At 49.0% G+C, this 57,671-nt stretch carries 52 protein-coding genes and 3 tRNA genes (1 of these 55 running past the window's edge); 44 read left to right on the forward strand and 11 right to left on the reverse strand.

The features are described 5' to 3' along the window. Positions 1–12: 12 nt before the first annotated feature. Positions 13–477 carry a hypothetical protein gene (locus MPL1_RS10205; protein WP_009727058.1) on the reverse strand — a complete coding sequence of 155 codons (465 nt, stop codon included), beginning with the start codon at positions 475–477 and terminating at the stop codon, positions 13–15. A 1,233-nt stretch (positions 478–1,710) separates the two neighbouring features. Between MPL1_RS10205 and MPL1_RS10210 the strand changes: the two genes are divergently transcribed. From MPL1_RS10210 to MPL1_RS10315, 22 genes are all read left to right on the forward strand, one after another. Further along, positions 1,711–2,682, forward strand: a complete 972-nt coding sequence (locus tag MPL1_RS10210) for an arsenic resistance protein (protein WP_009727060.1) — start codon at positions 1,711–1,713, stop codon at positions 2,680–2,682. A 58-nt stretch (positions 2,683–2,740) separates the two neighbouring features. Next, a complete protein-coding gene (locus MPL1_RS10215; RefSeq protein ID WP_009727061.1) occupies positions 2,741–3,736 on the forward strand; it encodes a hypothetical protein in 996 nt (331 codons plus the stop codon). Between the two features lie 114 nt (positions 3,737–3,850). After that, positions 3,851–4,312, forward strand: coding sequence for a (2Fe-2S)-binding protein (locus tag MPL1_RS10220; protein WP_009727062.1), 462 nt, complete (start codon positions 3,851–3,853; stop codon positions 4,310–4,312). After that, positions 4,309–6,630: a xanthine dehydrogenase family protein molybdopterin-binding subunit gene (locus tag MPL1_RS10225; RefSeq protein WP_009727063.1), complete on the forward strand. Its 2,322-nt coding sequence runs from the start codon at positions 4,309–4,311 to the stop codon at positions 6,628–6,630. Before MPL1_RS10220 ends, MPL1_RS10225 begins: the two co-directional genes overlap by 4 nt. After that, complete coding sequence (locus tag MPL1_RS10230; RefSeq protein WP_009727064.1) at positions 6,630–7,616, forward strand: XdhC family protein; 987 nt, start codon at positions 6,630–6,632, stop codon at positions 7,614–7,616. The genes MPL1_RS10225 and MPL1_RS10230 overlap by 1 nt, the downstream gene beginning before the upstream one ends. After that, a complete protein-coding gene (locus MPL1_RS10235; RefSeq protein ID WP_009727065.1) occupies positions 7,613–8,242 on the forward strand; it encodes a nucleotidyltransferase family protein in 630 nt (209 codons plus the stop codon). The genes MPL1_RS10230 and MPL1_RS10235 overlap by 4 nt, the downstream gene beginning before the upstream one ends. 138 nt (positions 8,243–8,380) lie before the next feature. Beyond that, the gene (locus tag MPL1_RS10240; RefSeq protein ID WP_009727066.1) at positions 8,381–8,884 is read left to right on the forward strand and encodes a MarR family winged helix-turn-helix transcriptional regulator; all 504 of its coding nucleotides are present in this window, start codon (positions 8,381–8,383) and stop codon (positions 8,882–8,884) included. A 44-nt stretch (positions 8,885–8,928) separates the two neighbouring features. Further along, positions 8,929–9,453 (forward strand): YybH family protein, encoded by a 525-nt coding sequence (locus MPL1_RS10245; RefSeq protein ID WP_009727067.1) that lies wholly within the window; start codon positions 8,929–8,931, stop codon positions 9,451–9,453. Positions 9,454–9,608: 155 nt separating this feature from the next. After that, positions 9,609–11,054: a sensor domain-containing diguanylate cyclase gene (locus MPL1_RS10250; RefSeq protein WP_009727068.1), complete on the forward strand. Its 1,446-nt coding sequence runs from the start codon at positions 9,609–9,611 to the stop codon at positions 11,052–11,054. A 190-nt stretch (positions 11,055–11,244) separates the two neighbouring features. Then, entirely contained in the window at positions 11,245–13,677 is a 2,433-nt protein-coding gene (nirB, locus tag MPL1_RS10255; protein WP_009727069.1) for a nitrite reductase large subunit NirB, read from the forward strand. A 9-nt stretch (positions 13,678–13,686) separates the two neighbouring features. Then, on the forward strand, positions 13,687–13,992 hold the full coding sequence (nirD, locus tag MPL1_RS10260) for a nitrite reductase small subunit NirD (RefSeq protein ID WP_009727070.1): 306 nt from the start codon (positions 13,687–13,689) through the stop codon (positions 13,990–13,992). Positions 13,993–14,131: 139 nt separating this feature from the next. Next, entirely contained in the window at positions 14,132–16,786 is a 2,655-nt protein-coding gene (locus MPL1_RS10265) for a nitrate reductase (RefSeq protein ID WP_009727071.1), read from the forward strand. Positions 16,787–16,923: 137 nt separating this feature from the next. Further along, entirely contained in the window at positions 16,924–18,168 is a 1,245-nt protein-coding gene (locus MPL1_RS10270; protein WP_009727072.1) for a hypothetical protein, read from the forward strand. Positions 18,169–18,528: 360 nt separating this feature from the next. Further along, positions 18,529–19,392, forward strand: coding sequence for a nitrate- and nitrite sensing domain-containing protein (locus MPL1_RS10275; protein WP_009727073.1), 864 nt, complete (start codon positions 18,529–18,531; stop codon positions 19,390–19,392). After that, positions 19,376–19,999, forward strand: a complete 624-nt coding sequence (locus MPL1_RS10280) for an ANTAR domain-containing response regulator (RefSeq protein ID WP_009727074.1) — start codon at positions 19,376–19,378, stop codon at positions 19,997–19,999. The genes MPL1_RS10275 and MPL1_RS10280 overlap by 17 nt, the downstream gene beginning before the upstream one ends. Before the next feature lie 389 nt (positions 20,000–20,388). After that, positions 20,389–21,786: a CmpA/NrtA family ABC transporter substrate-binding protein gene (locus tag MPL1_RS10285; protein ID WP_009727075.1), complete on the forward strand. Its 1,398-nt coding sequence runs from the start codon at positions 20,389–20,391 to the stop codon at positions 21,784–21,786. A 72-nt stretch (positions 21,787–21,858) separates the two neighbouring features. Next, positions 21,859–22,881 (forward strand): ABC transporter permease, encoded by a 1,023-nt coding sequence (locus tag MPL1_RS10290; RefSeq protein WP_009727076.1) that lies wholly within the window; start codon positions 21,859–21,861, stop codon positions 22,879–22,881. Between the two features lie 17 nt (positions 22,882–22,898). Beyond that, the gene (locus MPL1_RS10295) at positions 22,899–23,690 is read left to right on the forward strand and encodes an ABC transporter ATP-binding protein (protein ID WP_009727077.1); all 792 of its coding nucleotides are present in this window, start codon (positions 22,899–22,901) and stop codon (positions 23,688–23,690) included. A gap of 65 nt (positions 23,691–23,755) precedes the next feature. Further along, positions 23,756–25,036: an EAL domain-containing protein gene (locus MPL1_RS10300; protein WP_009727078.1), complete on the forward strand. Its 1,281-nt coding sequence runs from the start codon at positions 23,756–23,758 to the stop codon at positions 25,034–25,036. A gap of 95 nt (positions 25,037–25,131) precedes the next feature. Then, entirely contained in the window at positions 25,132–26,631 is a 1,500-nt protein-coding gene (locus MPL1_RS10305) for a diguanylate cyclase domain-containing protein (protein ID WP_009727079.1), read from the forward strand. 158 nt (positions 26,632–26,789) lie between these two features. Next, positions 26,790–28,256 carry a NarK family nitrate/nitrite MFS transporter gene (locus MPL1_RS10310; protein ID WP_009727080.1) on the forward strand — a complete coding sequence of 489 codons (1,467 nt, stop codon included), beginning with the start codon at positions 26,790–26,792 and terminating at the stop codon, positions 28,254–28,256. A gap of 9 nt (positions 28,257–28,265) precedes the next feature. After that, complete coding sequence (locus MPL1_RS10315) at positions 28,266–29,987, forward strand: bifunctional protein-serine/threonine kinase/phosphatase (protein WP_009727081.1); 1,722 nt, start codon at positions 28,266–28,268, stop codon at positions 29,985–29,987. Positions 29,988–29,989: 2 nt separating this feature from the next. Here the strand turns inward: MPL1_RS10315 and MPL1_RS10320 are convergent, their stop codons facing one another. Both MPL1_RS10320 and MPL1_RS10325 read right to left on the reverse strand, forming a co-directional pair. Then, positions 29,990–30,415 carry a hypothetical protein gene (locus MPL1_RS10320; RefSeq protein ID WP_009727082.1) on the reverse strand — a complete coding sequence of 142 codons (426 nt, stop codon included), beginning with the start codon at positions 30,413–30,415 and terminating at the stop codon, positions 29,990–29,992. Between the two features lie 90 nt (positions 30,416–30,505). After that, positions 30,506–31,387, reverse strand: coding sequence for an SMP-30/gluconolactonase/LRE family protein (locus MPL1_RS10325; RefSeq protein WP_009727083.1), 882 nt, complete (start codon positions 31,385–31,387; stop codon positions 30,506–30,508). A gap of 161 nt (positions 31,388–31,548) precedes the next feature. Here MPL1_RS10325 and MPL1_RS10330 point away from each other — a divergent pair, with 161 nt between their 5' ends. Both MPL1_RS10330 and MPL1_RS10335 read left to right on the forward strand, forming a co-directional pair. Next, the gene (locus MPL1_RS10330; RefSeq protein ID WP_009727084.1) at positions 31,549–32,541 is read left to right on the forward strand and encodes a catalase family peroxidase; all 993 of its coding nucleotides are present in this window, start codon (positions 31,549–31,551) and stop codon (positions 32,539–32,541) included. Positions 32,542–32,576: 35 nt separating this feature from the next. Further along, positions 32,577–33,176, forward strand: a complete 600-nt coding sequence (locus tag MPL1_RS10335; protein WP_009727085.1) for a cysteine hydrolase family protein — start codon at positions 32,577–32,579, stop codon at positions 33,174–33,176. Positions 33,177–33,223: 47 nt separating this feature from the next. On the opposite strand, the gene MPL1_RS10340 is transcribed toward MPL1_RS10335, so the two are convergent. After that, on the reverse strand, positions 33,224–34,222 hold the full coding sequence (locus MPL1_RS10340) for a cytochrome-c peroxidase (protein WP_009727086.1): 999 nt from the start codon (positions 34,220–34,222) through the stop codon (positions 33,224–33,226). 244 nt (positions 34,223–34,466) lie between these two features. Here MPL1_RS10340 and MPL1_RS10345 point away from each other — a divergent pair, with 244 nt between their 5' ends. After that, positions 34,467–34,811, forward strand: a complete 345-nt coding sequence (locus MPL1_RS10345) for a hypothetical protein (RefSeq protein ID WP_009727087.1) — start codon at positions 34,467–34,469, stop codon at positions 34,809–34,811. Positions 34,812–34,857: 46 nt separating this feature from the next. Here the strand turns inward: MPL1_RS10345 and MPL1_RS10350 are convergent. From MPL1_RS10350 to rnr, 3 genes are all read right to left on the reverse strand, one after another. Continuing rightward, positions 34,858–34,933: transfer RNA gene (locus MPL1_RS10350), tRNA-Thr, on the reverse strand. Between the two features lie 69 nt (positions 34,934–35,002). Continuing rightward, a tRNA-His gene (locus MPL1_RS10355) sits at positions 35,003–35,078 on the reverse strand. A gap of 94 nt (positions 35,079–35,172) precedes the next feature. Next, complete coding sequence (rnr, locus tag MPL1_RS10360) at positions 35,173–37,341, reverse strand: ribonuclease R (RefSeq protein WP_009727088.1); 2,169 nt, start codon at positions 37,339–37,341, stop codon at positions 35,173–35,175. Between the two features lie 42 nt (positions 37,342–37,383). Here rnr and MPL1_RS10365 point away from each other — a divergent pair. The 5 genes from MPL1_RS10365 to coq7 all read left to right on the forward strand — a co-directional run bounded on the left by MPL1_RS10365 (position 37,384) and on the right by coq7 (position 40,712). Beyond that, a tRNA-Leu gene (locus MPL1_RS10365) sits at positions 37,384–37,470 on the forward strand. Between the two features lie 469 nt (positions 37,471–37,939). Further along, positions 37,940–38,905: a chemotaxis protein gene (locus MPL1_RS10370; protein ID WP_009727089.1), complete on the forward strand. Its 966-nt coding sequence runs from the start codon at positions 37,940–37,942 to the stop codon at positions 38,903–38,905. Between the two features lie 90 nt (positions 38,906–38,995). Beyond that, positions 38,996–39,556, forward strand: a complete 561-nt coding sequence (locus MPL1_RS14165; protein ID WP_235045571.1) for a hypothetical protein — start codon at positions 38,996–38,998, stop codon at positions 39,554–39,556. Continuing rightward, positions 39,516–40,067 (forward strand): GGDEF domain-containing protein, encoded by a 552-nt coding sequence (locus tag MPL1_RS14170; protein ID WP_235045572.1) that lies wholly within the window; start codon positions 39,516–39,518, stop codon positions 40,065–40,067. Before MPL1_RS14165 ends, MPL1_RS14170 begins: the two co-directional genes overlap by 41 nt. Then, entirely contained in the window at positions 40,068–40,712 is a 645-nt protein-coding gene (gene coq7 / locus MPL1_RS10380) for a 2-polyprenyl-3-methyl-6-methoxy-1,4-benzoquinone monooxygenase (RefSeq protein WP_009727090.1), read from the forward strand. It begins immediately after the preceding gene. 4 nt (positions 40,713–40,716) lie between these two features. Here coq7 and MPL1_RS10385 read toward each other — a convergent pair whose 3' ends face one another. Continuing rightward, positions 40,717–41,022, reverse strand: a complete 306-nt coding sequence (locus MPL1_RS10385) for a PilZ domain-containing protein (protein WP_009727091.1) — start codon at positions 41,020–41,022, stop codon at positions 40,717–40,719. A 140-nt stretch (positions 41,023–41,162) separates the two neighbouring features. Between MPL1_RS10385 and MPL1_RS10390 the strand changes: the two genes are divergently transcribed. The 5 genes from MPL1_RS10390 to MPL1_RS10410 all read left to right on the forward strand — a co-directional run bounded on the left by MPL1_RS10390 (position 41,163) and on the right by MPL1_RS10410 (position 46,745). Beyond that, a complete protein-coding gene (locus MPL1_RS10390) occupies positions 41,163–43,583 on the forward strand; it encodes a Lon protease family protein (protein WP_009727092.1) in 2,421 nt (806 codons plus the stop codon). A 56-nt stretch (positions 43,584–43,639) separates the two neighbouring features. Further along, positions 43,640–44,050, forward strand: coding sequence for a hypothetical protein (locus MPL1_RS10395; RefSeq protein WP_009727093.1), 411 nt, complete (start codon positions 43,640–43,642; stop codon positions 44,048–44,050). Between the two features lie 137 nt (positions 44,051–44,187). Beyond that, positions 44,188–45,393, forward strand: coding sequence for a hypothetical protein (locus MPL1_RS10400; RefSeq protein WP_009727094.1), 1,206 nt, complete (start codon positions 44,188–44,190; stop codon positions 45,391–45,393). A 69-nt stretch (positions 45,394–45,462) separates the two neighbouring features. Further along, complete coding sequence (locus MPL1_RS10405) at positions 45,463–46,101, forward strand: MBL fold metallo-hydrolase (RefSeq protein ID WP_009727095.1); 639 nt, start codon at positions 45,463–45,465, stop codon at positions 46,099–46,101. Between the two features lie 5 nt (positions 46,102–46,106). Next, entirely contained in the window at positions 46,107–46,745 is a 639-nt protein-coding gene (locus MPL1_RS10410) for a carbonic anhydrase (RefSeq protein WP_009727096.1), read from the forward strand. On the opposite strand, the gene MPL1_RS10415 is transcribed toward MPL1_RS10410, so the two are convergent. After that, positions 46,736–47,158: an outer membrane protein assembly factor BamE gene (locus tag MPL1_RS10415; RefSeq protein WP_235045573.1), complete on the reverse strand. Its 423-nt coding sequence runs from the start codon at positions 47,156–47,158 to the stop codon at positions 46,736–46,738. The two genes, MPL1_RS10410 and MPL1_RS10415, sit on opposite strands and share 10 nt — an antisense overlap. A gap of 225 nt (positions 47,159–47,383) precedes the next feature. Between MPL1_RS10415 and fur the strand changes: the two genes are divergently transcribed. Further along, positions 47,384–47,806 carry a ferric iron uptake transcriptional regulator gene (fur, locus tag MPL1_RS10420; RefSeq protein ID WP_009727098.1) on the forward strand — a complete coding sequence of 141 codons (423 nt, stop codon included), beginning with the start codon at positions 47,384–47,386 and terminating at the stop codon, positions 47,804–47,806. Between the two features lie 212 nt (positions 47,807–48,018). On the opposite strand, the gene recN is transcribed toward fur, so the two are convergent. Both recN and MPL1_RS10430 read right to left on the reverse strand, forming a co-directional pair. Continuing rightward, a complete protein-coding gene (gene recN, locus MPL1_RS10425) occupies positions 48,019–49,695 on the reverse strand; it encodes a DNA repair protein RecN (RefSeq protein ID WP_009727099.1) in 1,677 nt (558 codons plus the stop codon). Further along, on the reverse strand, positions 49,689–50,558 hold the full coding sequence (locus MPL1_RS10430; RefSeq protein WP_009727100.1) for an NAD(+) kinase: 870 nt from the start codon (positions 50,556–50,558) through the stop codon (positions 49,689–49,691). Before MPL1_RS10430 ends, recN begins: the two co-directional genes overlap by 7 nt. 177 nt (positions 50,559–50,735) lie before the next feature. On the opposite strand from MPL1_RS10430, the gene ndk reads away from it, so the two are divergent. The 8 genes in view from ndk to pgi are tightly spaced (at most 34 nt apart) and all read left to right on the forward strand, a layout consistent with a single transcriptional unit that may run on beyond the window. Beyond that, positions 50,736–51,167 carry a nucleoside-diphosphate kinase gene (ndk, locus tag MPL1_RS10435; protein WP_009727101.1) on the forward strand — a complete coding sequence of 144 codons (432 nt, stop codon included), beginning with the start codon at positions 50,736–50,738 and terminating at the stop codon, positions 51,165–51,167. 11 nt (positions 51,168–51,178) lie between these two features. Continuing rightward, positions 51,179–52,282, forward strand: coding sequence for a bifunctional tRNA (adenosine(37)-C2)-methyltransferase TrmG/ribosomal RNA large subunit methyltransferase RlmN (locus tag MPL1_RS10440; RefSeq protein ID WP_009727102.1), 1,104 nt, complete (start codon positions 51,179–51,181; stop codon positions 52,280–52,282). Then, positions 52,279–53,043 carry a type IV pilus biogenesis/stability protein PilW gene (gene pilW, locus MPL1_RS10445; protein ID WP_009727103.1) on the forward strand — a complete coding sequence of 255 codons (765 nt, stop codon included), beginning with the start codon at positions 52,279–52,281 and terminating at the stop codon, positions 53,041–53,043. Before MPL1_RS10440 ends, pilW begins: the two co-directional genes overlap by 4 nt. Beyond that, positions 53,040–53,990, forward strand: coding sequence for a helix-turn-helix domain-containing protein (locus MPL1_RS10450; protein ID WP_009727104.1), 951 nt, complete (start codon positions 53,040–53,042; stop codon positions 53,988–53,990). Before pilW ends, MPL1_RS10450 begins: the two co-directional genes overlap by 4 nt. Further along, a complete protein-coding gene (locus tag MPL1_RS14505) occupies positions 53,990–54,505 on the forward strand; it encodes a flavodoxin-dependent (E)-4-hydroxy-3-methylbut-2-enyl-diphosphate synthase (RefSeq protein ID WP_456085328.1) in 516 nt (171 codons plus the stop codon). Before MPL1_RS10450 ends, MPL1_RS14505 begins: the two co-directional genes overlap by 1 nt. Next, complete coding sequence (locus tag MPL1_RS14510) at positions 54,474–55,121, forward strand: flavodoxin-dependent (E)-4-hydroxy-3-methylbut-2-enyl-diphosphate synthase (RefSeq protein ID WP_456085327.1); 648 nt, start codon at positions 54,474–54,476, stop codon at positions 55,119–55,121. Before MPL1_RS14505 ends, MPL1_RS14510 begins: the two co-directional genes overlap by 32 nt. Continuing rightward, positions 55,118–56,374, forward strand: coding sequence for a histidine--tRNA ligase (hisS, locus tag MPL1_RS10460; protein ID WP_009727105.1), 1,257 nt, complete (start codon positions 55,118–55,120; stop codon positions 56,372–56,374). The genes MPL1_RS14510 and hisS overlap by 4 nt, the downstream gene beginning before the upstream one ends. Positions 56,375–56,408: 34 nt before the next feature. Then, a protein-coding gene (gene pgi, locus MPL1_RS10465; protein WP_009727106.1) for a glucose-6-phosphate isomerase crosses the window boundary here: on the forward strand, positions 56,409–57,671 show its 5' portion. 378 nt of this gene lie beyond the right edge of the window; only the first 1,263 of its 1,641 coding nucleotides appear in the window; its start codon is at positions 56,409–56,411; its stop codon lies off the right edge, out of view.

Here is a 57,671-nt window from a genome sequence, read left to right on the forward strand (position 1 = left end):
CTTTTTAAGATTTCAKGGTAGTTGCGGACTCTCTTGATCCAGATACACCTTATCCAAATTGACCGAGTCCAGATTTGCTGCCAGCAAGTTATCGTTCTCATCAAATACAACGTAAGAATCTTTGCTTTGATTCATTAGTTGTTGCCATGCATGCTCATCTATAGATTTTTCTGCCTCTGGTAGAAATGTATAGAGTGCATATGATTCAAGACCTTTGATCGTGAGTGGCACAATGTGCTGGCGAAGCAATGAATTATCAGGCAAAGGGATGGTTCCGCTGACACTGTCGTATCTTTCGTTTAGAGCTACAAACGCACTGTTGTGGTCAGCTTTTTCGAAATTACGGGCTAGTTGGCTGAATGCCTCGTTAGCTGCAATCACGCTGTTGTTATTAGCAACAATCGCTGCGGGTGATTGATGGGTAGCAACCAGTTGTTCGGCTAATGCCTCACGATCTATTTTCGAACTAAACCACATAATTGCTCCCGATTAAAATTCTATCCTACCCTCAAAACTCTGTAGCGTGCAATCTAATTGCAAAGAGCAGAAATCAGTTGCTTTATCTTTCGGCCCTTGCCTTAAACAGAGAGTGTTTAAGCCTCTTATCCGCGACAGTTTTATTTTCTGGCTTTTCAGTTGCCGCTATGTGAGACAGCTGATTTTAATCATCGAGACAAACACTCAATTTGGAAAGTATTTTGAGTCTGAGCGCTCATGCCCAGTGTTGCAGGTAGATCCCTATTGAAGTCTGCGGATTCACATGCAACAGCGATGGCTCGTTGAAGATGAATCACACCAGCCAGTGGCTGCATTGAGAAGCGCCCGAGAGTGGAAATGCTTGAAAGCTTCTGGAAATAGTGCCTTTTGTTGGTTCAGGAATCTATGCCAATGCAAATTAACCTGACGTTCAAGTAACGATTACAGCTTTGATGCGAACGGCAGCAGATCAATACTCTGCACGTTCTGGCATCAGAGGCAGTAAAAATGTGGACTAGCTCTCAAATACTGAAAACCGTGGCAAATTTTCACATGAAACTAACGCCTCAAAAAACATAATTGCACACAATCTAACGGCAAGCTTACTCACCCATACAAGGAAATGATTCATGGACACTATTTCTGCAACAACATGTTACAACCACTGGGTAAAGCATTTTTCTGATCAGAACATTTTCGTGCACAACGGCAAAATCATTGACAGTGAAAGCGCATTTGCCTCATCGGGCCTTCACTCAGAGCCCAGCCCCAGTTTTGAAGAATGGCTGTCCTCACGGATTTGAAGTCAAAAAATGCAATGCTGAAGATTGCTTCGAAAAAGCCTTGGTTGTGAATTATCTTGGCCGAAAGCTAACCGTATGGCTGTCCAACGTGCTGCTTCAGCAAAAAGACCTTGAAATAGATTTCGATGAGGTCCTCTTCTGATCTGAGCGTGAGACTCGTACGAGGGTAGACTCGGCAGAGCAAGTAGATATCGGTGAGCAATCACTGCTGACACCCAGCGTTGGAGTGTTTTATCCTGTTTGCAAAAGAAACGGTGAACTACAGAAGCTTGATCTTGGCACGGTCTGCGATGAAGACCGAATTAACAGTCTGGCAGATCTCGCGGACTGGCCTTTTGGCAATTTGGATGAGCTCTGGACTCAGAGTTAGAGTAACGAAAAGCCTGAACTGATAGCAGGCTTTTCATAGATCAAAAATCAGGGAACGAATTTGACCCATCTCGAAGTCAGACCGCTTGAGCGATATCAGCTAGTCTGGTACCTGTTTGCCATCATTAACGGAATTGGCTTTGGGTTGCTATTACCGTCATTTGCAGATGGTCTGGCACAACTGACATGGCCTCTGCTGGCGTTGTTGCTGTACAGCACTTTTACACAGATTCCCTTGCAAAGTTTGCGATCCGCCATGCTGGATCGTCGATTTTTGATGTTGGCGGTTTGCGGTAATTTTGTCATTGTGCCAGCGCTGGTTTTTGCATTGCTGAAGCTGGTGCCCGCTGAGCCGGCTGTTCAATTGGGTGTGTTGCTGGTTTTGCTGGTGCCATGCACCGACTGGTTTATTACGTTTAGTCATCTGGGCAAAGGTGATAGCCGCTATGCGCTGGCGTTTGCGCCGATCAGTTTGATACTGCAAATCTGTTTATTGCCGGTTTATCTATGGTTGTTTGTTCCCGAGACATTTGCTGCGGCTGTTGTGCAAAAGCAAATGCTTCTGGCTTTTGCTGGCTTGATTGTGCTGCCGTTGTGTCTGGCTTATTTCACCCGAACAGTGGTTGACAGGTACTCATCCTCACCATCGTTAATGGACAGGCTGGCTGTTTGGCAGGTGCCTTTGTTGGCGATAGTGATGTTTATCATCAGCGCCTCTCAGGTCAGTCTGATTTTAGATTCTGGCGCGTTGTTGCTGCAATTGCTGCCGGTGTTTGTATTGTTTGCTCTACTGGCATTGCTGCTGGCGGCGATGCTGGGTTATCTGGGGCGATTGCCTGTGTTGCAATGGCGGGTGCTGGCCTTTAGTTTCAGCAGTCGTAATTCATTTGTGGTGTTGCCACTGGCTTTGGCATTACCGGCCGGTTATGAAATGACGGTGGTCACCATCGTGTTTCAATCGCTTGTAGAATTATTCCTGATGGCTTTGTTTGTCTGGCTGGTGCCGCATCTGTTTTTCAAACGAACGAATTGAAGCACCTAACGTCTGATTTTAACGATATCTCCCTTCACACTGATCTGGGTATGTCCGAATGATGTCTAAAAAAGTACTTGTGTATCCTTTGCTTGCCTTGATTTTGGTGGCAGGTCTGGTTCATGCCACTGTACAGAATCGTGCTAATCAGCATGCCCAGTTGATGGTCACAGAGTTGATTGAGTTATTTGAAGACAGAGGCATCAACATCAGTGTCGGCAAATTAACTGTCCAGCCATATAGCCGAGAAGTGACGGCACGCGATCTGGTGATTGAGATGAATGATCAGCCGCCACATCATGTTGGTGTGGTTCGGCTGACCGATATCGAATTCAATCAGGCACAGGACTTTATTCTGGCTATGCGGGTGGATGTGGAACAGGTCATCATGACCGTCACTCCTCAAATGGCTGATGAGATTCAACCTGAAGTCATCTGGCAGACGTTACAGTCCCTTGGCATGAAAGACGGGCAGCTTGCGCAGCATCAATCCATTTACTATCGATATAATCCTGAACTCGCCCAGTTGCAACTCAGATCCACAAGCCGTGTGCACCATCCTGATGATATCCAGAAAGTGCTTTATGAGTTTGATGTCAGCACTGAGTTCACTCAGATCCCCGATCTGGAGCAAATGCTGGCAGATCTTCGAACAACCGAAGAGCAGAGTAATCTGAGCATGCGTTGGCTGAGTACCGGGTTAAAGACCTTTTCAGCTGTGTACGTCGACAAAGGCTGGTGGCCAGCCTATCGTTCCACCGCCGCAAGCCTCTCTGGCGTCACTGAGCAGCATTTTCAGTATGCGTCAGCTGAGCAAGTGGCTACCTGGTTATGGGATTTGCCTTTCTTGCCGGCTTCAGCCAAACAAACATTAATAGAGGCCAGCACTGATTTCATCGCAGCGGATGCACCGCAGTTTCACTTTTCTGTTCGCGCATTGCCGCCGGAAGGGGTCAACATTCCAATGGCGTTTATGGCAGCAGTGATGAGTCCAAACGCAATGGAAAACTTTTTTGAATTTGATTTATCACTGAGTATGCGTGAAAATGAATGAACGTTCATTCAATTGCGCTGTCGCAATTTAAACCTGACAACAGCGTTTAAATATCGAGATATAACCGGGGCGCTTGTGCGCCCTGTTTTTTGATCAAAATCAAAGGAAAGCCTGATGCCTGTACTGACAATCAATGGTGAGCAGCGCGAGCTGCAATTTGCGGAGGATACGCCGCTGCTCTGGGCCTTGCGTGATGAGCTTGCAATGACTGGCACTAAATTCGGTTGTGGCATGGCGATGTGCGGAGCGTGCACTGTGCATGTCGATGGTCAGCCAACACGTTCATGTGTGACGCCAATCAGCGCGGTTGCTGGCAAATCAGTCACCACCATTGAAGCCATCGGTGAAGATGCTGTGGGCCAACAAGTTCAACAGGCATGGAATCAGCTGGATGTCCCTCAATGCGGCTATTGTCAGTCCGGTCAGGTGATGGCGGCGACCGCACTGTTAAAGTCGAATCCTAATCCTGATGATGCTGCAATCAATGCAGCAATGAGCGGCAACATTTGTCGTTGTGGAACCTACAATCGAATTCGTGATGCCATCAAGCTGGCAGCCAAGGCGGTGCAATCATGAATGCCAAAACACCCAAACAGATGACCCCGGAAGTTGCGATCAGCAATATTAGCCGTCGGCGGCTTCTACAAGGCTTTGCGCTGAGTGGCCTGGTGCTGGCAGTTGGAGTGCCAGGCGTATTGCTGGCCGGTGACGAGCCCGAAAAATTCGGCCGAGATGCCATGCCACATGGTTGGACTGATGACCCACTGGTATTTGTGGCGATCATGGCCGATGGCACAGTAAAAATTGTCTGCCACCGTGCAGAAATGGGCCAGGGCGTTCGAACCAGCCTGCCGATGGTGGTGGCGGATGAACTGGGTGCTGATTGGGCGCAGGTTGAAATTGTTCAGGCGCCGGGTGATGAACCCAAGTATGGCAATCAGAATACCGATGGTTCACGCAGTATGCGGCATTTCTTCATGCCGATGCGTAATGTCGGTGCGGCCGCGAGAATGATGCTCGAAGCTGCTGCCGCAGCCCATTGGGGTGTGGCGGTTGCTGAAGTCAAAACCGGCGTGCATGAGGTATTGCATCCGCAAAGCGGTCGTTCACTCGGTTTTGGTGAACTGGCTGAGGCGGCCTCAAAACTGGAAGTGCCAGAGCGAGATCAGCTGCAGCTGAAAACAGCTGAGCAGTTTCGCTATATCGGAAAAGGCAAAACGCATCTTGTTGATGGTTTGGACATGGTCAGTGGCAAGGCGATTTATGGCATTGATGTCACCTTGCCGGACATGTTGCATGCGGTGGTGGCGAGACCACCGGTATTGGGCGGTAAAGTCGTTGATTACGATGCAACCGAAGCATTGAAAATACCCGGTGTATTGAAAGTGGTGACAATTCCGGGCAGCCCTCCGCCAGCGTATTTCAACCCGTTGGGCGGCGTTGCGGTTATCGCCACCAATACCTGGGCCGCCTTGCAGGGCCGTAAAGCACTAAAAATTACTTGGGATCATGGTGAGCACGCCAGCTACAACTCGCCACAGTTTCGCGCCGAAATGGAGCAAGCTGCCCGTGTCAAAGGCGGTGCAGTCGTGCGTGATGAAGGCGATGTCTATCGTGCTCTGGAAAATGCAGCACAAACGTTTTCAGCCGAATATTACCTGCCACATCTGTCTCAGGCCCCCATGGAGCCTCCGGTTGCCACTGCGCGCATTGTTGATGGTCATTGTGAATTGTGGGCGCCGGTTCAGGACCCTCAAGCCGGGCGTGATCTGGTCGCGAGATGGCTGGAGCTTGATGCTGACAAGGTCACTGTCAATGTGACTCTGTTGGGCGGTGGTTTTGGACGCAAATCCAAGCCAGACTACATGGTAGAAGCCGCCTGGCTGTCCAGGAGCATGGACGGACAAGCGGTCAAAGTTACCTGGACTCGGGAAGATGATCTGCATCATTCCTATTTCCATACGGTTTCCGTCGAACGTATTGAGGCGGGTGTTGATGGGGATGGCAAGCCGGTTGCCTGGCTGCATCGAACCGTTGCACCGACCATTCTGTCGACCTTTGATGACTCTGCATTGGTCAAGATGCCGATTGAACTCGGCATGGGTGTTGTGAATGTGCCGTTTGCCATAGACAACGTGCGTATCGAAAACCCCGAGGCCAAGGCACTTACACGTATCGGCTGGTTCAGATCGGTTTCCAACGTGCCACATGCGTTTGCCATTCAGTCTTTTGTCAGTGAGATGGCCGCAAAACTGGATCGTGATGCCAAGGATTACCTGCTCGAAGTCATCGGGCCGCCACGCCAACTGAACCCCGCTAAACTGCTGGATAGCTGGAATTACGGTGAGTCGCCGGAAGAATATCCCATTGATACCGGCCGACTGCGGCGCGTGGTTGAAACAGTCGCCGACAAAGCCAGTTGGGGTAAAAGCCTGCCGGCTGGTCGCGGTCAGGGCATTGCCGCGCATTACAGCTTTGTCAGTTACACCGCTGCTGTGGTTGAAGTCGAAGTTGATGAAGATGGTGAGTTGTCGATTCCAAGAGTCGATATCGCCATTGATTGTGGCCCGGCGATTAACCCGGAACGTATTAAATCGCAGCTTGAAGGTGCTGTGATCATGGGCATCAGCCTGGCCATGCTGGGTGAGATTACCTTCAAGGATGGCGCTGTAGAGCAAAACAACTTTGATGGTTACCAGTTAAGCCGGATGGCAGATGCGCCTGCTGAGATTCATGTGCATATTGTGCCGGCGGATGACTATGACGTACCGCTGGGCGGTGTCGGCGAACCTGGTCTGCCACCGATTGCCCCGGCCCTGTGCAATGCGATCTTTGCCGCTACTGGACAACGCATCCGGGCATTGCCCATTGCGGATCAGCTGGAGCCGGCGTAATGGACAGTATGGACTTGCAAGTGCTTCAGGCCTTGCAGGACTGGCAACGGCAAACACAGCCCGTATGGCTGGTGACGGTGGGTCAGACGTTTGGCTCAAGTCCACGTCCTGCCGGAGCCATGCTGGCGTTGCGCGGTGATGGATTAAGCGTCGGGTCGGTGTCTGGTGGTTGTATTGAAGATGACTTGATCGACAAGGCTCGCGCCGGTGAGTTGAATCAACATCAACCGCAGATGCTCAGCTATGGTGTCAGTCGCGATGAAGCGCAGCGTTTTGGTCTGCCATGTGGCGGCGTCATGCAGCTGATTATTGAGCCAGTGCCTGCGGCTGCCAGCTGGCCCGGCGACGTGCTGACCTCAGTGCGTCAGCATCGGTTATTGGCGCGCTGTCTGGATATGCAAACTGGTCAGGTCAGATTGCAGGATGCCAGACTCAGTGATGAGTTCAGCTTAAACGACCAACAGATGACGGCGATACACGGGCCGCGCTGGCGCTTGTTGATTATCGGCACCGGCCAGACATCGGAATATCTGGCGCAAATGGCGCAGGCACTGGATTATCAGGTACTGGTCTGTGATCCACGACCGGATATGCTGCAGACATGGTCGGTGGCAGATTGTCAGTTGCTCGACAGCATGCCCGATGACGCGGTGCTGGAGCTGCAGGTGGATGGTCGTACAGCCATTATTGCGCTGACCCATGATCCTAAAATTGATGATATGGCGCTGCTGGAGGCGCTCAAATCACCGGCGTTTTATGTGGGCGCGGTTGGCAGCAAGAAAAACAATGCCAGTCGCCGTGAGCGGTTGGCAATGTTTGATCTGTCAGCCGCAGAAATTGCCCGTTTACATGGACCGGTCGGTCTGGCCATTGGCAGTAAAACGCCACCGGAAATTGCCGTGGCCATTGTGGCTCATCTGGTACAGGTGCGCAGTCAACTGGCTCAAACCCAGGCGATACAAAAAAACACGATGGTCTGTCAGTGACACAGATTCAGCCCGTTTTGCTTGCCGCCGGGCAGTCACGCAGGTTTGGCGAAAACAAATTACTGGCAGACTTTTGCTACGCTGGTGTCACGGCACCGTTGTTGGCTCATAGTCTGCAGCCTTGGCTGCAACAGTTTGAGCGGGTCTTAGTGGTAGTGCCGATGATCTATCAACCATTACAAAAGGCTTTACAGACTGCGCTTAATGACGATTATCATCGGCTCGACTGGCTGCCCAGTGCCCAGGCTGAGGCCGGCATGGGCCACAGTCTTGCAGATGCTGTCAGCGCTACGGCTGAGGCAGAAGGCTGGTTGATTGGTCTTGCGGATATGCCGCTGTTGCCAACTGAGGCGATTGCCGGTGTTGCGGATCTGCTCAAGCAGGGTGCTGTCTTGGCAGCGGCCCGCTATATGCAACGACAGGGACACCCGGTCGGGTTTTCCAGCCAGTTTTATTCGGCGTTATCAATACTGCAAGGCGACTCCGGTGGTCGGCATTTGCTAAAACAGCATCATGCGGCAATACAGTTTTTTGACTGTCAGCATCCAGGTGTGCTGACAGATGTCGATACACCACAAGCATTGCAGGCACTGCAGGCTTCAGCTGCAATTTCAACCAGCGGATAAGCTTGCTGTGCTGGCTTTTCTGATATTCCCTGTCTCCCATACCGTTCCTTATTATCACTTGTTTTAACCACACCGGTTCTAGCTGCCGGTAAAACAATGATTGACACAATTAGCTAGCTAACTATAATGGGGCTTACTATGTTGCAGCTGAAAGATCTTCCCAATGCCGAAGTACTCAGCAAGTTTGCTGAGCGCTACCCGGATGCCGATATTCACAAGGTGCTCCAGTTTCTGACTGTGTTGCGTATCGGCAGCGACTTATCGTTGATGTTGGACAATTTTCTGGCGGGTTACGGCTTGTTGCAGGGGCGTTGGTGGGTATTGATCCTGCTAATGCGTGAAGCGGATTTGACTACAACACCTTCAATTCTCGCCAGCAAAGCCGGGGTCAGTCGCGCAACGATGACCGGTTTGCTGGATGGCCTGGAACGGGAAGGACTGGTCAGCCGGGTGGCCGACAAACATGATCGGCGGCGGCTGGCCATTCAACTGACTGCAGCTGGCCAGGCCAAACTGGATCAGGTGATGCCCGCTTACTATCAACGTGTTAATGCGCTGATGGACAGTCTCTCTTCTACAGAGGCAGAGGAACTGATTCAGTCATTAAAAAGTCTGCATTCGCAACAAACGGTTTTTGAATAAGAGTGTCTTAACGATATCCAGTTTTTTCTGATAAGGAGTTAATTATGTGGAAACAATTAGTTTTGGCCAGCAGTTTGATGTTGGGTGTTAACGCCGGGCTTGTAGCCGATGACCACGGCCACCATCATCATGAGGGCCATGATCACTCCATGCATGACCACGATATGCACGATCATCACCATCATCATCCAACACCTGAGATGGTCGCCGAAATGGAATTTGATAAGTGGAATCAGCTGTTCAACCAGGGCGATAGTCAGGGGCTTGCGGCGCTCTACCTGGAAGATGCCACTTTGTCGCCCGGCAATGGTGAGATTCTGCAGGGACGCGAAGCGATTGCCGGCTTGTTTCAAGGCTTTTTTGATGCCGGGTTATTCAATCACCGAATTGAAATTACAGCGGTTAATTTTGCCTATGAAATGATGTCAGCCATCGGTCATTGGCATGCAGATGTTGTCAATGAATCGGGTGAAACTGTGACATATACTGGTGTCTTGCAGGTGGTATTTGTTGAAAACGATGATCTCGAATGGGATATCGGTTCGCATATCTGGAATATGAGTGAATAAGTCTTTTTTCACCAATCTGAGTAACTCAAAAGCCGGCATTGCCGGCTTTTGTTGTTTTAGGGCAAGCTCAAGCCAAAAACTTATTCCAGATCATGGTCAAACCGTGAAAATGACAATAGACTTCTCCATTTAGCTAATACTGAGTTGATTTATCAATGCCCATCCAGCGCCGAAAAAGATTTTTTCTGATCGTAATTAGTCTTTTGGTGCTCAGTGGTTTTGTCATCACCAGCCTGATTGGTTATTACGTTGCTAAAGACTCGATCTCAAGTCAATTAAGAGAGGAAATGCTGCCACTGACCAGTGACAATATTTACTCTGAAATCCAGCGTGACTTGCTAACGCCGCTACTGATTTCTTCGCTGATGGCCAATGATACCTTTTTGCGCGAATGGGTCGAGCAAGGTGAGCAAGATGCGGAGCGTATCTCTAATTATCTGGAGCAGATTCAACGCAAGTACAATACGATCACCGCGTTTTTTGTCTCCGATAAAACAATGAATTACTACCATCCCAGTGGCATACTCAAGCAACTGGATGAGGGTGATGCTGCGGATAGATGGTATTTCCGCTCGCGGGCTTTGCGTGATGATTATGAGATCAACATCGATCTGGACACTGCGGACCGCAGTCGATTGAGTATTTTTGTCAATTATCAGGTCAAGGATGAAAGAGGGCGTTTGATTGGTGTCACCGGTGTTGGACTGTCGATGGAAGCGGTGGGCCAGTTGATCGAGAGCTATCAGCGTCGTTATGGACGCCAGATTTATTTTGTTGACCGTCAAGGTGAGGTCACCTTGCATGGCGAGAGTTTTGACGAGCAACTGCACCTGCAAAATCGTGAGGGTTTGCAAAAGCTCTTTACCCGAATCCTGACTAGTCCCAGCGCCAGCGTTGAGTTTCAGGCAGAAGATGGTCGAACCATCTATCTCAACAGCCGACTGGTTCCGGAGTTTGACTGGTATCTGGTGGTTGAACAGGTGGGCTATCCTGATTCACAGAAAGTTGAATCTGCTTTGATCTTTAACCTGCTGTTATCGCTGGTGATTTGTGTTGTGGTCTTGCTCATCGCTCACTTTACGCTGCGTGGACATCAGCGTCGTCTTGAAGATATGGCAACGCGTGACAAATTAACGGGTGTTATCAGCAGGCAGGTATTTGAAGAGGTCTATGAACGTGCCGCTAAAGACGCTCAACGTCGAGAACAACCCTTATCACTGATCCTGCTGGATATTGACCACTTCAAGAAGATTAATGATGACTTCGGTCATCACCTGGGCGATGAAGTGCTGGTCGGTTTTGCCAACTTGACCCAGCGACATATCCGCCGGGAGGATGTGCTGTGTCGATGGGGCGGCGAGGAATTTCTGGTGTTACTGGAGAACTGTGATATCGAGCGTGCTACAGAAATTGCCAATCAGCTACGTGAACAAGTCAAACATCATGCCTTTCACTCCAGCCAGCAATCTCTGCAAATTACTATCAGTGCCGGTGTCGCGCAATTGCAGCCTGGTGAGTCAATGAGCATGTTATTACGGCGTTGTGACAAGGCGTTGTATCAGGCAAAAAACGAAGGCCGTGATCGGGTTATTTCCATCTAAGTTCATAGACTGCGGAAAAGTTTTTGCACCTGTGATGGTCGATGTTTTTTAATGGTGCATGCAAAATACTTGTTTGCACCATTAATGCGCATTTTAAATACCTCTATTATTTCTTTCATAGTAAAATCAACAGCTTAAATTTTGGCATTATCATTGCTAACTCCAATGCGAACAAACTTTGGAGCAGTAGATGAAAGAGAAATTGGTGCTGATTGGTAACGGCATGGCAGGTGTTCGCACGCTGGAAGAAGTGCTGAAACTGTCACCGGACAAATACGAGATCACCGTATTTGGCGATGAACCGTACGGTAACTACAACCGGATCATGCTGTCGCCAGTGCTGGCGGGTGAAAAAACCATCAACCAGATCATGATTAACGATTTGCAGTGGTATCAGGACAATAACATCACACTGCATGCCGGAAAAAGAATCACAAAAATTGATCGTGTGAACTGTCAGGTCATCAGTGAAGATGGAACTGTCGCTGATTACGACCGCCTGCTGATGGCAACAGGTTCACGTCCATTCATACTGCCTATTCCGGGAAGCGATTTGCCGGGTGTGATCAGTTTTCGCGATATCGCCGATGTTGATTTCATGCTGGAAACAGCTCAGACACATAAAAAAGCGGTAGTGATTGGCGGTGGCCTGTTAGGGCTTGAAGCGGCTAATGGACTGATGATTCAGGGAATGGACGTGACGGTCGTGCACTTGACCGATGTGTTGATGAATCAGCAGTTGGATAAACCTGCTTCCGACATGATGCTGGAACAGCTACAGGCCAAAGGACTGAAGTTTTTGATGCAGCATGAATCGGCTGCTATCGAAGGTGATGGCCGGGTTGAACGCTTACTTTTCAAAGATGGCAGCAGCATCGACACCGATCTGGTGGTGATGGCAGTGGGCATTCGACCTAATGCCGAGCTGGCCAAATCTGCAGGAATCTACTGTGAGCGTGGCATTGTTGTTGATGACACCATGCAAACCTATGATCCAAAAATTTATGCGGTAGGTGAGTGTGTACAACATCGTGGTCTGACCTTTGGTCTGGTCGCACCATTGTTTGAACAGGCTAAAGTCTGTGCCAATCACCTTGTGCACATGGGTATCGCCAGATACATGAGCAGCATTACCTCCACCAAACTCAAGGTGACAGGCATTGATTTGTTCTCAGCTGGTGACTTTATCGGTGACGAATCAACCGAAGATCTGGTTTTCAAAGATGCTGCCAGACATGTTTACAAGAAACTGGTGATCAAAAATGATCAGCTGGTCGGCGCGGTGCTGTATGGCGATACCGTCGATGGTGCCTGGTACTTTCAGCTGATGCGTGATGGCACAGATGTCTCCAGTTTGCGAGAGTTCATGCTGTTTGGACAGCATCATCTGGGCGATTCCGGGCATGGTGCTGCCAATGCGGTAGATGGCCTGCCTGATGATGCCGAAATTTGTGGCTGTAATGGTGTTTGCAAAGGCGATATCGTCAAGGCTATCACCACAGAAAGCCTGTTCACGCTTGATGAAGTCAAGGCTCACACCAAAGCGGCCGCCTCATGTGGATCATGTACTGGACTGGTCGAACAACTGTTGGCCTCAACACTGGGCAGTGACTTTAACGATACCCCCACCAAGAAAGCCATGTGTGGTTGTACAGACATGAGTCATGGTGAAGTCAAAGCTGCTATTCGTGAGCAACAGTTGAAGAGCATTCCAGAAGTTATGCAAGCATTGGACTGGAAGACGAGTGATGGCTGCCATAGTTGTAGACCTGCACTGAATTATTATCTGCTCAGCACCTGGCCCAACGAATATGTTGACGATGCACAATCACGTTTTATCAACGAGCGGGTGCATGCCAATATCCAGAAAGATGGCACCTATTCAGTAGTGCCACGTATGTGGGGCGGAGTGACCAATGCTCGGGAATTAAGAGCACTGGCCGACATTTCAGACAAATACAACGTACCCACCGTCAAGGTTACCGGTGGCCAGCGGATCGATTTGCTGGGCGTCAAAAAAGAAGACCTGCCCAATATGTGGGCGGATCTCAGCGAGGCAGGCTTTGTGTCAGGCCATGCCTATGGCAAATCCCTGCGTACTGTAAAAACCTGTGTCGGGAGTGAATGGTGCCGGTTTGGTACCCAGGACTCAACCGGGCTGGGCATCAATATCGAAAAAATGACCTGGGGTTCATGGACACCGCATAAATTCAAGATTGCGGTATCGGGATGCCCGCGTAACTGCGCCGAGGCCACCATTAAAGATCTGGGTGTGGTGTGCGTTGATTCAGGCTACGAACTGCATGTCGGCGGCAACGGCGGTATCAAGGTCAGAGCCACCGATTTCTTATGCAAAGTGTCCACCGAAGAAGAGGTAATGGAATACACCGCAGCCTTTATGCAATTGTATCGGGAAGACGCACATTATCTGGAACGCACTGCGCCATGGATTGAACGGGTCGGTCTGAAATCGGTCGTGTCACAGCTGGTCGACGATCCGGACAATCGCAAACTGCTGGCCGAGCGCTTTTACGAGTCACAAAAAAATGCGCAGGAAGATCCCTGGGCGCAACATGCTGCCACTCAGCGTGAAAATTACATTCCTATCAAGCAAGTCGGTTAAGAGGTCAGCATGAATTGGACAGAAGTGGGGCCATTGTCGGCCATCCCGCAGAAAGGCGCGCGCGTTATCGAAACCAGCGATGGTGATGTTGCCGTATTTCGAACTTCAACAGATGAGGTATTTGCATTATTTGATCAGTGTCCACACAAAAAGGGACCACTGTCACAGGGCATCGTTTACGATAAGAAGGTCGCCTGCCCGTTACACAACTGGGTGATTGCACTGGACAGTGGCGAAGCCACCGGTCCAGACAAGGGCTGCACCCGCAGCTTTGCAACCAAAGTAGATAACGGAACGGTATTTATTGCGCTATGAAGTCCTGGTTTATCAGTCCTGATATTGACGGCAATCACTTCGATAGCGCGACCATTTCGCAGCATCGCTCTGTGACTGACCGTCAACAAACTGCGCCAACCACAGTGACGATGCGAGCAATCAGATCCGGGAAATTATCGTGACTTTAGCAACCACCACTCGAACCACTTGTCCATATTGCGGCGTTGGCTGCGGCGTACTTGCTTCGACGCTTGAAGATGGCACAGTGGAAATTCAGGGCGATCCTTTACATCCCGCCAATCTTGGAAGGCTTTGTTCCAAGGGCAGTGCGCTGGGTGAAACGGTGGGCCTTGACGGGCGGTTGTTACATCCGGTGGTTGATGGCAAACAGGTCAGCTGGGATGAGGCATTGGATACCGTCAGCGAACGTTTGCAGACGATTATCCAAGAGCACGGCCCGGATTCTGTGGCCTTTTATTTGTCAGGGCAACTACTGACAGAAGATTACTATGTTGCCAACAAGCTGATGAAAGGCTTTATTGGCAGTGGCAACATCGATACCAACTCACGTTTGTGTATGTCGTCTGCGGTGGCAGCCTATAAACGTGCCTTGGGCAGTGACACCGTACCCTGTAGCTACGAAGATCTGGAAATAGCCGATTTGCTGGTCATTGCCGGTTCCAACGCTGCCTGGTGTCATCCGGTGTTATTCCAGCGTATCAGTAAGGCGAAAGAACTACGCCCCGATATGAAAGTCGTGGTGATCGATCCACGACGAACCGCCACCTGTGATCTGGCTGACCTCCATCTACCGGTGAAACCAGGCAGTGATGCCTATTTGTTTAACGGCTTACTCAACTATTTGAAGCAACACGACAAGCTGGATTGGCGTTTTATCGAGCAGCATGTGGATGGTTTTGCCGATGCATTACAGGCAGCAAAAACCTCATCAGCCAGCATTCCGGCCGTCGCCGCGGCGTGTGAACTGCCAGAGAGCGATGTTGCCGAGTTCTTCCGATTATTTGCTCAGACCGAACGCAGCATCAGTTTTTATTCACAAGGCATCAATCAGTCCTCTTCCGGTACTGATAAATGTAATGCCATTCTCAATTGCCATTTAGCCACCGGTCGCATCGGTAAACCGGGCATGGGGCCATTTTCAATCACCGGACAGCCCAATGCCATGGGCGGCCGCGAGGTGGGTGGTTTGAGCAATATGCTGGCGGCGCACATGGACATTGATAACCCTAGCCATCGGGATCTGGTCAGCCGTTTCTGGAAAACCGACCGACTAACCACCACCCCAGGTCGCAAAGCGGTCGATATGTTCAAGGATTTGGGCAGCGGAAAAATCAAGGCTGTCTGGGTACTGGCGACCAATCCGGTGGTCAGCTTGCCAGAGGCTGATGCGGTTAAAAAAGCACTGGAACAATGTGAATTGTTGATTGTGTCGGATATTGAACAGCAAACCGATACCACGCGACATGCACATGTTCTGCTGCCTGCGTTGGCCTGGGGTGAAAAAAGCGGCACGGTCACCAACTCGGAACGTCGAATTAGTCGACAACGGGCTTTTTTACCGGCACCCGGTGAAGCACGAGCCGATTGGTGGATGATTGCTGAAGTTGCCAAACGCATGGGCTTTGCCGAGGCTTTTGACTTCAATTCGGCGGCTGATGTTTTCAGAGAGCATGCCGCCTTGTCAGGCTTTGAAAATAATAACTTACGAGACTTTGACATCAGTGCTCTGGCGACGATGTCCGATAGTCAGTTTGAACAGCTGAAACCGGTGCAATGGCCAGTGAATGAGGCTGCGCCTAAAGGCACCGCGCGTTTGTTTACGGAGCATCAGTTCAATACGGCCAACGGCAAGGCCAAAATGATTGCAGTTGATCCACGCCTGCCGGCGAATCACTGTGATATCGAATATCCCTTGGTACTCAATACCGGCCGAATTCGTGATCAGTGGCACACCATGACTAGAACCAGTCGCGCACCGAGACTGGCAGCACACATGCCTGAACCTGTGGTGGAAATTCACCCGATGGATGCCGCTACCTGGCAACTCAAGGATGGGGCACTGGCGGAGTTGACCAGTCGATGGGGACGTTTGATTGGCAGGGTAAACCATAGTAATTCCCAGCGTCCGGGCAGTGTGTTTGTGCCGATTCACTGGAACAGTCAGTTTGCAGCACTGGCAAGGGTAGCGACTCTGGTCAATGCGGTCACGGATCCGCTTTCCGGTCAACCCGAACTCAAGCAAACACCGGTCAGTATTAGAGCTTTCAATGCTGAGTGGCATGGTTTTGTGTTGTCTCGACAACCACTGGATCTGGGCGATACCGCCTACTGGGTCAAAGTACGCGGTGAACAATTCTGGCGATATGAGCTGGCGGGCGAATCGGCGCTGCCAGAAGCGAGTGAATGGGTAAGAGTGTTACTGGGACCTGAAGGTGACTGGCTGGATTTTTCTGATCAAAAAGCCGGCCGTTATCGTGCTGCCAAGTTTTCAGGTGACAGTTTGCAGGCCGTGGCATTCATTGCCAGGGATTTCCAATTGCCGCAGCGTCAGTGGCTATCTGAGCTGTTTAGCCGAGAAACTCTGAATCAAGCGGAACGCATGAGTCTGCTATCCGGAAGACCGGCTTCCGGACTGCCTGATCAGGGAAAAATGATTTGTGCCTGTTTTGGTGTGGGTGAAAAAACCATCGAACAAGGTATTTGTGAACGCCGTCTGACCAGTGTCGATCAGATAGGGGATGCACTTAAAGCTGGAACCAACTGCGGTTCCTGCATTCCCGAGTTACAGCAGATGTTGCGTCGTCTGCAATAGCAATCTTTCATTCCATCCAGCCTGACGGGCTGGTTCAACGGAATGTCATCCTAATACTCTGCAAAGAAGCAGCGTTATCTTTTGGTAATTAAGCTGCGTATGCCTTTGGGTGTGCGTGGCTTTTAGAGGAAACGCTCATGTTAAAAAGTAAAAAACCACTGGTTCTGACCTGTCTGGCAGCAACATTTTCAGGTCTGGGCATGTCAACAACCGCGATGGCTGGTGATAGTTTCATTGAGGCACTCAAAGGGGGCAAAGTCAGCTTCGTTTCAAGGGCGCGTTATGAGTCAGTCAGGCAGGATAATGATCTAAAAAATGCTCATGCCAATACGCTGAGAACCGCATTGGGTTATCGCACAGGACAGTTTCATGGCTTCAGTGGCTTTGTGGAATTTGAAAATGTGACTCGATTGGGAGCCAATCGCTACAACAGCACCACAAACAACAATACTGATTATTCAGTTGTTGCCGACCCGACCGGTACTGAAGTCAATCAGGCTTACTTTGCCTATCAAAACTTTGATACTACGTTCCGGCTGGGAAGACAGGATATTACCTATCGTCAGGCGCCCATGCATCGATTTATCGGTAATGTGCTGTGGAGACAGAATCACCAAACCTTTGATGCCTTGAGTATTCAAAATACCTCATTGGCGGATACCCGTCTCAGTTATGCCTACATCGACAAAGTGCATACCATTTTTGGGCGTGATAGGGACTTTGGCATCATCAAGAACGGCAAAATCGATCTGCATGCGCATTTGTTCAATGTGCAATACAACGGCCTGTCGTTTGGTCAGTTGGAAGGCTATGCCTATCTGCTGGATTATCGTGATGCCAAGGAAACCTCTTCTAAAACGCTGGGTGGACGTTTTGCCGGTTCACAGCCTCTGAACGAGCAGTTCAGTCTGGTCTATACCGCTGAATATGCGAGTCAGGATGACTACCGAAGCGGCACTATGTCACGGCAGAACTATTGGCTGGCAGAACTGGGTGGACGATATATGGGCTGGACTCTGAAAGCATCCTATGAGGTGCAGCAGGGCAATGGCACGGACAGCTTTAAGACACCCCTCGGTACTAATCATGCTTATCAGGGTTGGGCAGATCAATTTCTCACTACGCCGCCACAGGGTCTGAAAGACCGTTATCTGACGCTTGCAGGTCCGATCATGGGCGCTCAGTTTGTTGCCTCGTGGCATGACTACAAGACCGATAAGGACAGTCTTGATGCCGGTCACGAGTTGAACCTGATGCTGCAAAAGACCTTTAATCAGCATTACACCCTGGGTGTCAAATATGCTGATTACCGGGCCGATAGTGAGTTTCCATCCTTGGTGGATACCAAGAAGCTCTGGATTTATGGTCAGGTAAGTTTCTAAAGGGTTGGCGCATTCGGCATGCTGACGTCTGGCCACCGCTCCGGGCACAGATGTCAGCATGTCGAGATGCACCAAGTTTGATCGTCATCATCAACCCAATGTCCACAATGAAGCATGGCTTAGATTTACTTCCTTTATAAGCTTATGAAATAAAAGAGGTTATCGGTTGGCACGGCTTATGCAAAACCTATTTTGCATACCACGTCAAGGAGGCGTTGCCATGACTTACATTGTTGATTTGATTTATTTGGTCAAAGAGCTTTGCAAGCTCTGCTTCATGGTCATTTTGTCACCATTAGGGTTGATGGCGGGAGTCTTGTTCGCTTGGTAACAATGGCTGCCGATTACAGGGATAGAAACATGTCTTCTTATCTGTCGGTAATGGTACTGATTGTACTGTTCGCTGCTGTGATGGCACGTATGTCTGTGCTGAGATCACAAGCGATTGAAAAAATGCAGCGGGGGCTGGATTTGCTGATTTTTATTCGGCAGGTCATGGACAGCAGCCAAAAGCATCGGGGTACTGCCAATGCCTATGTGCAAGGTAATGACCGACTCAGATCGCAATTGATGTCGATACAGTCGGGTCTGGACCGAGCACTGGCTGACGGCAGTGTCGAGGCGTTAAAAAACTTCCCTCAGTGGCAGTCATTCAGTGATCACTGGCCAAGGTTAAAACAACATGTGCTGGATAAGGATCTCAAACCTTTCCACCTGATTCGTCAGCATAATCTGATGATTGAAAGCCAGTTGTCCTTATTTGACGATGTGGCACGTGCGCATGATTTCCACAAGCTGATGCTGGACAACAAAACCCGTGTATCAGAGTTGTGTCTTGATACCTTGCACGCTGCAGAAACCATTGGCCAGGCGCGAGCCATCGGCTCAGGACTGTGTGTCCGTGGCAAGGCAGAAGGTGCCGATGCAATGATGCTCGATTTTTTGCGACGGACATTAAAAAGTCACACTGATGAGTTATTACGGGAACTGTCGATGATTAACAACGACAAGCTCAATCAAACACTCAGGACTGAAGCTCAAAAAATTCAGTCTTTGATGCAGGTATTACTCAGCACGATAGAACAGAAAATTTTGATCGACGGAGCGATTCAAACCGACTCCCAGCACTATTTCGAGATCGCCAGTCAGCCAATTGAGGCATTGCTGCGATTGTTTGGACTCATTATCGACTACACACGAAACCATTATGCTGAACTCTATTGATAGCAAAACCGCGACATCTTTCAATACGCTTGTTTTCTGTGACAAACCATTGCTCAGTCGACAGCTGCAATCTGCACTGGCCGGTACTGACTATCAGGTCACACACTGTGCCGAAACACTCCAGGCATTGTTGGCGGTTCCGCTCACGGATGAGCCGACTGTATTGTTAATGGCCGTCGAAGAGTGTCATCAAGATTTGTTGAAATTGCTTAAGATGATTCATCAACAAAGGCCGATGCCTGTGGTGGTATTCACCAGCCAGTATGATGACAGTGAATTGGAAGAAGCCATTGATGCAGGCGTCAGTGCCTACATTGTTGACGGTTTGCAGCCGCAACGACTACTCCCGGTATTGAAGCTGGCCCAGGCACGTTTTCGGAAAAATCAGCTGCTGGAAAAACAGCTTAACGAGCTGAAAACTGCTTTGGAAGATCGCAAGGTGATAGAGCGTGCCAAGGGCATGATCATGCAACAAAGAAACTGTTGTGAAGACGAAGCCTATCGCTTGATTCGAACCGCAGCGATGAACCAGAACATGCGGATGGCCGCTTTGGCTAAAAACATTCTATCAACCACTGATTTGATAGACAGTCCGCTGAAAGTTTAAGGAGCTTTTGAATCACCTGCGCTGTCCGGCTCTGGTCTGCGCTTCACGCCATGCTTAAGCAGAACATCATCCATGCTCCGCTTTAGGTATGGCTATGCCGGATACATCGATTTACTGGATGTTTCCCGGCTGAATTAACGCACAATATTGGTGCGCATGCTGCACCATATGATTGTTTTTTAAGCATTAAATCCCCCATGTAAACAATTACCAAGGGATAACTGCATGAAAAATAAGGAGTAAAAAATACTTGTTTAAGGCTGGCACAGTCTCTGCTGTACAGCTGCTATCAGACCCAGTGGCGGGTTCTTTCAAAACAGGCAACCGGATAACGACGTCCCTGACCTTCATTCATCCTTCTCATAACTGTTATCTGTCTGGAGTTAAACATGAACAGACCACTGTTTAGTCACCGTAAACCCCGGGGTATTTTGGCAGCAACGATTATAGTTGCCTCAGCCATGATGATGCCCACATCGATTGTTGAAGCGGCTTCTGGCGCTTTGGAAAAAGAAGATTTAAGACTTGGATTCATCAAGTTGACCGATATGGCGCCATTAGCGATTGCCTACGAGAAAGGCTTTTTTGAAGATGAGGGCCTGTATGTGACGCTTGAGGCACAGGCCAATTGGCGTGTACTGCTGGATGGTGTCATTGATGGCACCTTGGATGGTGCACATATGCTGGCCGGACAACCGATAGGTGCCACGATTGGCATTGGTACTCAAGCCGATGTGGTGACTGCCTTCAATATGGATCTCAATGGCAATGCGGTGACTGTCTCCAATGATGTTTGGCAACAGATGAAACCTCATATCCCGCATGATGAGGCAGGTCGACCAATACACCCGATTTCTGCAGAAGCGCTGAAACCAGTCATCGATAACTTTGCCGATGCGGGTCAGTCTTTCAATATGGGCATGGTGTTTCCATTATCTACCCACAATTACGAGCTGAGATACTGGCTGGCTGCGGGTGGCATACACCCCGGATATTATGCGCCGCACAAAGGTGATAGCAGTGGTCACCTGGAAGCGGAAGCCCTGCTGTCAGTGACGCCACCGCCACAAATGCCTGCGACTATGCAAGCTGGCACAATTCATGGCTACTGTGTCGGTGAGCCATGGAATCAACAAGCGGTGTTCATGGGTATTGGTGTTCCGGTTGTCACCAATTATCAGATTTGGCAGAACAATCCAGAGAAAGTGTTTGGGGTCAGCAGAAGTTGGGCTGAGCAAAATCCCAATACTCATGTGGCTTTGGTCAAGGCTTTAATCCGGGCGGCACACTGGCTGGATGCCGATAACAATGCCAACCGGGAAGAGGCGGTACGAATTCTGTCTCAGCCGCACTATGTCGGTGCCGACTTCGACGTGATCGCTAACAGCATGACCGGTACCTTCGAGTATGAAAAAGGTGATGTCCGCGAAGTCCCTGACTTCAATGTGTTTTTCCGTCACCATGCCACCTATCCCTACTACAGCGATGCTGTCTGGTTTTTGACCCAGATGCGTCGCTGGGGACAAATTCCTGAAGCCAAGCCTGATAGCTGGTTTGACGAGATCGCAAGACAGGTTTATCTGCCCGAAGTGTATCAATTGGCGGCTCAAGCGCTGATTGAGGAAGGCAAGTTAAGTGCTGAGGATTTCCCGGACTTTTCTGTCGAGACCGGCTACAAACCACCGCAGTCAGGTTTTATTGATGGAATTGTGTTTGATGCTACACAGCCATCTGCCTATCTCGAGCAGTTTGAGATCGGTCTGAAAGCTGATGAGGTGATTGACTAGCAACCCTGTGTGGCCGGTCTGATACCTCGGTATCAGACCGGACTCTCAAACCTTCGGGATTCAAGAGCGATTATGAAAGATAAACTAATCTATTTCCTGGAACTGACCGGGATGACATGGTTCGTACCGGTGGTCAGAATGCTGGCAGGCGAGGCACCACTGAAACAGGCACAATTATTGGTACAAATGATTGGCCTGCCATTGTTGGCAATGCTGATTTTCCTGATGTTGTGGCATATCGGTGCAGCAAAGGTGATCACCAGTCTTGGTCAGGTGCCAGGACCCACTCAGGTCTGGGAGCAATCAATGGTGTTGCTGGACGAACACCGGGCAGAGCGTGAACGTGAACGGCAATTCTATGAGCGTCAGGAACTGCGTAATGCCGAGCGGCTGGCTGCTGACCCAGATGCAGAAGTACGTATTCGCCCATTTACCGGCCGAGACACCTTTATCGATCAGGTCCAGACCAGTCTGAAAACGGTATTTGTCGGGTTTTTACTGGCCAGTTTGATTGCCATTCCCATCGGAATTGTCAGTGGCTTGAGTCAGAATCTCTACTCTGCAATCAACCCGCTGATACAGATCCTGAAACCCATTTCGCCACTCGCCTGGCTACCCATTGTGACCATGGTGGTCAGTGCTTTGTATGTCACTGAAGATCCGATGTTCTCGCGGTCTTTTGTGACCTCGGCCATCGTGGTGATGCTCTGTTCATTATGGCCAACACTGATTAATACGGCGGTGGGGGTATCTTCAATCGATCGAGATTTGATCAATGTGGGTCGAGTGTTGCGCCTTAATTATCTGACGACTGTACTCAAGATCGTTATTCCTTCGTCTATTCCAATGATTTTCACCGGACTGAGAATCTCGCTGGGGATTGGCTGGATGGTACTGATAGCCGCGGAAATGCTGTCTCAAAATCCGGGGCTGGGAAAATTTGTCTGGGATGAATTCCAAAACGGCAGTTCTACCTCACTGAGCAGGATCATGGTGGCAGTATTGGTGATTGGTGGGCTTGGATTTGTACTCGACCGAATCATGCTGACTCTGCAAAAAGTATTTTCTTATGACAAAACCGCAATTATCCGTTAACTGAGGAGCGCCGAATTATGGATGCCTATTTGAATCTTGATCACGTCAGCATTGATTTTCCGACCGCTAATGGAGCGTTTCGCGCCTTGGATAATGTCAATCTGAAAATTAATAAAGGTGAGTTTGTCAGCATTATCGGACACTCGGGCTGTGGCAAGTCCACGGTCATGAATATTGTCGGTGGTTTGTATCAAGCTACTGAAGGTGGCGTGGTGTTACAGGGCAAGGAAGTCAATGAGCCTGGGCCCGATAGAGCCATTGTGTTTCAGAATCATGCTCTGTTTCCCTGGTTAACCTGCTATCAGAATGTTGAGCTGGCAGTGAAATCAGTGTCGGGACACCGGCGAAATCGTAAACAGATTCGCGAATGGGTTGAACACAACCTTGAGTTGGTACATATGATGCATGCGAAAGACAAATTGCCTTCTGAAATTTCCGGAGGCATGAAACAGCGTGTAGGAATCGCACGTGCGCTGTCAATGGAGCCCAAGGTGCTACTCATGGATGAACCTTTTGGTGCATTGGATGCACTAACTCGGGCACATTTACAGGACTCACTGATGGAAATTCAGTCGGAGTTGAATAACACGGTGATTATGATTACTCACGATGTCGATGAAGCAGTACTACTGTCAGATAAGATTGTAATGATGACAAATGGACCCGCCGCGACCATTGGTGAAATATTGGAGGTAAATCTGCCGCGACCGCGCAAGCGACTCGAGTTGGCAGATGATCAGCAATATAATCACTATCGTTCAGAAGTGATTCACTTCCTGCACGAACGTCATGCGCGTAAAGTGGCATAGTCCAGGCAAGTGGATAGACGTTGAGCTTTTATGACTCATCGAGCCCTATGGATGGAATCGGTCTGATGCTGGACAGTGGATTGTATGAACAACTTCATAAGGCTTTATGGGTGCAAAAAAAACTTTCTGAAACCGTGGCTCGGCATTGGGTAACGACTGAATATCAGGGACTCACCCTCAGCAGTCACTTTCAGCCAATTTTCAGTATTTCCCACCGAAGACCGGTGGGTTATGAGGGCTTGCTCAGGGCATCAACTGATAGTGGTGCTCTGATTCCCCCACCTGCAGTGCTGGTTTTGCCCAATAACAGCAAGGAAAACCTCGAACTTGATCGGGCCTGTCGGCAATTGCATTTGCAAAATTTTGCCCGACAGGAAACAGGGGATTGCTGGTTGTTTCTCAACCTTAATTCACAATGTTTGGTGACCGAACAACCGGATGCCGGTTTTATGAACAGGCTGTTTGAGACGACAGGCATTCACCCGTCCCGGCTTGTGATTGAGATTCTGGAAAGTGAAATTACCGATCGCTCATACCTGAAACAACTGATTAAACATTTTCGAAGTCTGGGCTGTTTGATAGCGATTGATGATTTTGGTGCAGGCCATTCCAATTTTGACAGGATTTGGGAGCTGGAGCCGGATATTGTCAAAATTGATCGCAGTCTGGTCCAGGAGGCGGGTAAATCAAGCCGGGTTGAACGTATCCTCACCGGGATCGTTTCCTTGATCCACGAAGCTGGCAGTCTGGTGGTATTGGAGGGGGTCGAAACCAGGCGCGAGGCGCTGGTATCCATAGCCGCCAACGCTGATATGGTGCAGGGGTTTTACTTTGCAAAACCGCAGCAGTTAATAAGCTCGAATCATGAAGAATTTGTTTCGGTAATCGATGAGCTGTTGCAGCATCAGCAACGGCAACGTTTTAAAAATACTCATCAGATCAACGAAAACTTCCGCAAGATCGAGCGTTTGTTCAAGCGTGCCATCAATCATTTTTCAGTGACTCAGAACTTTGAAGAAAGCAGCGAGATTCTGTTTGCTGAAAAGCGTTCAGTAAGGTGTTACCTGTTGGATGATGCTGGCTATCAGATGGCACGCAATATCTACTCTCCGCATTACCAGCAAACCATGGATGTTCGTTTTACACCGCTGCTATCAGGTGATAACGCCAACTGGTCTCACAAACACTATCACTTCAGGGCGGTGCAACATCCAGGACAAATGCAGCTGAGCCGACCTTACCTTTCAGTTGCTGACTCGAGAATGTGCATCACGGTGTCACAAACGGTGACTTCGTCAGACAAACAATTTGTATTTTGTTGCGATCTTGATTGGCAGGATAACTAGGGCCTGTTGATTTTATTCGTCAGGCGAAGTGACTAATAGATCAACTGGCTTTGACCTTAATATCAACGATCTGTTGATGAGGATGGAGACTTCCCATGAGGGAAATCATCAGAAAATATCGGCACTTTTTGTTGCCCTTATCGATGGTGCTGGTTTTCGACTTATCCTTGTTGGCAATGAATTACGTCATCTCCGCGCAGCTTGAGGTTTCCTCCGTCAATATCAATATTGCCGGTCGTCAGCGAATGCTGTCACAAAAAATGACCAAGTCGGTCATGTTGATTCACTATCAACACGCTCAGGGTTTGTCATCAGAACACAGCTTTGATGAACTTCGTGAAGCTGTGTTTTTATTTGATCAAACTCTCAACGCTTTTTATCAGGGGGGCAAAGCTACCAGCGCTGCGGGTGAGGCAATTCGTGTCGATAAGCAGGTAACCAGTAATATCAGTCAGACCTTGTCGAAAGCTCAGGAGATATGGCAACCACTTTTCACGGAACTGAATTTATTGCTCAGTGACGAAACCTACCTTCCTTCGGTAGTTTCACGCCTTTCACAAGATAATCTGCTGCTGCTGGATTTGATGAATACTCTGACCAATCAACTGGAGGACGATGCCCGTCGTTCGACCTATTTGTTAAGGGGCTTGCAAACGATCATTGTCCTGATGATCCTGCTGTCTTTTGCCATGGCTATCCACCGCCTGATTCGGCGAGATCAGTACTACACCAATTTGATGGAAAAAAGCTCGGATATTGTTCTGGGCATTAATGCTGGTAGTGGCTTGATTACCTTTATCAGTGCTTCGGTGAAGGTATTGTTGGGGCGTGATGAAAAATACTATCTGGATCAACCGCTTGAGCAATTGTTCGATCCTGCTTCTGTTGAATATATTGAAAAGCTGATAGCACTCATCAATGCGGATAAATCGTTGCCCGAATATAGATGTGAAGTTGGTTTAAAAGGTATCAACGGCGACATCATCATTGCAGAAATGCTGATGCAGGTAGCGCCCAGTGAAGATGGCTGCAGCATGGAGCTATCTGCCGATATTCGTGATATCTCAGAGCGAAAATTGCGCGAGCAAAAACTCAGCGATATGGCGCATAAGGATGCACTGACCGGGCTACCTAATAGATCGATGCTGACTCAGATGGCAGAGCAGGCCATTCATCATGCCCGCATGCAGGCGCAATCGCTTGCGGTAATGTTTATTGATCTTGATGAGTTCAAGGCTGTTAACGACGCCTATGGGCATGCCGTTGGTGACCGATTACTGATTGAAGTGGCCAAGCGGATTGATGGCCTGGTCAGAGCCAGTGATCATGTTGCTCGGATTTCAGGCGATGAGTTTGTGGTACTGCTGACTGGCACAACATTGAAATCAGACATTCAGCGAATCGGTCACAAGATCATTCAGGCATTGAGTGAACCTGTGGTGATAGATGGTCATCAATGCCTGATTGGAGCAAGTGTCGGGATTGCGCGTTTTCCAGACGATGGCAACGATTTTGAATCGCTGCTTAAAGCCGCAGACAATGTCATGTACGCGGTCAAGCACAACGGAAAGAACGCCGTCGCTTTTGCCTGCTGATTGTGCACTGCACCAATTTGGTTCATTTGATTGCTTGCCGCCTTAAACAAGTGCATGGAATACCTGTTTTAAAGTGACTGGTCCAATAAAATCAATCGCTTAAAATTTGGCATGATTCCAGCTTAATGACGCAGAATGTTTTTTAAAGTGAGCTTTATATGTCTGCGTCAAGTTTGAGGTTTTTTTCATTCAGTGGTAACAGCCGTGTGCTGCATCTTACCTGGATGGCTTTTTTCATCAGTTTCGTTGTTTGGTTTAATCACGCGCCATTATTGGTGTCGATTCGTGAAACTTTGGGTTTGACTGACGATCAAATCAAAACGCTGCTCATTCTTAACGTGGCTTTGACTATCCCTGCCAGAATTGTGGTGGGAATGCTGGTCGATAAGTACGGCCCAAAAATCATGTACACCCTGCTGTTGGGCATTGCCAGCGTATTGTGTTTCTTTTTTGCCATTGCTGACAGCTTTGAGCAGATGGCCCTGGCGCGTTTTTTACTGGGATTCGTGGGGGCTGGATTTGTTATCGGCATCCGAATGATTTCAGAGTGGTTCCCGGCCAAACAGGTGGGGCTTGCTGAGGGTATCTATGGTGGCTGGGGCAACTTTGGCTCAGCGGCTGCAGCCATGAGTTTGCCAACCATTGCACTGATCTTTGGCGGAGATGAAGGCTGGCGCTGGGCGGTAGCACTGACCGGTCTGATTGCGTTGGTCTATGCCTTTGTTTACTACAACAGTGTGTCCGACACACCCAAAGGCTCAACCTATTTCAAGCCGAAAAAATCCGGTGCGATGGAAGTGACCAGCAAGGGCGATTTGGTGCTGTATGTACTGATGAATATTCCAATGTATGCTGCGCTCGGCTTACTCGCCTGGAAATTATCACCATCGGGTGTCAGTCTGCTGTCGGAAACAATCACTTCGCTGATTTATGTGGGCCTGGTGCTGTTATTTTTGTACCAGCTTTATCATATCTATCAGGTGAATAAACATATCTTCTCAACACCTGTTCCGGAAATTCATCGTTATAAATTTAAACAGGTCGCCGTGCTAAATCTTGCTTATCTTGCGACCTTTGGCTCTGAGCTGGCGGTGGTGTCCATGCTCCCGCTATTTTTCAGCGAAACATTCCAGATAAGCGTCGTTCAGGCAGGATTACTGGCATCAGGTTTTGCTTTCATGAATCTTGTGTCGCGTCCGACTGGCGGTTACTTCAGTGATAAATGGGGTCGAAAACTGACGCTGACGATTTGTTTGGCGGGGTTGTCAGTAGGTTATTTTGTCATGGGGCTTATCACGCCAGAGTGGTTCATCGTGTTGGCGGTCATGGCTACCATGGCATGCTCATTCTTTGTACAAGCGGGTGAGGGCGCTGTTTTTGCGGTGGTGCCACTGGTGCAACGTCGCCTGACCGGCCAAATTGCTGGAATGGCAGGCGCCTATGGTAACGTCGGAGCCTTGTTGTTCCTGACCGTGTTGTCGGTCGTGTCGGCTCAGCTGTTTTTCTGGGTAATTGCCCTGACGGCTGTGGTGACGCTAATAGTGGTACAGTTTATGGACGAGCCACGCGGCCAGATGGCCGAGGTATTGCCTGATGGCACCGTCCAGATGATTGATGTTCACTAGAGAGTTCGTTTGAGCCAATTAAAAGTTCGCTGTGGTCAGTTTTCCAGCCCAGGCGTTAAACCAGAAAATCAGGATGCGGTTGGTTTTCATTTGCCAGCCAATCCTGTGCTTTTGGAAAATAAGGGCCTCGGATGTGCTCTGGCCGATGGCATCAGCAGTAGTGAAAAAGCACGAGAAGCCAGTCAGGCGGCGGTAACAGGTTTTCTGGCTGACTACTTCAGTACCCCGGATAGTTGGTCAGTCAAGCAATCCGGCGCTAAAGTGCTGACCGCCATCAATGTCTGGCTGTGTGGACAGAGCCAGAATTTCGCGCATGAATCGCGGGGTTTGGCCACGACGTTCTCAGGCTTTGTGATTAAATCCACCACAGCCCATCTGTTTCATGTCGGAGATAGCAGAATCTATCTGTTTCGAGGTCAGGATCTGGAACAATTAACTACTGACCACCGGATCACGCTTGAGCAAGGCAAACAGTATCTGGGCAGAGCGCTGGGGATTGATTACACCCTGGAAATTGATTACCGATCCGTTGATCTTGAGGCGGGGGATCTGTTGGTTTTGATGACCGATGGTGTTTACGAATTTATCAGTGATGCAAGCCTCAAGAACCATCTGAAACAGCTTCAAGATCCCAACAGCAGTGCCCAAGCGCTATGTGAACTCGCTCTAAACCAGGGGAGTCAGGACAATGTCAGTTGTCAGATTCTGTGCGTTGATAGTTTGCCCAAACCTCAGGCCGATGAGGTTTATGCAAGATTAACTTCACTGCCGTTCCCGCCGGATTTGGAAGAGGGAATGATTCTTGATGGCTATCGAATCGTTCGAGAAATTCATGCCAGCTCCACCAGTCAGTTGTATCTGGCCGTTGATGAAGACAGTGGTCAGCGAGTGGTATTGAAAACACCCTCGGTCAACTTTGAGGATGATCCTGCCTATCTTGAACGATTTCAGTTGGAAGAGTGGGTTGGCCGCCGCATCGAGAGTCCATATGTAGTCAAGACCATCGAGCAGAAGCGGCCCCGAAGATTTCTGTACTACGTCATGGAATATCTGCCAGGCAAGACACTCGAACAACATTTGGATGATCAAGGTTATTTATCACTGAATGAAGTCAGGCAGTTGTTGCCACAATTGATCGCCGGCTTACGCGCTTTTCATCGACTGGACATGCTGCATCAGGATATCAAGCCGGGCAATATTCTGCTGACTGAAGAGGGCGGGCTGAGAATCATTGATTTTGGTTCGACAAAGATTGCGGGCATTGCAGATATCGCCACACCGATTCAACGCAAAACATTGCTGGGGACCAAATTTTTCACCGCACCTGAATATCTACTCGGTGAGCCCGGCAGCCCGCAATCTGATCAGTTTTCATTGGGAGCACTGGTCTATCAGATGCTGACCGGTCAATTGCCCTATGGCGAGCAAATTGCCAAAGTGAATAGTCGACGTGATCTTAATCGACTCAGTTACACTTCAGTGCAAAATTACCAACCGGATATTCCGCATTGGGTGGATAAGGCAATCCGGAAAACCCAACAGTTAAATCCTCAGCAGCGATATGAAAAGCTGTCGGAGTTTGAGGCCGATATGCGCAAGCCTAATCCGGTGTTCTTGAGGGAGCAACATGTCCCGCTGCTAGAACGGGACCCGTTGCGATTCTGGAAAGGTCTGGCCCTGATAATGTTGTTTATCAACCTGGCCTTGCTGGTGATATTACTTCAGGACTGAGTTTATTGGCCGAATCGAGCGATGATGCTGTTTGCTGAGGAACCATCGAGTGTTTCATTGAGCCAGTCATCCATCTCGCCCATAAACCATACCGAACAGTCAATCTGGACTTCGACCTCAACTTCTTCTCCATCACAGATCGCATAGCGGTCTGGGTCCTCAACTCGCAGTTTGGCATCAGTTACTTCGATGGCTTCATTGGCGGCAGCTTGGAGGGCTATTGCAAAGCGCTGGCGCTGATCATCATCCAGAGTTTCCATAATGGCATCAAAGCTACTCTGAAACTGGTCCTCATCAGCCATATTGAGAGTGAGTTCGTCAGCCGCTGGCTGGTATTGCACGGTATCAGTATCAGATGATTCAGAACTGCAGGCAGACATCATGAGGCCAGTGCTGGCGAGTGCCAACACCCATGGTGATAATTTCATATCAACTCCGGAGGGATTAAAAGACTCGTTTATGTTGATCCAGCGATAGCGATAATGCAAGCCTGATGATACACATCAGGCTTGAGATGCTTAGCGAATGGGCAAAAATTCCAGAGTACCTGCCTTCATGTCAGGCACCAGCAAGAATCGACCGTCTGCTGAAATGCCAATATCAGCGGCTGATTCATAGTGATCGGCGATAAGTTTTGGCGTGGAACGTGGGTCAACCAGTTGCCAGACTTTGCCATTGGCCCAATCGCTGATGTACAGAAAGCCATAACTGTCTCTGACCAGGCCATCTGCGCCGCCGAATCCCTGATTAAGCGCAGTCAGATTGCCACTATCAATATCAAAGCGAAACAGCTTGCCGGTGCCAAAATCTGCAACCAGTAACTGGCCAATTCCATCCATCAGCAGACCATTGGGACGTTTAATTGCTGAGGCATCAGTGAGAATTTCTTCAATGACACCCTCGACAGAATAACGATAAATGCCGCCATGTCTGCCGTCGTCGTCACCACTGTCGGAAATATAGACGTTGCCCAGCCCGTCAATTTCGACATCGTTAAGAAACTGAGGCGTGCCCGGGAAGTCTTCGGCATTGGCCAGGATATCCATACGACCATCCAGGCTGATACGCAGCAGTCGATCATTGTCAGCCACGTATAGCTGGTTTTCGAACAGGGCAATGCCTTTGGGATCATTAAGGCCGGTGACCAAAGGTTCTGAGCTGCCATCCAGATTCAAAACGGTGACCTTGCCATCACCATCAACACCAAATTCGCCAATTTCTGTCACAAACACACGTCCGTCAGGATGTGCCACTGCGGATTCCGGCATCACAAGTCCACTCATGGCTGCCAGTTCGACTTTAGCTGTGTGAGGCGAAGCATATTCAGCTATCGCTGCGGTCTGGAATGTGAATAAAACAAGCAAAGCAGTGCCTGAGATGAACTTGGTGATCCATTGCATAGTATCTCTCCTGGTAAAGACTTGATAACTTTGGTGGTATAACTGTTGTTTGTATTTTTAATCACAGCAGAAGTCTGGTGAAATCAAATGCCTCTGGCTTTGTCTGACTGATAGATTATGTCACGGTTCAATGTGATTGATGCTTATAGAGGAAAGAGTCCATGATGAAAAAACAATTTGTAGCTGGCTGGCTGGTGATGTTTGGACTTTCCACCGGCCTCTATGCGGAGCCGGCATCGGTCTCAGTGGTTGAAAAAATAGTTGATGTTCAACATCAGCTATTCAGCGGTCCACGGCCGGGTCTGCGTTCCAACCACACCAAGGGAATTGTTGTCGTCGGCGAATTTACGCCCTCGGAAACAGCTAAAAACATCAGTGAGGCCAGCCATTTACAAACGGAAAGTTCGCCTGCTGTTGTGAGATTCTCCAATGCCACAGGCTTTCCGGACATTGCCGACAATGACCCAAGAGGCATGGCCAAAGGTATTGCCATCAGACTGGATTTGGGTGATGAGGAATATCATGATCTGGTCTTCAGTTCGGTTCCGATGTTTCCGGTGAGCACGCCTGAGCTGTTTCTGGAAATGCTCACTGCGGTTAGCCAGTCAGGCCCCGATGTGGCGTCACCCAAACCAATTGAAACATTTCTTGAAGCGCATCCCAGCGCAAAAAGATTTGTTCAACATCCCAAACCCTTTCCCAAAAGCTTTGCTTCGCTTAGCTACCATGGCGTCAACGCTTTCAGATTTATTAATGCCCAGGGAGACGCTGTTTATGGGCGTTATATTCTCAGCCCAGTGGAAGGTGAGCAACACCTTGATGCCGAAACAGGAAAACAACAGCATGCAGACTATCTGGTCAATGAATTACCACAGCGTCTGCAACAGAATGCTGTGCTGATGAGACTTTCAGTTCAACTGGCAGGACCGGACGATGAGGTTAATGATGCCACGGTGATCTGGCCTGAAGACAGGCCAGTTGTTGAACTGGGCCTGCTGAAACTGGAAGCCATGCATGAGGATGCTGCAGCTTTTGAACGCGCAACCATGTTTAATCCACTGGCATTACCCGATGGCATTGAAATATCTGATGATCCGGTTCTCAGGGTCCGTCCAGCGGCGTATGCCATCAGTTTCTCACACAGAATGAACTGAATTGCCCATCTATAATTCACTGCAAAGGAGCAGACATGAGCCAAACGACAACGCTGAGAGATCTTGTCGGTCTGGGACACACGCCTTCCCGACTTTCTGAATCGGCCCTGGTGCTGATTGATTGTCAGAACACTTATCGGACAGGTTTGATGCAACTCACCGGGGTTGAAGCGGCTATCGGCCAGGCGCAGGCTCTATTGAAACTGGCTCGGCAGCATCAGATACCGGTGATTCATATTCAGCATGATGGTGGTGCGGGTTCGCCGTATGATTTGGATACAGACCTGGGAGCCATTTCTTCTGAAGTTGCGCCAACGGACGGTGAGATGGTCATCGTTAAGCAGTATCCCAACAGTTTTATTGAGACCTCGCTGGATCAAAAGCTGAAACAACTGGGTGTGAAAAATCTCATTTTGGCCGGTTTCATGACCCACATGTGCGTCAACTCGACAGCGCATGGTGCCTTTAACCTTGGCTATCACAACACGATTGTTGCAAGTGCCACGGCGACCAGACCATTGGCTGGACCCGATGGACAGTTGCTGAGTGCTGAACAAGTGCAGGCTGGCGCCTTGGCTGGAACCAGAGATTTGTATGCGGCAGTGGTGAATACGTTGGATGAATTGCCTGTGTGAAACAAAACTGTCAGCCGTATCTGAAGACACGGCTGACAGTTTGCTAGTTACTCAAAAGGAACAGGTCTTGGTGTATCGTTGGTAGAAGGCGGTAATATCGGCAAACTGAAATCAGGTTGGTCACCTGTCAGCGTTTTCAGAAAGGCGGTGATATTGTCGATATCGCTCTGAGCCAGTTGCTGACCGAGTTGCAACCTTGCCATCACATCAACCGCTTCTTCCAGAGTCCAATAGGCGCCATCGTGAAAGTAGGGATAAGTCAGCTCAACATTACGTAGCGTAGGTACTTTAAATGAAAAGCGGTCTGCATCTTTGCCGGTGACGGCATATCGACCTTCAGCCGGATTATCGGTGACGTAGGGTTCCACAACCCCCATGCGCTGGAATGATGTACCGCCTGCTGCTGCACCGTTGTGACAGGCCACGCAGCCTATTTCCTTAAATCTTCGGTAACCGGCCAATTCATCGTCGGTTAATGCCTTGTCATCGCCTTTCAGCCACAAGTCAAACCGTGAGTTGGGTGTGACCAGTGTTTCTTCAAATGCAGCGATTGCATCGGTGACATGATCCAGCTCGATTTCAGGGGTACCGTAAATTTCTTCAAAATCAGCTACATATTGTGGAATGGAACGCAGCACATCAATTGCCAGGGTGTGCGTGAAAGCCATTTCCATCGGATTGGCAATCGGGCCGGCTGCCTGTTCCTGTAATGTGGCCGCGCGGCCATCCCAGAATTGAGCTACGTTCATACTGGAATTGAGCACTGTTGGTGAATTGATGGGACCTTCCTGCCAGTTATGACCGATAGATGTCGGCAGGTTATCACTGCCCCCCATGCTGAGGTTGTGACAAGAGTTGCAGGAGATGAAGCCAGATCTCGATAGCCTTGGATCGAAAAACAGTTTTTTACCCAACTCAACTTTCTCAGGCTCTGTGATGACGGCGGGTTCAATCGGTTTGATGGGCTCCTGCTGAATGCGATCTGCAATCGCAGTGCTGCTCATCAACAGGCTGCCGGAAAGTGCGAGCAAGTGCGTTAGTTTCATTGTTGATCTCCGTAGGTGTGTGGCTTACCCCGAATCTACGATGCACAAGATAATCGAACAAGTCCGAACAGGCGTGAACTTGAGCTGGATCAAAGATTGGTTAAATTTAAGCGGTTTAGACGGGCAGGTTGATAGTTATCCGGGATCAATGCTTGAGCACTTGCTTATTGAATAATGCCGCAGACGATCACTTATACTGGGACTTTGCTGTCTGTTTGTCGTTAGGATTTTTTTAGGTCTTTATATGAGTAAAACTGCTAAACCGCCCATCACACTGCTGAACTGGAATATTGTGGAGTTTGAGGCGGGTTCGGCAATTTTTGTGGGGCTTCGTCGAACACCTCCCAATTTTGTTATGCAACATGCGGCCGAAGACGGCTGGTTCAGGCTGGACTGTAGTTTTCGTAACAGTACGGTGATTGAGCACTTTGATCCGTCCTCAGGCATAGGACACACTCAGTCGGGAAGGCGATATGTGCTGCTGGGAAAACCGAGTGATACCACAGGTTTAATTCGTAAAAGTGTTGAGACGATTTTCAAGAATGAAAAATTCAAATATCGCTACAAGTTTGATGATGAGATTTTTTGAAAAATAAAAAAGCCCTGAAAGCGACACTTTCAGGGCTTTGATATTTTGGAGCCGGAGATAGGACTTGAACCTACGACCCGCTGATTACAAATCAGCTGCTCTACCAACTGAGCTACACCGGCTTGAAGACGCGCATTATACGGATGCTCGGCAGGCCATGCAAGTTGCCAACACATCAATATTCTAAAGGGTGGGGTGAGTGATGGGGCTCGAACCCACGACAACCGGAATCACAATCCGGGACTCTACCAACTGAGCTACACTCACCACAGTATTTTTATTGAAACAGCCTGAAAACAGACCATTTTCGGGAAGCACGTAATTGTACTGCCTTTATTTTTCTGGTCAAGGAAAAATGTTGTCAGGCCAATTCCAGATCGATTTTCTTTTCGTCCAGATCAACCCTGACCACTTTGACTTTGACGGTATCCCCCAGACGGTAGACTTTGCGAGTGCGTTCTCCGGTCAGGCGATGTCCACTGGCATCAAACTGATAGTAATCATTTTTCAGCGAAGTTACATGCACCAATCCTTCGATATAAATGTCACTCAGTTCAACAAAAAGTCCAAATCCGGTAACACCGCTAATGACGCCATCATGTGTTTCACCAACGCGGTCACGCATGAATTCGCACTTCAACCAGTCGCTGACATCACGTGTAGCCTCATCAGCACGTCGACTGGTCATTGAACAATGTTCGCCCAGTTGAGACATATTCTCTTCGGAATAAGGCCACTTGGCTTTCTTCTGTTTGCTAAGGATATGGTTAATTGCCCGATGCACCAATAAGTCAGGGTAGCGACGAATGGGTGAGGTAAAGTGGGCGTAGGCCTCAAGTGCCAAACCAAAATGGCCGATATTGTCCGGGCTATACATCGCTTGTTTCATGCTGCGCAGCATGACCGTTTGCAGCAGATGACTGTCGGGTCGTTTGCTGGCCGTTTTCAACAAGGAGGCATAATGACCGGGTTCTGGTTCGTCACCACCGGCCAGAAACAAGCCCAGCTCGCCGAGAAACTCGCGCAAAGCGCCTAGTTTTTCCATTGAGGGCAGTTCGTGAACACGATACAGCGCAGGCAGTTCATGTTTAAGTAGAAACCTGGCTGCCGCCACATTGGCCGCCACCATGAATTCTTCAATCAGGCGATGGGCATCATTGCGTTCACGTGGATGAATGGCTGCAATTTTGCGATTTTCATCAAATTCAAATTGCGTTTCAGTCATTTCAAAATCGATCGCGCCTCTGGCTTCACGCGCTTTGAGCATGGTTTTGAATAACTGATACATGGTTTCAAGGCCGGGCAGGACAGCAGCATATTGCTGTCTTAATTCGGCATCTTCGTCAACCAGCATGGCTGCAACTTTGTTATAGGTCAGCCGGGCTTTTGAGTTCATCACCGCCCGGTGGAACTGATATGACTCAATTTCACCATCGGTATTGATCACCATTTCACAGACCATGCACAGGCGATCGACTTCCGGGTTAAGTGAACACAGTCCATTGGACAGGGCTTCCGGCAGCATCGGAATGACCTGGCTTGGGAAGTAGACCGATGTTCCGCGTTTTTCGGCTTCCTTATCGAGTGGACTGTGAGGAGTCACATAATAAGAGACGTCGGCAATGGCAACCCAAAGTCGCCACGCACCTGATTCAAGCTGTTCGGCATGAACGGCATCATCAAAATCCCGCGCATCCTCACCGTCAATTGTGACCAGAGGTAATTCCCGAAGATCCAACCGTCCATCGATGGCTGAAGCTGGAATGCTGCTGCCAAAGGCTTCTGCCTGAGTGAGTGATGCAGGATCAAATTCATGCGGTAGTTCAAAACTGCGCAAGGCAATGTCGATCTCCATTCCCGGCGCCATGTGATCGCCCAGAACGTTGATGATCTTGCCAAGCGGTGAACGGTGCTTGTTAGGATGTTCCGTAATAGCGGCTTCAACTATCTGGCCGTTCACAGCATCAAGCAAGTCGGCAGGTGGAATCAGAATATCCTGACTGATACGACGGTTATGCGGTATCACATAGAACACCCCCGCATCGGAAATCAGACGGCCGACAATCTTTTCATTGGCACGTTGAACGACTTCGACAATGGCGCCTTCCTTGCGACCTCTGCGGTCGGTGCCGGTAACTCTGGCCAGAGCCATATCACCATGCAGAACCAAACGCATTTCCCGTTCGCTAAGGAACAGATCTTCGCCGGGCTCGTCAGGAATCAAAAAACCGTAGCCTTCTGGATGTCCCATTACACGTCCGCGTATCAGGTTCATTTTGGTGACAATGCCATAGGCATTTTTGCGGTTGCGCAGAATTTGGCCGTCACGTTCCATGGCGCGCAGGCGGCGGCGTAACGCTTCAGTTTCTTCTTCACCTTTGATGTTGAGCAAGCGAGCAATACTGCGCTGGCTGAGTGGAATGTTGTTTTGTTTCAGAACTTCGAGAATAAACTCGCGACTGGCGATTGGGTTGTCATATTTTTCGGCTTCGCGATCCCCGAATGGATCATTTTTATGTTTCTTGGTCATTGACAGTTGTTATCTCAATCTGTATCTTGCGCATCTTCAATTGCCCAGGTGGCGGAATTGGTAGACGCGCTAGCTTCAGGTGCTAGTGTACTTATGTACGTGGGAGTTCGAGTCTCCCCCTGGGCACCAAATACCGCTTTCGGAGTATTCCGAAAACACATGAAAGCTGCAGACACACACGTGTCGGCAGCTTTTTTTTTTGCCTCGTCGAGCACAGAGCCGGAGATACTTCTGTTGGAAAATATCAGAACAGGCCGTAATAGTGCCTGGTGGAAGGTGCCGGGATGACTTGTAAAAGCGGTTCCCGTACGAGCGCATAATGATGTTGGCAGTTGCAACATGACAACAATCTTACACCCTTATTATTGAAATGTCCGTTGCTTTTTTGTTGGTCTTGGCAGCTTGTGAGTGAATGGGCTTGAAATTTGCTTACTATGTTTCGATATCGATCAGTTGAATCAGTGCTGACACTGCGATATTGTTCACTAACAAGCGACATGCACAGCGTATGTCTTAGCTTCATGGCTGGCACTATTTGCCGTTTTTTTGACGAATTTTTGCCGATCATGATTGCACACTCACACTCAGGTGGAAGCAGATGGCGACATTCATCGACTCAGTAGACGAAAGAACAAATTTGGCTGGTACAAACCACCTTGAGGTGTTGCTGTTCAGCCTCGGCACCAACGATGATACCGGCCGTAATGAGTTGTTTGGTATCAACGTGTTTAAAGTGCGAGAGGTGCTCAACATTCCTGAAATAACCAGTGCACCAGAAATGCCAGAAGGAGTGGAAGGTTTCGTTAGTTTGCGTGGTGATATGGTGCCAATCATTAACCTGCAAAAATTTTGTAAACTGAAATCTGCCGATGAACCCAGAATTTTAATGATCACTGAGTACAACACCCACGTTCAGGGTTTTTTGGTATCGTCCGTCGACACAATACAGCGTTTGAGCTGGCAACAAGTGCGTGAACCACCGCCGTTGATTTCGCGTAGAATGGGAGGCTTGGTCACTGCGGTTGCCGAGTTGAGTGACAAGCGATTAGTGATGTTGATGGACGTTGAAAAAGTGCTGGCCGATGCTGGTGAGTTTCACGATGACACAGTCTTTGACGGCATTGACAAAATTGAGAGCGAAGAGCACTACACCATTTTGTTTGCTGACGACTCTACCGTTGCTAGAAAACAAATCGTAAAAACGCTAGATGCAATGGGCGTGGCGCACATAGGAACTGTCAATGGAGCAGAAGCCTGGAGCTTGCTCAACAAGATGGCTGATCAGGCGGCGGCAGACGGGCTTGATGTCACCAGCAAAATTCAGGCGGTGCTCACCGATGTTGAAATGCCCGAAATGGATGGCTATGTGCTGACACAGAAAATCAAGGCTGATCCCCGCTTTTCTGGTTTGCCGGTGATCATGCACTCATCGCTGACTGCGGTTGCCAACCAGAACATGGGAGTGGGTGTGGGCGCCGATGCCTATGTTTCAAAATTCCAGCCTCGTGAGCTGGCTGCTATTCTCAGGGACTACCTGACGCGGCATGCGCTGCTGAAGAAATAGCAACAGTTCAGGCCTGAAACACCGATTTTTCTCTATTTACTTAAGCTAATCGGTGTTCCCAGAAATGCTCAGAGAGCACAGAGACCAGACATGTCAAATCACAGACATAACAGCATTCGGATTATCGATAATCTGGCTGAAATTACCAGTCATCATGATCGCCAGGTGCTGGAAAAAAGTTTGCTTAAGACGCTTAATGAATTGTTTCCGGCGCACGGACTCAGATTGTTCCGAGCCCGTGAACATGCCGGTAACCATGAGTTGAGTCTGTTGGCATTTTGCGTCAATGACGTGATTGTCTCTTCAGACGAGAATCCCAAGCTGATTCCAAGCAGTGAACATTTGTCAGAAGCTCTGGCAGCGGCAATCAGCAATGAAGATATTGAGTTGGTCAGAACCGATACCGATGACGGTTGGCATGTTATCTATCCAGCGTTTGATTCACATGGTGAGGTGTTTGCCGTGTTGGTGCATACAACGCACGAACCTCCATCAGGCAATGATCAGCGGCTTGTCTACGGAATACTGCGCGTCTATGCAAATTATCTGGCACTAATTGATCGCTCGCAGAGAGACAAGCTCACTGGTTTGTTCAATCGCGAAACACTGGATGAAGAGATCAACAAAAATCCTGGTCAAACGTGCTGGTGATTTGAGTGATATCAACACCGTACCTAACGATGCTCGTCGCCGCAGTTACGCCATCAAGTACTGGTTGGGTTTAGTCGATATTGACCATTTCAAGGCGATCAACGACACCTATGGCCATCTTTATGGTGATGAGGTGATCATACTGGCTGCCAGATTGATGACTTCTGGCGTGATGCGTGAAGACGATATTGTATTCCGATATGGCGGTGAAGAATTTGTGGTCTTGCTGAGAGCCCCTGATGAAGCCAACGCAATGCGAACTTTTGAACGTCTCAGACAAACCATCGGAGCTCACCGTTTTCCTCAATTGGATCAGGTGACCGTGAGTATTGGTTTTGTCGAAGTAGCACATCAGCAATCGCCATCCGATGTGATTGGTGAGGCCGACGAGGCACTGTATTATGCCAAGCATCATGGACGCAATCAGGTGCATGCTTTTGAACAATTGGTCCGTGAGGGCAAAATCAAACAGAGCCCATTAGTGACTAGTAATGACGTGGAGTTGTTTTAGATGACAGTCCGGCAATTAACTGCCATTGACCGCATTATTATCGAGGCTGATAAGGCGCTCACAACCATCTGGGGTGTGCCTGACACAACATCAAGGCCGATACCTGGCGCTGAGTTGGCTGAGTCTGAACTGTCAGCCAGCGAGCGGCGTCATTCAGCTGCTTTGATGCGGATTAACGATGCGGGTGAAGTCTCTGCACAGGCTTTATATCAGGGACAGGCTTTGACAGCCAGATTGCCCGATGTACGACAAGCAATGGAACAGGCTGCGTTGGAAGAAAATGATCATCTTGTCTGGTGTCAGTCAAGAATCGTGGCATTAGGCGGGCGTCGCAGTTTATTGAATCCGTTCTGGTATGCCGGCTCTTTTGCCCTGGGTGCTTTAGCTGGAAAAGTCGGTGACAGATGGAGTCTTGGTTTTGTTGCCGAAACAGAGAGGCAGGTGATTGAGCATCTTGACGAACATCTTGCCTCGATCAGTGAGCATGATCTGAAAAGCAGGGCGGTGATTGCGCAGATGAAGATAGATGAAGCTCACCATGGGAGCCTGGCACTGCAGGCTGGCGGAGCACCCTTGCCTGCGCCCGTCAAAACGCTGATGGGTCTGATGTCAAAGGTGATGACACGAACAAGCTACTGGCTGTAGTGTTTTATTCCATATGGGTCAGGGCTACTGAAATCAGGTACTGATCGGCCTGATCAGGATGCGGCATCACACGCATCACCTTGCCGTGAGCATCGAATGCGGCAATATTTTCGCTTGCTGATGGCATGTGAATGTGAATGCTTTGACCGATTTGGGGCGCGTGATCACTGCACATGGCTAGGCCCCCAGCGCTCAAGTCAGCGCTCTGAGCATGATAAGTAATACCCTCCCCATCCAGCGTGAAAGTCATCGCTGCTTTGATCTGCATTCTGAAATAATCGCGTTTTTCCTCATAGTCCTGGCTGCTCATTACATAACTCCATTGTTTATTTCATATTGCCTTGTCATCAGGCCTTGACCTAAGCTGTGGCTGTTGTGTTTCTCATCGACACTTTGCCACGATCGTGAGATGAGCTACCCGACTAAGTCAACTTCCACACAGAGAAATTTATGGTGAATGCTCGTCAACTGCAAGTCTCAGATTTGTACCGCGCTTGTCCGGAGGAAGATCTGGCTTTTGACAATACTGAAAATCTGACTGAATTACCCGGGCTTATAGGACAGCAACGCGCAATGGATGCTGTTGATTTTGGGATAAACATGGCGGCGAGCGGTTACAACCTCTATGTCATGGGAGCTTCCGGTGCTGGTAAACATACACTTGCACAAGGATTGCTGGATCAACATGCACGCCATCTCTCGAAAAGCGATGACTGGCTGTACCTGCATAATTTTAGTGATCCACAAAAGCCATGGGCGCTCTCCTTGCCTGCCGGCCAGGGAGGGCAACTTCGCCATGATATCGAGCGAACTATCCGTCAGTTACAGACCGACTTGCCACATGCATTTGATGACGAATATTACCGTGGAAGAGTGCGTGCAATTGATGAAACTGCTCGAAAACATCGCATACGACTGTTTGGTACCTTGCAGTCAGAAGCAGACAAGAAAGGGGTCGTACTGCTGAGACTCCAGGATGGTAGTTATGCCTTTGCCGCTAAAAGAGACGGTGAAGCGGTAACTTCTGACGAATTCGAGCAATTACCGCTTGCTGAACAAGAAGAGACGGAAGAGGCGATTGCCAGTCTGCATGAGGATTTGCAGCATACCTTGCTGGAGCTACATGAGTGGGAGCGAGGTAATTTCAAAAAAATTCAAGCACTGAATGAAGAAGTTGCTTCTGAGATCATCAGTAATCATCTCGACAAGTTGAGAAATGCCTACCCCAAGTCTGCTCGGCTGCAAGTTTATTTCGACATGATGCAGGCGGATATTCGCGAGAATCTGGATGCTTTTCTCAAATCGGATGAGCATGTTGAAGAAAGTAGTGTTGCCACAGAACACAATCTGTTGCGCAGATATCAGGTGAATTTGCTGGTAGATAACTCGCACCTTGAAGGTGCTCCAGTAATTTATGAAAACCTGCCAAATCATCAGACATTGCTGGGTTGTGTTGAAAACATGGCTATGATGGGGGCCTTAATTACCGACTTTAGCTTGATCAAGGCCGGTGCAGTTCATCGAGCCAATGGTGGTTTTCTGATCCTGGATGCAGAGCAATTGCTGATGCAGCCATACGCATGGGAAGGCTTGAAACGCGCTTTGCTATCAAAAGAGATTCGTTTTGACACACTTGAACGTATGTATAGTCTGGTTGCTACAGTCTCCTTGGAGCCAGAACCTGTTCCACTTGATATCAAAGTCGTTCTGTTGGGTGATCGCCGTTGGTATTATGAACTCTATGAGATCGATCCGGAGTTTGCTCGTCTGTTCAAGGTAGTGGCCGACTTTGAGGAAGATTTACATAGGGATCCGGCACACCATATGTTGTATGCCAGGATGATCGCCACCACTCTGAAGAAGCAGGATCTACCCGCTATGCAGCGTGATGCTGTCGCTAGAGTGATTGAACAAGCATCGCGAGATGCTGAAGATAACCACGCGTTGGCCTTGCATCTCGGCGATTTGACTGATCTGCTTCGTGAGTCAGCTTTTTGGGCTGCCAAGGAGAATGCCAAGCTGATTGCTCGTCAGCATGTTGAAAAAGCATTGCAGCAAAGACAATACAGACTGGAGCGACTTCATAGAGAAATTTTGCAGCAAATTCAGCGCAATGTAATTCAGATTGATGTCAGGGGCAGTGTTGTGGGACAGGTGAATGCTTTGTCGGTGCTGACGACGGGATCCTTTAGTTTTGGTCAACCTGCCAGAGTCACTGCCAATTGCCGTTATGGAGATGACACAATTATCGATATCGAGCGTGAGGTAGAGCTGGGGGGCAGTATTCACGCAAAAGGTGTTTTGATTCTCAGCGGTTATCTAGGCGCAACCTATTCACAGGATAAGCCACTTTCCATGGCGGCCAGTTTGGTGTTTGAGCAAAACTATGGCGAAATTGAAGGGGATAGTGCCACCGTCGCTGAATTGTGTGCACTGCTCTCATCTATTGCCAAAATACCGCTCAAGCAATCATTAGCCATTACGGGCTCGATGAATCAGCAAGGGCAGGTGCAGGCAATTGGTGGCGTCAATGAAAAAATAGAGGGTTTCTTTGACGTTTGCGGTATTGATGGGCTGACGGGCGAGCAAGGCGTAATTATTCCAGTCAGTAATGTTCAGCACTTGATGCTGAGAGCCGATGTAAGACAAGCCGTTGCTGAGGGCCGTTTTCACCTTTATGCGATTGAACATGTTGAACAAGCTATCGCGCTGCTTTCCGGAATGCCATCAGGTGCCATGAATGAGGCGGGTGAATATCCTGAGGCGACCTTTAACCAGGCAGTCGCCAAGCGTCTACAAGTTTGGGCCGATCATCATAAGAGTGACAAGGACGGGCATCATGAGCAGAGTGAAACGGAGGGTTCTGATTGAAGTTTCAATATTCCCCGCCGATAACGTCTGATAAGCGATAGCAGGAGATATCAGACATGTTCAGGTTACGAGGAATAACTTTAACGCTGTCTTTATTGATGACAGCACAAACGTCGGCGATGACCTTACCGCCTGTGCCCACCGCACCCATCTACTACGAGCCTCCGGTTGTCAAAGCAACTGAATTGATACGTCAATCCAGTTGTGCTGAAATTGATGATGCGATTAGACATTTACATCCATATAGATATACCTATAAACCCGGTTTTTATGAGGATAACACTAACAAAATTGCCACTGCCGTGATGGTGATGGATACCGTGCCAATTCTTAATGTTCTGATTGGACTGGGTTATTTGAGCTACTCTGCACTGGTTGATGAGAAAGAATCCAGGAGAATGCTTCAGGTCGAGGAAAATATATCTATGCTTCAGAGAGTTAAGGCTGAAAAGCGGTGTTTTGAATGAATAAGACGCGCCCGTTTTGATACACTGGATTTACTTGTGGTCTTGATCGTTTCTCATGTAGTATCGGAATCATAAACATACCCAGAGAGGTACGAGACATGAGTGGCACAATAAACATTAAATCAAAGTGGTACGCAATGAACAATCAATCCACACGCAGCATTCGGGAAAAATGGCTCACTGCAAAGGAAAAGCGCAGACAGGCCAAAAATCGCCCCTGGTACAAAGCCAATGAAAACCCGACCAAACAATCGGAAGTGCATTGGTATGAAGCCAATATGGTTGCACATCTCGATACCAAGAAAAAATGGTATGAGGCCAATCTGAAAACTGCAGTCGAAGCCGTTCGAGCAGAACGGAAATGGTACGAAGCGAACCTGGATCAAACCCCTACAGAAACCCACTGGTATCAATTCAGTGAAAAACAGTATTCCGAGTCAAAAAAACGCTGGCAGGCCGATAATCTCCGTGCTGCAAGGGAAAAACGTATCAAGTGGTACGAGGCTAACCTAGACCAAACGCCAACCGAAACACACTGGTATGAATTTAGTGACGCTCAAATGGCGGCAGAGAAAAAATGGTACGAGGCGAATCTTGCTCAGGCACGAGTCAGTCATCAAAAATGGTATGAGGCCAACCTGCATCCCGATCCGCATGCAGAGGTCAAGCAAAAATGGTACGAATCCAATATTGCAGTGGCAAGAACGCAGATCATCAAACGCAAATGGTTTGAGGCCAATACCCATGTGGCTCGGGAAAAAGGCAAGTGGTATGAAGCTAACCAGCGCCCGGCAAAACAGTCAGAAATACACTGGTATGAAGCCAACTTGGTCAAGCATCAGGATACCAAACGTAAGTGGTATGAAACCAACTTACGGACAACTGTTGAGAAGCTGCGAGCAAGCAAGCACAAATGGTATGAAGCGAACCTTGAACAGACTGCTTCACACAAGCACTGGTATGAATTCCGTGAAGCTGGACATACCGATGTGAAAAAGGCCTTTCAGGCGACTCACCTCGACAAAGTTCGTCAGCACCGACTCAAATGGTATGAAGCGAATCGGGATCAGACACCTACTGACAAACACTGGTATGAATACAGTGACGCTCAGATGGCTCCAGAGAAAAAATGGTATGAGGCCAACCTGGCTCAGGCTCGTGTCAGTCATCAGAAATGGTATGAAGCCAATCTGCACCCTGATCCACATGCTGATATCAAGAAAAAATGGTACGAAGCCAACCTCAGTCTTGCGCGTAAACAGCAGCTCAAGAAACAATGGTTTGAGCAAAATACCATCAAAGCGCGTGAAAGCCGTAAGAAATGGGATCAGTTTGAGGACTGAATTCGTTATCTGAATTGAACAGGGAACGTGCTTGCAGTTTAAGTAGTTTGACAGTTACTGACGTTATTAATGCATATCAAATGCTTTACTGTGGGCGCGTTCCAAGTCAATACCTATCTGGTGGAAGATGAAGTCACCGGGCAGTGTGCCATTATTGATACCGGTGAATCACTTGAGCTTTTGCAACAGCTCAGCCAGCTTCAGCCAGCCCCTGATATTCGTTATATTCTCCTGACGCATGGTCATCTTGACCACGCTGGCGCCCTGTCGCAACTGCAATCGCAATATCAGGCCACGACTTGTTTACCGCGACTTGAATTACCAATGTTTGAGTGTCTTCCAGAGCAAGGTAGCTGGTTTGGCATGCCTTCACTCAATCGTGAATGTGGTCGAGTTGATCGCTTATTGGATGATGGCGATACCATCGAATTGGGCCAGACCAGGCTTCAGTTTATTTCCACTCCAGGACACACACCTGGTCAGGGCTGTTATTATGATGGCCACGATATCTTTGTCGGCGATACCCTGTTTGCCGGCAGTATCGGCAGAACTGACCTTCCTATGGGCAATTCCAGATTGATGCAAGACAGTCTCAGCAAGCTGATGCAGCTGCCTGGCAATTTGCGAGTGCATAGTGGGCATGGTCCAGTAACGACGCTGGCCGACGAGAAGCAGAGCAATCCTTTTTTAGCTTTCCTGAGACAATAATAAAAATGGCAAATACCATCAAACTTCTGGAAGGTTTCCAGCGATTCAAGCAGCAATATTTTGGCAATGACGGTCGACTCTATGCCAGTATGAAAAATGGTCAACCCGCTAAGATCCTGATGGTGGCTTGTTGTGATTCACGCGTTGACCCGGCGATTTTGACTGATTGTGATCCAGGAGATTTATTTACTGTCCGTAATGTGGCCAATCTGGTTCCACCCTGTGAAGATGGTGGTCACTATCACGGCACAAGTGCAGCGCTGGAGTTTGCTGTTGAAGGTTTGCAGGTTGAAAGCATTATTGTCATGGGGCACGCCAATTGTGGCGGGATTCGCGCTTTGTGGCAGGGGTCAGATCAAAATCACTCACAATTCATTCATCGTTGGATGTCGATTGCCCAGTCGGCGAAAGACTGGGTCAAGCAACATCACGCTGAAGACCCGGAGGCGGCTCAGTTAAGAGCCTGTGAAATGCGCTCTATCCTAGTATCACTCGACAATTTATTGAGTTTTGAAGCGATTCGCCAGCGCGTTGAAGCCGGAACATTGCGGCTTCATGGCTGGTATTTTGATCTTGCGGCTGGTGAGTTGCTGTGCTTCAACCCAAAATCAGGTCTTTTCGAGTCCAGTCAGTTTCAGGGTTGAATCTCTTCCTGAACGGCTTCTGGCAACTCTTCCACCCGATCTTCGAGTTGAGCATCTTCAACAATTTCGCGCGTGCTTGAGTCATCGCGACGGTCAATGATTTGATCATCGTCACGACCCAGTCCAACGGCGCCCATCAAGCCGCGGAAGAAGCCGGTACGATGCTCTTGTAGCGGAACGACGACATTGACACCGGCGGTGTCGAACTCAGGCATTTCCGAACGCTCAACAATTCTGACATCACCTTGAACGTATTCAAGGCGTTCTTCTTCGTCGAAGTAGAGGGTGATGCGTTGTTGCTGGCGTGGCCCATTACCGGGTTGGAAGCTGTATAGGTAATCCCAGCGGTTGGGTTGGAACGTATTGATCAGCAGCGGCGAGCCCATTACGAAAGCAACCTGACTTTTAGTCATGCCTGGCTCAAGTCTGCCTATCATCTCTTGCGAGACCTCGTTTCCCTGCTGTATGTCAATCCGGTAAACTCCTGGTATCTTGTCAGTACTGCATGCGGACAAAAAGATAGTGAGCAGCGAAAGGCTGTAAATGATAAGGCTTTTCATTTAGTATTTGTGCTTGAGTTGATGACCAAGATGCGATGATACTCTATTCGTACTATTTCTTCGAGGCAACATTAGATAATGGAAAGACAAGATCTGAGAAAAGCGGGATTGAAAATTACTTTGCCGCGATTGAAGGTGCTGGAAATCCTGGAACACTCCAAACAACGTCATTTAAGTGCTGAGGATGTCTACAAAGCCTTGCTTGAAATGGGGGAGGAAATTGGGCTGGCAACTGTCTACCGGGTGCTGACTCAATTTGAGGGGGCAGGTCTGGTATCAAGGCTCAACATTGACGGTGGTCATGCCGTTTTTGAACTGGAAGATGGCGACCATCATGACCACTTGTTTTGTGTGAAGTGCAACCGAATCGTGGAATTCTATGACGAAGTCATTGAACAGCGGCAACGAGCGATCGCCGAGGCAAATGGTTTTGAGATGACGGATCACAGCCTCTACATCTACGGTATTTGTAATCGAGAAGACTGCAAGAAAGACCGCTAGAGTTACATTTGCCAGGCATGACGGTCGAGAGGAAATTAGCTAGCTTAGCTGCAACGCCGTCATGGTCTGGTATTTACCACGCCAATCGCTGAACTGCAGCGGTCAAATCTGAGATAAGCGATTCAATTGGCCTATCCAAAAGCTCAAGGCGTTTACAAGCTATAGCGCCCGGACTGGCCTTGCTATAAGCTGTTAGCTTTCACCATTGACAACTATGAAAGCTCAACGAGCCCCAGCATTTCCTCAGCATGCAATCGTGTTTTCTCTGTCAGTTGCATCCCACCCAGCATCCGTGCGATTTCTTCTATCCGTTGTTGTCGATCCAGCGCCTGGATTTCGATATGAGTGCTGTTATCGCGGTGATGTTTACTGACCTGAAGCTGTTGATGCGCTTGGGCCGCAACTTGTGCAAGGTGGGTGATGCAAATCACTTGCTGACTGGCAGCCAGGGTTCGTAAATGTCGACCGACGACTTCAGCGACACCACCACCAATGCCGACATCCACTTCATCAAAAATTAGCGTCGGCACACTGCGCTGACCTGCTGTGACCACCTGTATGGCGAGACTGATGCGCGCCAGTTCACCGCCTGAAGCAATTTTGCCTAGTTCTCCAGCTGCTTGTCCGGGATTGGTGGTTACGAGAAGTCTTACCTGATCGCAGCCTGTTTCGGTCATGGTCTCATGCGATGTTGGTGTGACTTCTATCTCGATTCTGCCTGCAGGCATGGCAAGTTCACGAATAGAGGTTGTGATTTGCTCAGCCAGTGGCGCTGCGGCCTTGAGTCTCCGTTCACGGATTTGCATCGCCAGATCCAGGCATTGCTTTTGATGTTGACTCAGTTGTTGTTCGAGATCAGTGAGCGTTTGGCCTGCGTGGCTGATGGTATTCAGTTCATTGTGAAGACTGTCATAGACCGCTGGCAGATCTGCGATTTCGCAGTGATGTTTGCGTGCCAGATCGTGCAGTTGAGAAATCTGCTGCTCTACTTCTTCGAGACGTTCGGGATCGAGTTCGGTCTTGTCGAGATAGTGGCGAAGTTCAGAGCCGGATTCGTCAAGGTTGATGAGTGCTGCATTGAGGGTTTCAACGATGCTGGCAAAATGTGGCTCGATGTCCTGCAGTTTTTCAAGTTCGACCAAGGCGCTACTCAGAATGTCGTAAGCGGCGATTTCTTCATTGTCGAATATACGATGAATCGCGGCCTCTGCGGCATGTAACAGGTCGGCAGAGTGGGCCAGTTGTTGTTGATCCTGCAACAGTTGATTGACGCTTTGTTCGGTGAGTGAAAATACCTCAAGCTCTTTGACCTGATAGCTCAGTAATTCAAGTCTGGCCTGCTGTTGTTCGTTATCCTGTTTGAGCTTTTCCAGTGTTGATGCGCATTCCTGCATCTGCTTGAAAGCAGACTTGAGCTTTGCCAGCAACTCACGATTACCGGCGACAGTATCAATCAGTTGTCGTTGCGTATCTGGACGAAGCAGCGATTGATGGGCATGTTGACCATGAATGTCAATGCAACATTCGCTGACCGCCTTCAATTGATTCAGTGCCACCTGCCGACCGTTGATATAGCCGCGTGAACGCCCATCGCTGCTGATGGTTCTGCGCAAATGGCATTGTGCATCGTCATCCAGTTCTTGAGCTTTTAACCAATCGGTCAATGCGGGATTATTCGTGGTTTCAAAATTTGCTTCGATTTCTGCTCGCTCGCAGCCTTGTCTGACCATATTTGAATCAGCGCGATCACCCAGTACCAGACTCAGTGCATCGACCAGCATGGATTTACCCGCACCAGTTTCACCAGTCAGTGATGTCATTCCGGACTGGAATTGCAGTGCAAGATCCTCGACAACAGCGAGATTTTTGACGCTTAAACTAATCAGCATGTCAGTTTTCGACCCCATTCAAGTTTGGCACGCAGAATAGAGTAATGATCATGATTTTCAAGATGTAATAGTCGGATACGATCAGAATGACGCACCACACGCATGGTATCGCCCGGCTGCAAAAGATGTCCGGCACGACCATCACAGGTCACCATCGCGGTTGTTGTATTGTGTTCACTCAGCATGATGTCAATCTGGCTGCTGGCAGCAATGACCAAAGGTCGGTTGCTGAGCGTATGAGGACAGACTGACGTCAGCACGATGGCATCCAGATCGACATCCAGAATCGGACCACCTGCCGACATTGCATAAGCAGTTGAGCCAGTAGGTGTGGCGATCACAAGTCCATCTGCACGCTGACTGTTGAGGAAACGGCCGTTGATATAAGTTTCAAATTCAATCATTTGCAGCCGCTGATGTGCATGGATAACCACATCATTCATCGCAATACCTGCGGATCCTTTCACATCGTTGATACTGGCTTCGAGTAGAAAGCGACTGTCATCACGGTAGTGTCCAGACAGAATCAGTTGCAATTGCTGCTCAAGATTGGGCAAGGTCACATCGGCCAAAAAGCCCAGACGACCCACATTGATGCCGACAATCGGCAGGTTACTGCCAGCCAGGGCGCGCGACGCAGACAGCATCGTGCCATCACCTCCGATCGCAATGGTGAGATCGCAATGTTCAGGGAAATCATGTACCGACAGGACTTGCAGGGCGGGCAAGAAAGACAGTGGCTCATTGGTGTATAGGCGAACAGATTGTGATTCGAGGAACTTGCATACCTGAACCACCGCATTTTCCATCACCGGGTCGTCCTTGCGGATGAATAAACCGATACGGTTAAAGCTTGTTTGCATGATGTGAGCCACTAGGGTTAATACGAATAACGGTCACGTGATGGTAATGGTTTTGACGTAAAATCCAAAGGAAAATCAGCGGGCCGGCAAAATCCACTATGCCACTATGATATGCAATAGCATTCAATGCTAGAATACCCTGATTTTACTAACCGAAATCAATAATTGAGGAACAACATGGCGACCGAACGCACACTTTCAATCATCAAACCTGACGCTGTAGCAAAAAATGTCATTGGCGAAATATACAGCCGCTTTGAAAAAGCGGGTCTGCGTATCGTTGCTGCACGCATGATACATCTGAGCCAAGAGCAAGCAGAAGGTTTTTATGCAGAACACAAAGAACGTCCGTTTTTTGGTGATTTGGTGAGCTTCATGACTTCTGGTCCTGTGATGATTCAGGTACTTGAAGGCGAAGATGCGGTCATCAAAAACCGTGATCTGATGGGCGCAACCAACCCTGCGCAAGCTGATGCAGGTACTATCCGTGCCGATTTTGCACAAAGCATCGATGAAAATGCAGTGCATGGCTCTGATTCTGTTGAGAGTGCGGCAAGAGAAGTTGCTTTCTTCTTTACCGAAGACCAACTCTGCTCACGTACTCGCTAAATCAAAAGCAAATGACCAATCGCACGAATCTGCTTGGATTGGACCTTGAAGGTCTGGAAGCTTTTTTTGTCGAACACGGCGAAAAAGCTTTCCGTGCGCGTCAGCTTTTGCAATGGATTCATCAGTATCGAGTGACTGACTTTGCCGAGATGAGCAATCTCAGCAAAGCGCTGCGCCAGAAGCTAAGCGAAGTTGCAGAGATCAAAGTGCCTGAGGTCATGCACGAACACATCTCGACTGATGGCACACGCAAGTGGTTGATCAAAATGGATGGCGGCAACGCCATTGAGACCGTCTATATTCCCGAAGGCAATAGAGGCACATTGTGTGTTTCATCTCAGGTCGGTTGTGCGCTGACCTGTACCTTTTGTTCAACGGCGCAACAGGGGTTTAATCGTAATCTGACGGCTGCCGAGATCATCGCGCAGTTGTGGATTGCCAATGAAGCGCTGGGCAAGGATCCCAAGGGCAACCGGGTTGTGACGAATGTCGTCATGATGGGGATGGGCGAACCGCTGGCCAACTACAATAATGTAATCACGGCGATGCGCCTGATGCGTGATGACCATGGCTATGGCATCTCATGGCGCCGTCTGACATTGAGTACCTCGGGTATGGTGCCGATGATCGATAAGCTCAAACAGGACTGTCATGTCAGTTTGGCAATCTCACTGCACGCCGCCAATGACAAGCTGCGCAGCCAGATCATTCCATTGAACGAGAAATACCCGATCGCCGAACTGCTGGCGGCATGTAAGCGATATGTCGCTGGTGAACAACAACGCCGCCACATTACTGTCGAATATGTGATGTTGGCTGGCATCAATGATTCTGAGCAAGATGCCAGAGATCTCATTCGCATTCTTAAAGGTCTGCCCAACAAGGTTAATCTGATTCCATTTAACCCATTCCCGGGCACTGATTATCGTTGCTCATCACGAAACGCTATCAGTCGTTTCCAGAAAATTCTCAGTGATGCAGGGCTGGTGGCGACTGTACGAAAAACCCGTGGCGATGATATTGTGGCTGCTTGCGGACAGCTCGCCGGTGAAGTGCAAGATAAAACTCGTCGTAGTGAGCGAATTCAGACACATCGCCTTGAGTTTCAACCATGAACACAGCATTAAAAAGTACACTGATAGTTTTTATTTTGTCGGGTCTGCTCGGTTGCGCCGGTGGCGGACAACAGCGGCCAGTCAGTCAGGATGCGCGCGCGGCAGACATCAACATGCGGTTGGGTCTAAGTTATCTGCAACGTGGCGAATATGAAGTGGCTTTGGAAAAACTTGAAAAAGCACTTCAACAAGATCCCGGTCTGACAACAGCGCATAACACCATCGCTTTGCTATACCAGCAACTGGGACAAAACGAAAAAGCTGAACATCATTTCAGACAAGCGGTGAATCGCACGCCACAGTATTCAGAAGCACAAAACAACTATGGCGTGTATCTGTGCCAACAAGAGCGTTATCAGGAAGCTGAACAACGATTTATGGCAGCTATTGAAAACCCGCTGTATCAGATGGCTGCACAGGCTTATGAAAATGCCGGCGTATGTGCATTACGCAGTGGCGATGCCGACAAGGCTGAACGATATTTTCGGCAGGCCTTGCAAATTGACCCTGAGCTTCCACAGGCACTGATCAGAATGGCCGACATCAGCTATGATCGCCAGGAGTATCTTCAGGCTCGGGCTTATGTGCAGCGCTTTCAAGCCGCTGCCGCGTGGACACCGCAGTCGTTGTTGACTGCCATCAAAACAGAAAACAAACTCAATGATCAGGATGCTGTCGCGAGTTACAAGCTTGTGATGCGAGCCAGATTTCCTGACTCGGACGAGGCTCAGCAGGTTAACCGAGGGTTTTACAGAGAATGACCGCCATCGATGACAAAGAGATAACTATCCAAACGTCTTCAATTCCCGATGTCGGCGAACGACTGAGAAAAGCACGAGAAGCCAGACAACTGAGCATTATTGAAGCATCCGCGCAATTGCGATTGCCGAAAGATGTTCTTGCCAGCCTGGAACAAGAACGTTGGGAACGGCTGCATGGTAGAACCTATGCGCGCGGTTACTTCTCCAGCTATGTGAAATTTTTACAGCTTGATTACGAAGAGCTGATCGAGCAATTCAACCAGAGCTACACCGAAGTTGAGCGTCCCACAACTGCACCTCGACTCAAGCAGCAAATCAAAGACAAGCGTGGTTTGGGACTCCCGGTGATGCCGATTCTCATTGCCTTGACTCTTGCTGTGCTGGCATGGTTTGTTTTCAGCAATCAAGACATGATTGTTGACCTTGTCGCCCCGCAATCCGAACAAACTGGTGGCGATTATGAGACTGAGATTTCACAGGTTGAAACTTTAGAACCAGCGGCGGGTTTCAGCCGGAGTGTTGAACCCATCATTGAGTCTCAACCTGTGACATCGCGACAGATTGTTGATGAGAGTCTGGAAGTAACTTCACAGGACGATTGGCTGAGCACGCTGCTGCAACCCGAGGCTGTTGACATTGATATCAGCCAGGCAACAGAAATCGCTGATCCAACTGAACCTGAGGTGCAAGTGCAGCAGCGGCGGCCACAGTTATCACTGGCTTTCTCAGAAGAGTGCTGGGTTGAGGTGATAGATGCAAGCGCGACCACACTCCTGAGTCGAATAGTTCGGGCAGGTGAACAACTGAACCTTGAGGGTGAGTTACCCTTGAATGTCCTGCTTGGCCGAGCTTCAGCAGTGACCGTTGAGTTCAATAATGAACCGGTGGATATCAGTGGATACACCCAAGGTAATGTGGCGCGTTTTTCAATTGGGGCTGAGTCGTGATGGAGTCTGACTTCAGTATCCAACGCCGCAAATCCCGTCAGATCATGGTGGGGGATGTGGCTATTGGCGGTGACGCTCCCATCGCTGTACAGAGTATGACCAACACCGAGACCACCGATGTTGCTGCAACAGTTGCACAGATTCAGGCCTTGCAGAAAGCCGGCGCTGATCTGGTTAGGGTGTCGGTACCAAGCATGGATGCCGCAGAAGCTTTTGGTCAGATTCGAAAACAAGTCACGTTGCCACTGATTGCAGACATTCACTTTGACTACAAAATTGCGCTGCGCGTCGCTGACCTGGGTGTTGATTGCTTGCGCATCAATCCCGGCAATATCGGTCGTGAAGATCGGGTCAGGGCGGTGATAGACAAAGCACGTGATGTTGGCATCCCGATCCGGATTGGTGTCAATGCCGGATCTCTGGAAAAAGATCTGCACAAAAAAGTATGGCGAACCGACCCCGGATGCTCTGGTCGAGTCAGCGATGCGCCATATCGATATTCTGGACCGACTTAACTTTCCTGATTTCAAAGTCAGCCTTAAAGCTTCTGATGTTTTCATGACAGTTTTTGCCTATCGAAAGCTGGCATCACAAATCGAGCAACCATTGCATCTTGGAATTACCGAAGCCGGCGGTTTACGAAGCGGCTCAGTGAAATCAGCCATCGGTCTTGGCATGCTGCTCGCCGAAGGTATTGGCGATACCATTCGTGTTTCGCTCGCTGCCGATCCGGTAGAAGAAATTCGTGTTGGCTTTGATATTCTCAAAAGTTTGAGAATTCGTAACAAGGGCATCAACCTGATTGCCTGCCCGTCATGCTCTCGTCAACAGTTTGATGTGATTGCCACTGTTAATGCCCTGGAAGCACGCCTTGAAGACATCACTGAACCGATGGATGTCGCAGTCATTGGTTGTGTGGTCAACGGACCAGGTGAAGCCAAGGAGGCCGCCATTGGCCTGACCGGTGGTACCCCAAATTTGCTCTATAAAGACGGCAAACCTCATCACAAGGTGGACAACGAGTCATTGGTTGATGAGCTGGAGCGTGAAATCAGACAACGCATTGCCTTGCGTCAGCAAACCGAATCCAAAGAAAAAGTAATTCCGATAAAGGACATCAGCAAAACGTGACAGAAACCATCCGTTCAGTTCGGGGAATGAACGACATACTTCCCGAAGTCACTCCTTACTGGCAATCCATAGAACAAACGCTCAAGGACACGCTTGCCGGTTATGGCTATCAGGAAATCAGATTTCCGATTGTCGAAAAAACCGAGCTGTTCAAGCGCTCTATTGGCGAAGTGACCGATATTGTCGAAAAAGAGATGTACACCTTTGAAGACCGTAACGGCGATAGCCTGACCTTAAGGCCTGAAGGCACTGCTGGCTGTGTCCGGGCTGCGATGGAAAATGGCTTGCTTAATCAAACTCAGCGACTCTGGTACAGCGGTCCCATGTTTCGACATGAACGCCCCCAGAAAGGCCGTTATCGGCAGTTTCATCAATTGGGTGTCGAGGCCTATGGGTTTTCAGGGCCTGATATCGACGCTGAAATGATTTTGATGACGGCGCGTCTCTGGAAAAAACTGGGACTGAACGGCGTCACATTACAAATCAACTCGTTGGGCACTACGGAAGCACGCCAGCAATATCGGCAACAGTTAGTCGCTTATTTCGAGGCAAATCATCAGTTACTGGATGAAGATAGCCAGAGACGTCTGCACAGTAATCCGCTGCGTATTCTTGATAGTAAAAATCCTGAGATGCAGGCGTTGAATGAAGCAGCGCCCAAGCTGTTGGATCATCTTGATGATGAGTCTCGGGCACATTTTCAGACACTTTGTGCCATGCTTGATGCGGCCGGTGTGCCTTATGAGATTAACCCACGACTGGTGCGTGGGCTCGACTACTACGGAAAAACGGTTTTTGAATGGGTGACTGATCAGCTGGGTGCCCAGGGAACCGTTTGTGCCGGCGGTCGATATGATGCTCTGGTACAGCAACTGGGTGGCAAGGCCTCAACCGCCATCGGTTTTGCGATTGGACTTGAGCGACTAATCGCCTTGTTGGAAGCCAATGATGCTTTACCAAAGCCAGAAGCTGTAGACGCTTATCTGGTAGCGGTTGGTGAGCAGGCCAGCAAGCAATCACTATTATTGGCAGAGCAGCTGCGTGATCAGTTGCCTGACATTAAGTTGCTATGCCACTGTGGCGGTGGTAGTTTTAAGAACCAGTTTAAACGAGCTGACCGGAGTGGTGCTCGCTGGACACTGATCCTGGGGGACGATGAGGTTGCAAACAAGGTCATTGGCGTAAAAGTCATGGCAACGGGGGAGCAGCACACCATCGAATGGAATGCGCTTGCAGCATTTCTGGCTCAGTAATATCAACGGAATTTAAAAGAATAAATACGGCACTATGACACCCTTAAATATTCCAGAATGGCAGTCGCTTGATCGGCACTACGGTGATATCAAGTTTTTATCAATGCGTGAGCAATTCGCGCTGGACTCTGGTCGATTCGAACGGTTCACGATTAGAAGTGGTGAACTGTTATTGGATTATTCCAAAAATCGAATTACTCAGGAGACCATCGACAAACTGATTGCATTGGCTCAAGCCGTCAATATGAAAGACTGGACGGAGCGGATGTTTACCGGTGATATCATCAATCACACCGAGGGCAGGGCGGTACTGCACACAGCGTTGCGTAACCGCTCAAATTCACCGGTGTTGGTAGATGGCCAGGATGTAATGCCGCTGGTCAATGCCGTTTTGGAAAAAATGGCTCGTTTCTGCGAGCAGGTTCATAGCGGTAGCTGGCTTGGTTATTCCGGCAAAAAAATTACCGATATCGTCAACATTGGCATTGGTGGTTCAGATCTTGGACCTGCGATGATCTGTGATGCACTGGAGCCTTATGGCATTGACGGTTTGTCGGTACATTTTGTTTCTAATGTTGACGGCACGGATCTGAGTACAACCCTGGAGAAGCTGAATCCAGAAACCACCTTGTTTGTGGTGGCTTCAAAAACATTTACCACCCAGGAAACTCTGACCAACGCGCAGTCAGCAAGACAATGGTTCCTGAAATCCGCTCAACAGTCAGATGTCGCCAAACATTTTGTCGCGGTGTCGACCAATGCCGAAGCTGTTGCGGCGTTTGGTATTGATACGGCCAATATGTTTGAGATTTGGGATTGGGTAGGCGGACGCTACTCACTGTGGAGCGCGATTGGTTTGCCAATTGCCCTCTACGTAGGCATGGATAATTTCGAGCGTTTGCTCGATGGTGGTCATGCGATGGACTTGCATTTCCGTAATCAGCCACTTGCCGAAAATATCCCGGTAATCATGGGGATGCTGGGCATCTGGTATGTGAACTTCTTCAACAGTCAGACGCATGCGATTGTGCCTTATGACCATTCGCTTGCCCGCTTTCCAAGTCATATGCAGCAGCTGGATATGGAAAGCAACGGCAAGTTTATTAATCGTCAGGGAGCTCGTATCAACTATAAAACCGGGCCTGTGATCTGGGGAACCCCCGGGACTAACGGCCAGCATGCCTACTTTCAGTTGATTCATCAGGGCACGCAGTTAATTCCAGTTGATTTTGTTTTACCAGTCAACAGTCATTATCCAGAATGTGATCATCAATCAATTTTACTGGCGAATGGACTT

The organism is Methylophaga lonarensis MPL, from assembly GCF_000349205.1.
GTDB lineage: Bacteria > Pseudomonadota > Gammaproteobacteria > Nitrosococcales > Methylophagaceae > Methylophaga > Methylophaga lonarensis.

What these genes read in the sequence shown, in the direction of transcription:
- MPL1_RS10305 (WP_009727079.1), top strand. Translation starts at nt 25,132, where the DNA reads ATGAGGGAAATCATCAGAAAATATCGGCACTTTTTGTTGCCCTTATCG.
- MPL1_RS10370 (WP_009727089.1), top strand. Translation starts at nt 37,940, where the DNA reads ATGGCGACATTCATCGACTCAGTAGACGAAAGAACAAATTTGGCTGGT.
- ndk (WP_009727101.1), top strand. Translation starts at nt 50,736, where the DNA reads ATGGCGACCGAACGCACACTTTCAATCATCAAACCTGACGCTGTAGCA.
- MPL1_RS10405 (WP_009727095.1), top strand. Translation starts at nt 45,463, where the DNA reads ATGCATATCAAATGCTTTACTGTGGGCGCGTTCCAAGTCAATACCTAT.
- MPL1_RS10295 (WP_009727077.1), top strand. Translation starts at nt 22,899, where the DNA reads ATGGATGCCTATTTGAATCTTGATCACGTCAGCATTGATTTTCCGACC.
- pilW (WP_009727103.1), top strand. Translation starts at nt 52,279, where the DNA reads ATGAACACAGCATTAAAAAGTACACTGATAGTTTTTATTTTGTCGGGT.
- MPL1_RS14170 (WP_235045572.1), top strand. Translation starts at nt 39,516, where the DNA reads ATGAAGAGATCAACAAAAATCCTGGTCAAACGTGCTGGTGATTTGAGT.
- recN (WP_009727099.1), bottom strand. Translation starts at nt 49,695, where the DNA reads ATGCTGATTAGTTTAAGCGTCAAAAATCTCGCTGTTGTCGAGGATCTT.
- coq7 (WP_009727090.1), top strand. Translation starts at nt 40,068, where the DNA reads ATGACAGTCCGGCAATTAACTGCCATTGACCGCATTATTATCGAGGCT.
- MPL1_RS10245 (WP_009727067.1), top strand. Translation starts at nt 8,929, where the DNA reads ATGTGGAAACAATTAGTTTTGGCCAGCAGTTTGATGTTGGGTGTTAAC.
- MPL1_RS10280 (WP_009727074.1), top strand. Translation starts at nt 19,376, where the DNA reads ATGCTGAACTCTATTGATAGCAAAACCGCGACATCTTTCAATACGCTT.
- MPL1_RS10270 (WP_009727072.1), top strand. Translation starts at nt 16,924, where the DNA reads ATGTTAAAAAGTAAAAAACCACTGGTTCTGACCTGTCTGGCAGCAACA.
- fur (WP_009727098.1), top strand. Translation starts at nt 47,384, where the DNA reads ATGGAAAGACAAGATCTGAGAAAAGCGGGATTGAAAATTACTTTGCCG.
- MPL1_RS10225 (WP_009727063.1), top strand. Translation starts at nt 4,309, where the DNA reads ATGAATGCCAAAACACCCAAACAGATGACCCCGGAAGTTGCGATCAGC.
- MPL1_RS10330 (WP_009727084.1), top strand. Translation starts at nt 31,549, where the DNA reads ATGATGAAAAAACAATTTGTAGCTGGCTGGCTGGTGATGTTTGGACTT.
- MPL1_RS10220 (WP_009727062.1), top strand. Translation starts at nt 3,851, where the DNA reads ATGCCTGTACTGACAATCAATGGTGAGCAGCGCGAGCTGCAATTTGCG.
- MPL1_RS14510 (WP_456085327.1), top strand. Translation starts at nt 54,474, where the DNA reads ATGCGCCATATCGATATTCTGGACCGACTTAACTTTCCTGATTTCAAA.
- MPL1_RS10285 (WP_009727075.1), top strand. Translation starts at nt 20,389, where the DNA reads ATGAACAGACCACTGTTTAGTCACCGTAAACCCCGGGGTATTTTGGCA.
- MPL1_RS10300 (WP_009727078.1), top strand. Translation starts at nt 23,756, where the DNA reads ATGCTGGACAGTGGATTGTATGAACAACTTCATAAGGCTTTATGGGTG.
- MPL1_RS10290 (WP_009727076.1), top strand. Translation starts at nt 21,859, where the DNA reads ATGAAAGATAAACTAATCTATTTCCTGGAACTGACCGGGATGACATGG.
- MPL1_RS10240 (WP_009727066.1), top strand. Translation starts at nt 8,381, where the DNA reads ATGTTGCAGCTGAAAGATCTTCCCAATGCCGAAGTACTCAGCAAGTTT.
- MPL1_RS10310 (WP_009727080.1), top strand. Translation starts at nt 26,790, where the DNA reads ATGTCTGCGTCAAGTTTGAGGTTTTTTTCATTCAGTGGTAACAGCCGT.
- nirB (WP_009727069.1), top strand. Translation starts at nt 11,245, where the DNA reads ATGAAAGAGAAATTGGTGCTGATTGGTAACGGCATGGCAGGTGTTCGC.
- MPL1_RS10395 (WP_009727093.1), top strand. Translation starts at nt 43,640, where the DNA reads ATGTTCAGGTTACGAGGAATAACTTTAACGCTGTCTTTATTGATGACA.
- MPL1_RS10430 (WP_009727100.1), bottom strand. Translation starts at nt 50,558, where the DNA reads ATGCAAACAAGCTTTAACCGTATCGGTTTATTCATCCGCAAGGACGAC.
- MPL1_RS10410 (WP_009727096.1), top strand. Translation starts at nt 46,107, where the DNA reads ATGGCAAATACCATCAAACTTCTGGAAGGTTTCCAGCGATTCAAGCAG.
- MPL1_RS14505 (WP_456085328.1), top strand. Translation starts at nt 53,990, where the DNA reads ATGGAGTCTGACTTCAGTATCCAACGCCGCAAATCCCGTCAGATCATG.
- MPL1_RS10450 (WP_009727104.1), top strand. Translation starts at nt 53,040, where the DNA reads ATGACCGCCATCGATGACAAAGAGATAACTATCCAAACGTCTTCAATT.
- MPL1_RS10250 (WP_009727068.1), top strand. Translation starts at nt 9,609, where the DNA reads ATGCCCATCCAGCGCCGAAAAAGATTTTTTCTGATCGTAATTAGTCTT.
- MPL1_RS14165 (WP_235045571.1), top strand. Translation starts at nt 38,996, where the DNA reads ATGTCAAATCACAGACATAACAGCATTCGGATTATCGATAATCTGGCT.
- rnr (WP_009727088.1), bottom strand. Translation starts at nt 37,341, where the DNA reads ATGACCAAGAAACATAAAAATGATCCATTCGGGGATCGCGAAGCCGAA.
- MPL1_RS10385 (WP_009727091.1), bottom strand. Translation starts at nt 41,022, where the DNA reads ATGAGCAGCCAGGACTATGAGGAAAAACGCGATTATTTCAGAATGCAG.
- MPL1_RS10390 (WP_009727092.1), top strand. Translation starts at nt 41,163, where the DNA reads ATGGTGAATGCTCGTCAACTGCAAGTCTCAGATTTGTACCGCGCTTGT.
- MPL1_RS10345 (WP_009727087.1), top strand. Translation starts at nt 34,467, where the DNA reads ATGAGTAAAACTGCTAAACCGCCCATCACACTGCTGAACTGGAATATT.
- nirD (WP_009727070.1), top strand. Translation starts at nt 13,687, where the DNA reads ATGAATTGGACAGAAGTGGGGCCATTGTCGGCCATCCCGCAGAAAGGC.
- MPL1_RS10320 (WP_009727082.1), bottom strand. Translation starts at nt 30,415, where the DNA reads ATGAAATTATCACCATGGGTGTTGGCACTCGCCAGCACTGGCCTCATG.
- MPL1_RS10415 (WP_235045573.1), bottom strand. Translation starts at nt 47,158, where the DNA reads ATGACTAAAAGTCAGGTTGCTTTCGTAATGGGCTCGCCGCTGCTGATC.
- MPL1_RS10275 (WP_009727073.1), top strand. Translation starts at nt 18,529, where the DNA reads ATGTCTTCTTATCTGTCGGTAATGGTACTGATTGTACTGTTCGCTGCT.
- MPL1_RS10325 (WP_009727083.1), bottom strand. Translation starts at nt 31,387, where the DNA reads ATGCAATGGATCACCAAGTTCATCTCAGGCACTGCTTTGCTTGTTTTA.
- MPL1_RS10440 (WP_009727102.1), top strand. Translation starts at nt 51,179, where the DNA reads ATGACCAATCGCACGAATCTGCTTGGATTGGACCTTGAAGGTCTGGAA.
- MPL1_RS10215 (WP_009727061.1), top strand. Translation starts at nt 2,741, where the DNA reads ATGATGTCTAAAAAAGTACTTGTGTATCCTTTGCTTGCCTTGATTTTG.
- MPL1_RS10340 (WP_009727086.1), bottom strand. Translation starts at nt 34,222, where the DNA reads ATGAAACTAACGCACTTGCTCGCACTTTCCGGCAGCCTGTTGATGAGC.
- MPL1_RS10335 (WP_009727085.1), top strand. Translation starts at nt 32,577, where the DNA reads ATGAGCCAAACGACAACGCTGAGAGATCTTGTCGGTCTGGGACACACG.
- MPL1_RS10400 (WP_009727094.1), top strand. Translation starts at nt 44,188, where the DNA reads ATGAACAATCAATCCACACGCAGCATTCGGGAAAAATGGCTCACTGCA.
- MPL1_RS10230 (WP_009727064.1), top strand. Translation starts at nt 6,630, where the DNA reads ATGGACAGTATGGACTTGCAAGTGCTTCAGGCCTTGCAGGACTGGCAA.